50 protein-coding genes (2 of these 50 cut by a window edge) are annotated in these 55619 nt (G+C 68.5%); 23 read left to right on the top strand and 27 right to left on the bottom strand.

Features of this window, described 5'->3' with window-relative positions:
- Both ABIC35_RS07310 and ABIC35_RS07305 read left to right on the top strand, forming a co-directional pair.
- On the top strand, positions 1-580 hold the 3' portion of the coding sequence (locus ABIC35_RS07310) for a peroxiredoxin-like family protein (protein ID WP_121077954.1). The gene continues 95 nt to the left of window position 1, outside the view; only the last 580 of its 675 coding nucleotides appear in the window; the start codon falls outside the window, past its left edge; the stop codon is at positions 578-580.
- A gap of 48 nt (positions 581-628) precedes the next feature.
- A complete protein-coding gene (locus ABIC35_RS07305; protein WP_121077952.1) occupies positions 629-1345 on the top strand; it encodes an SDR family oxidoreductase in 717 nt (238 codons plus the stop codon).
- Positions 1346-1367: 22 nt separating this feature from the next.
- On the opposite strand, the gene ABIC35_RS07300 is transcribed toward ABIC35_RS07305, so the two are convergent.
- Positions 1368-2282, bottom strand: a complete 915-nt coding sequence (locus ABIC35_RS07300; protein ID WP_121077950.1) for a LysR family transcriptional regulator — start codon at positions 2280-2282, stop codon at positions 1368-1370.
- A gap of 98 nt (positions 2283-2380) precedes the next feature.
- On the opposite strand from ABIC35_RS07300, the gene ABIC35_RS07295 reads away from it, so the two are divergent.
- A complete protein-coding gene (locus ABIC35_RS07295; protein WP_121077949.1) occupies positions 2381-3070 on the top strand; it encodes an SDR family NAD(P)-dependent oxidoreductase in 690 nt (229 codons plus the stop codon).
- A gap of 45 nt (positions 3071-3115) precedes the next feature.
- Here the strand turns inward: ABIC35_RS07295 and ABIC35_RS07290 are convergent, their stop codons facing one another.
- The 9 genes from ABIC35_RS07290 to ABIC35_RS07250 form a co-directional block, all read right to left on the bottom strand.
- Entirely contained in the window at positions 3116-4090 is a 975-nt protein-coding gene (locus ABIC35_RS07290) for an alpha/beta fold hydrolase (RefSeq protein ID WP_121077947.1), read from the bottom strand.
- An 80-nt stretch (positions 4091-4170) separates the two neighbouring features.
- Positions 4171-5160, bottom strand: coding sequence for an alpha/beta fold hydrolase (locus ABIC35_RS07285; protein ID WP_354278368.1), 990 nt, complete (start codon positions 5158-5160; stop codon positions 4171-4173).
- Positions 5161-5220: 60 nt separating this feature from the next.
- The gene (locus ABIC35_RS07280) at positions 5221-5787 is read right to left on the bottom strand and encodes a carboxymuconolactone decarboxylase family protein (RefSeq protein ID WP_121077943.1); all 567 of its coding nucleotides are present in this window, start codon (positions 5785-5787) and stop codon (positions 5221-5223) included.
- Between the two features lie 127 nt (positions 5788-5914).
- Positions 5915-6850 (bottom strand): alpha/beta fold hydrolase, encoded by a 936-nt coding sequence (locus tag ABIC35_RS07275; RefSeq protein WP_121077941.1) that lies wholly within the window; start codon positions 6848-6850, stop codon positions 5915-5917.
- A gap of 51 nt (positions 6851-6901) precedes the next feature.
- A complete protein-coding gene (locus ABIC35_RS07270) occupies positions 6902-7642 on the bottom strand; it encodes an HvfC/BufC family peptide modification chaperone (protein WP_121077939.1) in 741 nt (246 codons plus the stop codon).
- Positions 7639-8466: an MNIO family bufferin maturase gene (gene bufB, locus ABIC35_RS07265; protein WP_121077937.1), complete on the bottom strand. Its 828-nt coding sequence runs from the start codon at positions 8464-8466 to the stop codon at positions 7639-7641. The genes ABIC35_RS07270 and bufB overlap by 4 nt, the downstream gene beginning before the upstream one ends.
- A gap of 56 nt (positions 8467-8522) precedes the next feature.
- Positions 8523-8783, bottom strand: a complete 261-nt coding sequence (gene bufA2, locus ABIC35_RS07260) for a BufA2 family periplasmic bufferin-type metallophore (RefSeq protein WP_121077935.1) — start codon at positions 8781-8783, stop codon at positions 8523-8525.
- 75 nt (positions 8784-8858) lie between these two features.
- Positions 8859-9524: a DUF1109 domain-containing protein gene (locus ABIC35_RS07255; RefSeq protein WP_121077933.1), complete on the bottom strand. Its 666-nt coding sequence runs from the start codon at positions 9522-9524 to the stop codon at positions 8859-8861.
- Entirely contained in the window at positions 9521-10021 is a 501-nt protein-coding gene (locus ABIC35_RS07250) for a sigma-70 family RNA polymerase sigma factor (protein WP_425338763.1), read from the bottom strand. Before ABIC35_RS07250 ends, ABIC35_RS07255 begins: the two co-directional genes overlap by 4 nt.
- 253 nt (positions 10022-10274) lie before the next feature.
- On the opposite strand from ABIC35_RS07250, the gene ABIC35_RS07245 reads away from it, so the two are divergent.
- A complete protein-coding gene (locus tag ABIC35_RS07245) occupies positions 10275-10538 on the top strand; it encodes a BufA1 family periplasmic bufferin-type metallophore (protein ID WP_121077929.1) in 264 nt (87 codons plus the stop codon).
- Between the two features lie 55 nt (positions 10539-10593).
- On the top strand, positions 10594-11046 hold the full coding sequence (locus ABIC35_RS07240) for a DoxX family protein (protein WP_121077927.1): 453 nt from the start codon (positions 10594-10596) through the stop codon (positions 11044-11046).
- Between the two features lie 105 nt (positions 11047-11151).
- On the opposite strand, the gene ABIC35_RS07235 is transcribed toward ABIC35_RS07240, so the two are convergent.
- On the bottom strand, positions 11152-12945 hold the full coding sequence (locus tag ABIC35_RS07235; RefSeq protein WP_121077925.1) for a DUF885 domain-containing protein: 1794 nt from the start codon (positions 12943-12945) through the stop codon (positions 11152-11154).
- A gap of 326 nt (positions 12946-13271) precedes the next feature.
- On the opposite strand from ABIC35_RS07235, the gene ABIC35_RS07230 reads away from it, so the two are divergent.
- On the top strand, positions 13272-14894 hold the full coding sequence (locus tag ABIC35_RS07230; protein ID WP_121077924.1) for a glutamate--tRNA ligase: 1623 nt from the start codon (positions 13272-13274) through the stop codon (positions 14892-14894).
- An 11-nt stretch (positions 14895-14905) separates the two neighbouring features.
- Here the strand turns inward: ABIC35_RS07230 and ABIC35_RS07225 are convergent, their stop codons facing one another.
- A complete protein-coding gene (locus ABIC35_RS07225) occupies positions 14906-16027 on the bottom strand; it encodes an FAD-dependent monooxygenase (RefSeq protein WP_121077922.1) in 1122 nt (373 codons plus the stop codon).
- A gap of 77 nt (positions 16028-16104) precedes the next feature.
- Here ABIC35_RS07225 and ABIC35_RS07220 point away from each other — a divergent pair, with 77 nt between their 5' ends.
- The 11 genes from ABIC35_RS07220 (at position 16105) to ABIC35_RS07170 (ending at position 30063) form a co-directional block, all read left to right on the top strand.
- Positions 16105-16755 (top strand): TetR/AcrR family transcriptional regulator, encoded by a 651-nt coding sequence (locus ABIC35_RS07220; protein ID WP_121077920.1) that lies wholly within the window; start codon positions 16105-16107, stop codon positions 16753-16755.
- A gap of 54 nt (positions 16756-16809) precedes the next feature.
- Complete coding sequence (locus tag ABIC35_RS07215) at positions 16810-17226, top strand: DUF2946 family protein (protein ID WP_354278367.1); 417 nt, start codon at positions 16810-16812, stop codon at positions 17224-17226.
- Between the two features lie 64 nt (positions 17227-17290).
- Positions 17291-19645: a TonB-dependent receptor family protein gene (locus ABIC35_RS07210; RefSeq protein ID WP_121077918.1), complete on the top strand. Its 2355-nt coding sequence runs from the start codon at positions 17291-17293 to the stop codon at positions 19643-19645.
- Positions 19646-19659: 14 nt separating this feature from the next.
- Positions 19660-21036, top strand: a complete 1377-nt coding sequence (locus tag ABIC35_RS07205; RefSeq protein WP_121077916.1) for a PepSY-associated TM helix domain-containing protein — start codon at positions 19660-19662, stop codon at positions 21034-21036.
- Between the two features lie 287 nt (positions 21037-21323).
- Positions 21324-22937 (top strand): Na+/H+ antiporter, encoded by a 1614-nt coding sequence (locus tag ABIC35_RS07200; RefSeq protein ID WP_121077914.1) that lies wholly within the window; start codon positions 21324-21326, stop codon positions 22935-22937.
- Positions 22934-23431: a GNAT family N-acetyltransferase gene (locus tag ABIC35_RS07195; RefSeq protein WP_220667360.1), complete on the top strand. Its 498-nt coding sequence runs from the start codon at positions 22934-22936 to the stop codon at positions 23429-23431. Before ABIC35_RS07200 ends, ABIC35_RS07195 begins: the two co-directional genes overlap by 4 nt.
- Before the next feature lie 79 nt (positions 23432-23510).
- The gene (locus ABIC35_RS07190) at positions 23511-26672 is read left to right on the top strand and encodes an intermembrane phospholipid transport protein YdbH family protein (RefSeq protein WP_121077910.1); all 3162 of its coding nucleotides are present in this window, start codon (positions 23511-23513) and stop codon (positions 26670-26672) included.
- A gap of 25 nt (positions 26673-26697) precedes the next feature.
- Positions 26698-26892: a YnbE family lipoprotein gene (locus ABIC35_RS07185; RefSeq protein WP_121077908.1), complete on the top strand. Its 195-nt coding sequence runs from the start codon at positions 26698-26700 to the stop codon at positions 26890-26892.
- Positions 26892-27269, top strand: coding sequence for a YdbL family protein (locus ABIC35_RS07180; protein WP_121077906.1), 378 nt, complete (start codon positions 26892-26894; stop codon positions 27267-27269). The genes ABIC35_RS07185 and ABIC35_RS07180 overlap by 1 nt, the downstream gene beginning before the upstream one ends.
- A gap of 139 nt (positions 27270-27408) precedes the next feature.
- Complete coding sequence (locus ABIC35_RS07175; protein ID WP_121077904.1) at positions 27409-28974, top strand: TolC family protein; 1566 nt, start codon at positions 27409-27411, stop codon at positions 28972-28974.
- 126 nt (positions 28975-29100) lie between these two features.
- Positions 29101-30063 (top strand): 3-hydroxyacyl-CoA dehydrogenase NAD-binding domain-containing protein, encoded by a 963-nt coding sequence (locus ABIC35_RS07170; protein WP_121077902.1) that lies wholly within the window; start codon positions 29101-29103, stop codon positions 30061-30063.
- A gap of 3 nt (positions 30064-30066) precedes the next feature.
- Here ABIC35_RS07170 and ABIC35_RS07165 read toward each other — a convergent pair whose 3' ends face one another.
- Positions 30067-30534, bottom strand: a complete 468-nt coding sequence (locus tag ABIC35_RS07165) for a hypothetical protein (RefSeq protein ID WP_354278387.1) — start codon at positions 30532-30534, stop codon at positions 30067-30069.
- 89 nt (positions 30535-30623) lie between these two features.
- Entirely contained in the window at positions 30624-33383 is a 2760-nt protein-coding gene (locus ABIC35_RS07160; RefSeq protein ID WP_121077898.1) for an ATP-binding protein, read from the bottom strand.
- A gap of 194 nt (positions 33384-33577) precedes the next feature.
- Between ABIC35_RS07160 and ABIC35_RS07155 the strand changes: the two genes are divergently transcribed.
- Positions 33578-34393 carry a hypothetical protein gene (locus ABIC35_RS07155; protein WP_121077896.1) on the top strand — a complete coding sequence of 272 codons (816 nt, stop codon included), beginning with the start codon at positions 33578-33580 and terminating at the stop codon, positions 34391-34393.
- Here the strand turns inward: ABIC35_RS07155 and ABIC35_RS07150 are convergent.
- From ABIC35_RS07150 to ABIC35_RS07120, 7 genes are all read right to left on the bottom strand, one after another.
- Positions 34356-36224, bottom strand: coding sequence for an FUSC family protein (locus ABIC35_RS07150; protein WP_121077894.1), 1869 nt, complete (start codon positions 36222-36224; stop codon positions 34356-34358). The genes ABIC35_RS07155 and ABIC35_RS07150 overlap by 38 nt on opposite strands.
- Positions 36208-37260 carry a multidrug transporter subunit MdtN gene (gene mdtN / locus ABIC35_RS07145; protein WP_121077892.1) on the bottom strand — a complete coding sequence of 351 codons (1053 nt, stop codon included), beginning with the start codon at positions 37258-37260 and terminating at the stop codon, positions 36208-36210. The genes ABIC35_RS07150 and mdtN overlap by 17 nt, the downstream gene beginning before the upstream one ends.
- 2 nt (positions 37261-37262) lie before the next feature.
- Positions 37263-37568 carry a hypothetical protein gene (locus tag ABIC35_RS07140; protein ID WP_220667359.1) on the bottom strand — a complete coding sequence of 102 codons (306 nt, stop codon included), beginning with the start codon at positions 37566-37568 and terminating at the stop codon, positions 37263-37265.
- 227 nt (positions 37569-37795) lie between these two features.
- Entirely contained in the window at positions 37796-39319 is a 1524-nt protein-coding gene (locus ABIC35_RS07135; protein WP_121077890.1) for an ABC transporter permease/substrate-binding protein, read from the bottom strand.
- Positions 39316-40083 carry an ATP-binding cassette domain-containing protein gene (locus ABIC35_RS07130; RefSeq protein WP_121077888.1) on the bottom strand — a complete coding sequence of 256 codons (768 nt, stop codon included), beginning with the start codon at positions 40081-40083 and terminating at the stop codon, positions 39316-39318. The genes ABIC35_RS07135 and ABIC35_RS07130 overlap by 4 nt, the downstream gene beginning before the upstream one ends.
- Before the next feature lie 46 nt (positions 40084-40129).
- Positions 40130-42784: a glycoside hydrolase family 2 TIM barrel-domain containing protein gene (locus ABIC35_RS07125; protein WP_121077886.1), complete on the bottom strand. Its 2655-nt coding sequence runs from the start codon at positions 42782-42784 to the stop codon at positions 40130-40132.
- Positions 42785-42899: 115 nt separating this feature from the next.
- Positions 42900-43652, bottom strand: a complete 753-nt coding sequence (locus ABIC35_RS07120; protein ID WP_121077884.1) for a dienelactone hydrolase family protein — start codon at positions 43650-43652, stop codon at positions 42900-42902.
- Positions 43653-43924: 272 nt separating this feature from the next.
- Between ABIC35_RS07120 and ABIC35_RS07115 the strand changes: the two genes are divergently transcribed.
- Entirely contained in the window at positions 43925-44143 is a 219-nt protein-coding gene (locus tag ABIC35_RS07115; protein WP_121077882.1) for a hypothetical protein, read from the top strand.
- Here ABIC35_RS07115 and ABIC35_RS07110 read toward each other — a convergent pair.
- From ABIC35_RS07110 to ABIC35_RS07100, 3 genes are all read right to left on the bottom strand, one after another.
- On the bottom strand, positions 44140-45558 hold the full coding sequence (locus tag ABIC35_RS07110) for a glucoamylase family protein (RefSeq protein WP_121077880.1): 1419 nt from the start codon (positions 45556-45558) through the stop codon (positions 44140-44142). The two genes, ABIC35_RS07115 and ABIC35_RS07110, sit on opposite strands and share 4 nt — an antisense overlap.
- Before the next feature lie 62 nt (positions 45559-45620).
- On the bottom strand, positions 45621-48671 hold the full coding sequence (locus tag ABIC35_RS07105) for a TonB-dependent receptor (RefSeq protein WP_354278366.1): 3051 nt from the start codon (positions 48669-48671) through the stop codon (positions 45621-45623).
- Between the two features lie 2 nt (positions 48672-48673).
- A complete protein-coding gene (locus ABIC35_RS07100) occupies positions 48674-49708 on the bottom strand; it encodes a LacI family DNA-binding transcriptional regulator (protein ID WP_121077877.1) in 1035 nt (344 codons plus the stop codon).
- Positions 49709-49946: 238 nt separating this feature from the next.
- Between ABIC35_RS07100 and ABIC35_RS07095 the strand changes: the two genes are divergently transcribed.
- Complete coding sequence (locus ABIC35_RS07095; RefSeq protein ID WP_436286775.1) at positions 49947-52151, top strand: glycoside hydrolase family 3 N-terminal domain-containing protein; 2205 nt, start codon at positions 49947-49949, stop codon at positions 52149-52151.
- Between the two features lie 22 nt (positions 52152-52173).
- Here ABIC35_RS07095 and ABIC35_RS07090 read toward each other — a convergent pair whose 3' ends face one another.
- The 3 genes from ABIC35_RS07090 to ABIC35_RS07080 form a co-directional block, all read right to left on the bottom strand.
- Positions 52174-53466 (bottom strand): MFS transporter, encoded by a 1293-nt coding sequence (locus ABIC35_RS07090; protein WP_121077873.1) that lies wholly within the window; start codon positions 53464-53466, stop codon positions 52174-52176.
- A 68-nt stretch (positions 53467-53534) separates the two neighbouring features.
- On the bottom strand, positions 53535-53843 hold the full coding sequence (locus ABIC35_RS07085; RefSeq protein ID WP_121079475.1) for a UBP-type zinc finger domain-containing protein: 309 nt from the start codon (positions 53841-53843) through the stop codon (positions 53535-53537).
- A 122-nt stretch (positions 53844-53965) separates the two neighbouring features.
- Entirely contained in the window at positions 53966-54385 is a 420-nt protein-coding gene (locus ABIC35_RS07080; protein WP_121077872.1) for a DoxX family protein, read from the bottom strand.
- 216 nt (positions 54386-54601) lie between these two features.
- Here ABIC35_RS07080 and ABIC35_RS07075 point away from each other — a divergent pair, with 216 nt between their 5' ends.
- The 3 genes in view from ABIC35_RS07075 to ABIC35_RS07065 are tightly spaced (at most 11 nt apart) and all read left to right on the top strand, a layout consistent with a single transcriptional unit that may run on beyond the window.
- On the top strand, positions 54602-54916 hold the full coding sequence (locus ABIC35_RS07075; protein ID WP_121077870.1) for a hypothetical protein: 315 nt from the start codon (positions 54602-54604) through the stop codon (positions 54914-54916).
- An 11-nt stretch (positions 54917-54927) separates the two neighbouring features.
- Positions 54928-55323 carry an OsmC family protein gene (locus ABIC35_RS07070; protein WP_121077868.1) on the top strand — a complete coding sequence of 132 codons (396 nt, stop codon included), beginning with the start codon at positions 54928-54930 and terminating at the stop codon, positions 55321-55323.
- Positions 55320-55619, top strand: the 5' portion of a protein-coding gene (locus ABIC35_RS07065) for an OsmC family protein (protein ID WP_121077866.1). 183 nt of this gene lie beyond the right edge of the window; the window shows 300 of its 483 coding nt (coding positions 1-300); it begins with the start codon at positions 55320-55322; its stop codon lies off the right edge, out of view. Before ABIC35_RS07070 ends, ABIC35_RS07065 begins: the two co-directional genes overlap by 4 nt.

Here is a 55619-nt window from a genome sequence, read left to right as displayed (position 1 = left end):
CCGCGCGACGGCGGAGCTGATCGCCAGCGGTGCTGCAGCCGAGGCGCGCAAGGCGGGTGACAAGGCCCCGGCCTTCACCCTAAACGATCCCGACGGCAACCCCGTCTCCTCGGCAGCGCTGCTTGCCAAGGGGCCGCTGGTCGTCAGCTTCTACCGCGGCGTCTGGTGCCCCTATTGCAACATGGAGCTGCAGGCGCTGCAGGAAGCGCTGCCCGCATTCCAGGCGCTGGGCGCCAACCTCGTCGCCATCTCGCCGCAGACTGGGGTGAACAGCCGCAAGTCGGTGCGCCAGAACGCGCTGGGCTTCCCGATCCTGTCGGACGCGCATAACGACGTCGCCGCCGCGTTCGGCCTGCGCTTCGCGCTGCCCGACTACCTGGTCGAGCTCTACCAGGGCCTGAAGAACGACCTGCCGTCGTTCAACGGCGATCCCAGCTGGACCCTGCCGATGCCGGCCCGCTACGTGATCGGCCAGGACGGCACGATCCTCTACGCCGAGGTGAACCCGGACTATACCCGCCGCCCCGAGCCCGAGGACATGCTGCCGGCGCTCCGCCGCGCCGTCGCCCTCTCCGCCTGACCCTCCGCCCGGCCGCGCCTGCGGCCGGGCCCTTCGGGAGCAATCCCCATGTCGCGTACCTTCCTCGTCACCGGTGCCAGCAAGGGCATCGGCCTGGCGCTCGCCGAGCGCCTGCATCGAAGCGGCCACCATGCCGTCGGCCTCGCACGCCGCTCGACCGCGGACTTTCCGGGCACGCTGGTGCTGTCCGACCTTTCCGATCCGGAGGCGACCGCGGCGACGCTGCGTGAGCTCACGGGCCATTTCCGCTTCGACGGCGTCGTCAACAATGTCGGGCTGGTGCGCCCGCAGCCGCTCGGCGGCGTCGAACTTCCCGTGCTGGACGAGGTGCTGCGCGTGAACCTCCACCCCGCGCTGCAGGCCGTGCAGGCACTGCTGCCGGGGATGATCGAGCGCGGCTGGGGCAGGGTGGTCAACATCACCAGCCTGACCGTGCTCGGCGCGCCCGAGCGCACCGCCTATGCCGCCGCCAAGTCCGCGCTGGCCAGCTTCAGCCGCAGCTGGGCGCTGGAACTGGCGACCACCGGCATCACCGTCAACGCGGTGTCGCCCGGGCCGACCCAGACTGCGTTGTTCCGCGAGAACAATCCGGCGGGCAGCAGCGGCGAGCAGCGCTATCTGGCGCAGGTGCCGATGCGTCGCCTCGGCTGGCCGGACGAGATCGCGGCGGCGATCGCCTTCCTGCTGTCCGACGATGCCGGCTTCATTACCGGGCAGACGCTCCACGTCGATGGCGGCGCCTCGATCGGCAAGGCGGCATTCTGAAACAGCACGGTGGTGCCTGCACTCACGGGCGGGTGCGCTGATGGAGTAGCTGCAGGCACCAGTCCGTGAACGCGCGCACCTTGGCCGGGCGATGCTGTCGGGTGGGGTAAAGCGCGTAGAGCGGGAAGGTCTCGCCCGGCCAGTCCGGAAACAGCTCGACCAGCGCGCCGCGCTCCAGGAGATCGCCGCTGCCCAGCTCCAGGATCTGCGCGATCCCGGCACCCTCGCAGCAGGCGCCGATCATCGTGTCGACGTCCGAGACCATCAGCCGCGCCGGCTGACGCACGGGGAGCACCACGTCGCCCCGCCTGAATTCCCAGGCGAAAGGGCGGCCGGTGCGCGGATCCTGATAGTCGATACAGGCATGGCCGATCAGCTCCCGCGGGTCTGCCGGGCGGCCCTGCGCGGCGAGATAGCCGGGCGAGGCCACGGTCAGGATGCGAGTCTCCAGCAGCTTGCGCGCGGTGACCCCGGCCGAAGGCGGCTCGCCGAAGCGCAGTGCCATGTCGAACCCGTCGGCGACCAGATCGCCGACATGGTCGCGCATCAGCAGCTCCAGCCGCAGCTCGGGGTGCGCTGCGAGGAACGCGGTCAGCGCCGGCGCGAGCACCAGCCGCGAGAAGAACGGATCGACATTCACCCGCAACCTGCCGCGGACCCGTTGGCTGCTGCCGGCGGCTTCGAGCGCGGCCTGTTCGATCCCTTCGAGATGGGGACCGACCTGCTCCCAGAACCGCCGCCCTTCGTCGGTAAGGCGCAGGCTGCGCGTCGTCCGGTCGAGCAGCCGCACGCCGACGCGCGTCTCCAGCCGCTGGATGGCGCGTCCGACGCCCGACTGGGTCAGCCCCAGCGCCTCGGCGGCGCGCGTCATCGTGCCGGCCTCCACCACCGCCATCAGCACGGTCACGCCCGAGAGCAGCCGTCCGTCATATGCCATGGTTCCATGACTCCTTGTCCGGAATGTCTGGACGGAACGGCGCTACGCCTGCCGCCGTTGCCAGGCCATAGGAATGGGGTGTTTTTGAGGAGGATCGCATGACAGAAGCTTCGACTGCCCTGGTTCTCGGCGCGTCGCGCGGGCTTGGGCTCGCCCTTGCCGAGGAATGGCTCGGCCGCGGCTGGCGGGTGATCGCCACGGCGCGGGGCGCATCCGAGGGGCTCGACGCGCTTGCACGTCGCTACCCCGGTGCGCTCGAGATCGAGCAGGTCGACATCAACGCGGCGGACGCGGTGCGGGCGCTGCGCGCGCGACTCGACCGGCGGCGGCTCGACGTGCTGTTCGTCAACGCCGGCATCGCCCGCGCGATCGAGGCGAGCCCCGCCACGGCCGACGAAGCCGATTTCCTCGACATGATGCGGACCAACGCCTTCTCGCCGGTGCGCGCCGCCGAACTGCTGCGCGACCTGGTGCCCGCGGGCGGCACTATCGCCGTCATGACGTCCGAGCTAGGCAGCATCGAGCATGCCGGGGGTGGCTGGCAGCTCTATTCGGCGAGCAAGGCCGCGCTCAACATGCTGATGAAGGGCTATGCGGCGAAGCATGCGGGCGACGGGCATGTGCTGCTCCTCGTCGCGCCGGGATGGGTGCGGACCGACATGGGCGGCAGCGATGCGGCGCTGTCGATCGAGGAGAGCATTCCGTTGGTGGTCGACATGATCGAGGCCAATCGCGGCAAGCCGGGGCTCCGCTGTGTCGACCGGTTCAATCGGCGCATTCCCTGGTGAGACCGGGTTCGGCGGCGGCTCGGCGGCCGCCGCCGATCTCCAGCGTCAGCGGGTCGGCAGGGTGCGTCCCAGAAAGTCCTGGATCAGGGGCACGATTTCGTCGGCCTTGTCCTCCAGCGCGAAATGGCCGGAGTCGATCAGGTGCAGCTCGGCCTTGGGGTTGTCGCGCAGATAGGCCTTGGCGCCAGCGACGACGAAGCATTCGTCCTTGGCCCCCCACACGATCAGCATCGGCGGCTTGCGCGTGCGGAAAAACGCCTGGAATTGCGGATAAAGCGCCAGGTTGTTGCGATAGTCGTAGAACAGGTCGAGCTGGATCTCGTCATTGCCCGGGCGATCGAGCAGCGCCTGATCATGGCCCCACGTATCCGGATCGACCCGGCTGGGGTCCGACACGCCGTTCAGATATTGCCACTTGGTGATTTCCGGCGTCACCACCTTGCGCAGCGCGTTGCGATTGGCGGGGCTGGGATCTGCCCAAAGCGCCTGCACCGGCTTCCAAAAGTCTTGGATGCCGTCGAGATAGGCGTTGCCGTTCTGGACGATCAGGCCGGTCACGCGGTCAGGATGGCGCAGCGCAAGCCGCAGGCCGATCGGCGCGCCATAATCCTGGATGTACATCGTGTAGCTGGTCACGCCGATCTGATCGAGCAGCGCTTCGGTCACGTCGGTCAGATGCGCGAAGGTGTAGGCAAACTGGGTGTGATCGGGCGCGCTCGACTGGCCGAAGCCGGGATAGTCGGGCGCTATCACATGGTAGCGCGCCGCTAAGGCGGGGATGAGGTTGCGATACTGGAAGGACGAGCTCGGGAAGCCGTGCAGCAGCAGCACCGTCGGCGCGTCCTTGGCGCCGGCTTCCCGATAGAAGATGTCGAGGCCCTGTACCTTGGCCGTGCGATAGTGGACGACGGTTTCAGGTGCCTGCACGGTGGCCGGGCTTGCGGGCGCAGCTGCATGCGCAGCGGGTGTGCCAAAGGCGAGAGCGGCGGCAAGCGCGCCGAAGGCGAGAGCGTTGGTCATGATCTGCTCCTTGAGCGAATGGTCTGGACGGCGCGTTTTCGCTCAAGGCAGATCGGGCGATAATCGGGGATTATCGAAGTTCATCGTTGCGTGATTGGTGCATAATCGCGCTCAACGCGTGCCACGAAGTCACGAACGGCGGTCGCAAAGGCCTCAGGCTCTTCGAGATGTGCGAAATGGCCGCTATCTTCGAACACTATCCTGGCGGCGTTCGGGAGACCTGCCATGAGAATGTCGGCATAGTGCGGTCCTAGGATGAAATCGTCCCGGCCGGCCATCACCAATGTCGCGGTCTTCAGGGCCTGCAGCTGGTTGCGCACGTCGAACGGCTGTGAATCGCCGACCAGCAAGGTAGCGCGCAGCGCATGGCGCAGTGCGGCCAGCGTGTCCGAAGACCGCATGGGATCGGAAAAATAGGCGGGCAGCAGACCTTTGAGCGTCGCGGTATAGGCGTCGTCGCTGTCCATCGACCGCAATCCGTTCCATGCCGCGTGCACGCTCTCTGCGTCCGGCGTGCCTTGATGGCGTCGCACAAACGCGTCGATCCGCGCGGCGGCGGAGGCCATGAAGTCTTCCCCAGTATAGGCGGCGCCCGCATAGAGCAGCAGGCCCGCAATTGCGTCGGGCTGTCGCAGCGCCGCTTCCAGCACGACGAAGGCACCATGCGAATGGCCGAGCAGGTAGGGCCTTTCGGTGCCGGCATCGGCCAGCAGGGCGAGCAACTGGTCCGCGAACCGATCGATCGAATAGCCGATCGGATGGGTGGGGAGCCGCCCGGATTCGCCGGTGCCGATCGGATCGAGATAGACCATCGTAAGATGCGGTTCGAGCAGCGGCAGCCGCAGATAGCCGGAGTCTATCCCGGGCCCACCGAAATGGACGATGCAGCAGGGGCCTTGCCCCGCGACCCGGAAATGCTGCGGGATGCCGTCAATCACCAGGGTATGACTGCCGGGCTTGAAGGAATGGGACATGGCGCTCTTTCGATAGCGAGCGCGAGAGACGCATCCGGTATTCGCGCATTCGCGGTGGCCTGTGCTGCGGTCACGCGGGTTGGGGAGAGGACGCAACGCGGAGCCCGGCCCGCGTCGATGGAACGCGGGCCGGGCAGTGTTGGAGTCGAAGGCTGGTCAGGCGGCCTGGGCGGCCGGCTTGGTCCATTCATTGCCCTGCATGAAGCTGTCGAGCGGGGTGTGGACGATGTGGTTGGTGTAGTTGCTCATCACCTTGGTCGCGACGCCGAGCACGACCTCGAGCACGTTCTGGCGGGTGAAGCCTGCGGCGAGGAAGGCGTCCACCTCCGCGGTGTCGACCCAGCCGCGGTTGCGCACCACCAGCGTGGCGAAGCGGTGCAGCGCTTCCAGCCGCGCGTCGGGCAGCGGGGTGCCGGCGCGGAGCGCGGCGATCACGCCGGCGTCCATCTTCTGCATCTTGGCCAGGGTGGTGTGGCCGGCCATGCAGTAATGGCATTCATTCTCGAAATTGGCGGTGAGGTAGACGACCTGCTGCTCATGCGCGGTCAGGCTGGTCTTCGAGAACAGGTCCCACAGCGCAGTGTAGCCGGCGAGCAGCTCGGGCGACTCCGCCATGTACGCCTGAAGGTTGGGGACGAAGCCGAAGGCTGCCTTGACGCCTTCGAAGATCGGGCGGGCGGCGGCCGGGGCGGTTTCAACGGTGTAGGCGGTGAAGTCGGTCATGGGTCGTTCCTTTCCTGGGGTGATGCTTTCGACAGGCAGGGAAATGCCGCTTCCCACGGCGGCAACGAAGACCGCTTGGCCGACTAATGCCTATGCCTGCCGAGAATGGGGTGGCGGCTGGTTGGGCTCAGCCGGGATGGCGCGCGAGGAAATTGAGGATCCGCTGCGCGATGGCATCGGTGGCTTCATCGAGCGCGAAATGGCCGGCGTCGAGCAGGTGGATCTCCGCATCGGGCAGGTCGCGCCGATAGGCTTCGGCACCGGCGGCGACGAAGGACGGATCGTTGGCGCCCCAGGCGACCAGCGTCGGCGGCCGATGCGTGCGGAGCCACGCCTGCCAGGCGGGATAGGCGGCGGCGTTGGTGCGATAGTCGTAGAGCAGCGCCGCCTGGATGGCGCGCTGACCCGGCTGGGCGAGATGCGCGAATTCGTCGGTCCAGCTGTCGGGGTCATAGCGTTCCGGATGGCGGGTGCCGGCAAGGTGGCGCTGCTTCGTGGCCTCGAAAGACAGGAAGGCATCCACCACCTCCGGATGCTCGGCCGGTGCCGCCCAATAGTCGGCGATCTTCGCCCATTTCGGGCCGAGGCCCTCGCGATAGGCATTGCCGTTCTGGACGATCAGCGCCTGGAGCCGTTCGGGATGCGCGAGGATCATGCGGTAGCCGACCGGCGCGCCGTAATCGTGCAGATACAACGCGTAGCGACGGATCCCGAGCTGGTCGAGCAGCTTGCCGGTCGTTTGGGCAAGGTGATCGAAGCTGTAGCGATAGGTGTCGGGCGGCGGCGTGTCGCTCTGGCCGAAGCCCGGATAGTCCGGCGCGATCAGGTGATAGCGCGTCGCCAGCAGCGGGATCAGGCTGTCGAATTCGCGCGACGAGGACGGAAAGCCGTGGAGCAGAACGATCGTCGGTGCGTCCCGCGGCCCCGCCTCCCGGTAGAAGATCCCGATCCCGTCGACCTGCACCTTGTGGAAGCTGGTCGTCGCTGAGGTGGATGGCAGGGGCGGCGCGGGCAACGCCGGCGTGGTAGCGCTGAGGGCGAGGGCCGCAAGCTGCTGGAACATGGAAGCCTCCGAAATTTGTGGAGTTGCGCAGGTCGCCGATCGACAGGGCGGTCAATGGAGCGCGGCGAGGAGTCCGTCGCGAAGCCACGCCCCCAGCCAGCCGCCGACGATGGCGGCGCTGGCCGCTTCGCCATGCTCCTCGGCAAGGGCAGCGCAGAGCGCGCCGAAGCGCATGCCCGCCTCCAGCTGCAGGATCGCCGTCGCCTCGGCTTGCTCGATCGTGCGGAAGCTGGGGTTGAAGCCGTCGCGCCAGAGGAGCACGGCGCCAGGCGCGGGCAGGCGCTGGGCGGCGGGCGGAACGGTGCCGTCGACAAGCGATTGCCACAGGGCCGCGGCATTGGTCGTTACGGGCAGCATGGCGAGGTTGGGAACGAAGGCGAAGCGCGCCGTCTCCCATTCTACGGTGCCGAGCGCTTCCACGGTGAGAGGGGCAATGTCGGGCGTGGTGAACGCCGCCGCCAGCGCCCATTCGATCCGCGCCAGTTCGGCGCCTTCGGGATCGTCGGGGTAAAGCGCCGCGATGGTGTCCGGAAAGTCCGCGCCATAAGCGTCGAGCGTCCAGGCGTAGGGTGGTGAGGCGTCGATATGCTGCGCGGCGGCGGCGAGGAAGGCGGTCTCGCCCAGCCAGCGCTGCAGCTGCGGGAAGCTGCTCTCGAGCGCGGCGACCAGCTGGCTGCGATAGTTGTTGAGATAGACATCCAGACCCGGACCGTCGCCCAGCCGCGTCGCCGCATCCGGGCACTCGGCCTGCAGCCAGCGGCCGAAATCCGCCTGGAGGGCCGCCAGCCTCATGCCGCCACCCCAAGCGCCGCGATGGCCCGGGCGTGATCGAGTTCGGCGAGCAGCTCGGCGAGCGGAGGAATGGCGTCGTCGCGCTCGATCATCGTCGCCACCGGCCCGACGCGCTCCAACGCCTCGGCATAGAGCGCCCAGACGGGATCGGGCACCGGTCGGTCATGGGTGTCGATCAGCAGGGTCTCGCCGCGGCTGTGCCCGGCAAGGTGGATCTGCCGCACGCGCGCGGCGGGAATGCCGGCCAGATAGGCATGCGCGTCGAACCCGTGATTGGTCGCGCTGACGAAGATGTTGTTGACGTCGAGCAGCAGTTCGCAGCCGGTGCGGGCGCACAGCGCGTCGAGGAATGCCCATTCGGTCATGTCGGCGCCGTCGAAGGCGATATAGCTCGACGGGTTCTCGATCAGCATGGTGCGGCCAAGCGCCGTCTGCGCTGCATCGACATTGTCGCAGACGGTGCGCAACGCTTCCTCGGTATAGGGCAAGGGGAGCAGGTCGTGCGACTGGAAGTCGCCGAAGCGCGTCCAGCAGAGATGGTCCGATACGAACAGCGGCTCGACCGCGTCGACCAGCGCGCGAAGGCGCTGCAGATAGTCACGGTCCAGGCCGTCGGCGGAGCCGACCGACATCGACACGCCGTGCAGCGCCACCGGATGGCGCTCGCGCACCCGGCGCAGGATGTCGCGCGGGCGGCCGCCTGGGACCATGAAATTTTCGGAGATGACTTCGACGAAGTCGACCGGGACCGGCGCTGCGGCCTCCAGGAAATCGGCATAATGCGGCTTGCGCAGCCCCAGGCCGAAAAGATGCGGATGGGCCATGCCCTTCCTCCTTCAAAACGGGGCGGCCCGGCGAGGAGGCCGGGCCGCCGGGCGCGTCACTTCGGCTCGGTGAGGCTGCCGCCCGCTGCCTTGCAGGCCTTGGCGGAAACCGCCTTGAAGCCCTGGCCCTTGCACTCGTTCTGGCCCTTGCAGTCATGGTTGCCGGACTTGCAGTCCGACGTGCCCTTGCAGCTGTTGATGCCGTAGCAGTGGACGACCTTGCCGGCCGAGGCGACCGGAGCGGCGACGCTGACGCCCGAGAGCGCGACGAGAGCGGCGGTGGCGGCGATGCTGGCGCCGGTCTGGAGGGTGATCATGAAGTGTTTCCCTTGAATGGATTGGTGCCGGATCGGCCTTCCATCTACGGGCCGGCGCCACGGCCGGTTACACGCTCACCACCGCAGGACGCGCGGTCCCAGCAACGCCCCCAGTCCGGTCGCCAGCAGGATGCCCAGGCTGTACCAGGTCAGCACGAACACCGCGGCATATTCGTCGCAGTGCAGGCAGTAGATGGTGGCGGCCCAGGCCCCCGCGGCCAGCCCCGCGGCGGCGCCCGCCGCGCGCAGATTGGTCGGCGCCAGCTTGCGGAACGACCAGAGCAGGCCAATGAAGATCGGCACCGCGAGCAGCAGCACGCGCCACGGGCAGCGGTTCCAGCTGCCGCCCAGCCACATCGACAGCCAGTCGCGCATCGGCGTGCGCGACATTTCCTCGATGGCGAGCGCCGCGAGCAGCAGGATCGGCAGCGCCAGCGGCCACAGCATGCGCAGCGATCCGCCCTCCGGCCGTGCCAGCCGCACCGTCGCCGCGACCGCGATCAGCCCGAGCGACAGCGTGTAGGCCCATTTCATCCAGAAGGAGAAGCCGAACATCGCCTGCGGAAAGTCCGGCCGCATGCCAAAAAGGGCAAAGACCAGCCCGATGCTCACCACCCCGCCGCCCGCGATGCCGAGCGCGATGCGGCGCCCGATGAAGCGCGGCGGGATGGGCGGCACGTCGGCGGACAGCGCGGCAATCAGCCGCTCGGTGCTGTTGGTGTCGGGGTCGGGTGCCATCATTCGTGCCCCCGCAGCCGCGCGGCGAGCGCCTTGAGCCCGCGATGCACCGATACCTTGACGTCGGACTGGCCGATCCGCGCGCCCTCGGCCGCTTCGGCGACACTCAGGCCCTCCAGATGCGTGTCGCGGATCGCGCGGGCCTGCTTGTCCGAAAGGCCGGAAAGCAGCCGATCGACATCGACGCGCGCGGTCACCGCCTCCTCGAAGCCTTCGGTGATCAGGATCGCCTCGACCTCCTCGATCGGCACCGAAACGCGGCGCCGTCGGAGATGGTCGATCAGCCGATAGCGGGCGACGGCATAGAGCCAGGCGGTGAACGGTCGATCGCGGTCATAGGTGCCGCGCTTGGTGTGAATGGCAATCAGCGTTTCCTGCACCAGATCCTCGATATCCTCATCCCCCCGCATCCGCCGGCGAAAGAAGCTGCGTAGCAGCGGCACCAGCGCGCGCAGCAATGCCGCATGGGCGGCGGCGTCGCCGTCCAGTCCTGCTGTCATCCACGCTCGTAACTCTGCTTCGCTGTGCCGCATTCCCACTCCTGGTCGGGCGTACGTGGGCGAATGGCGGGAGGTTACAGCAGCGGCGCAGAAAAGAAATCGCAGGGGGCAGAGCGGATCTGTAACCGCGCTTTTACCCGCGGCGTACGGCAGCAGGTGACCCGGCGCCTCCGCCTTCCCCGGGGTCACCGCGCGGCGGCCATGCCCCCCTGCGGGTCGCCGCGCGAGAGGCCCCCTTCAACGGAGTATCCCCATGATCAAGACGTCCGCCGCGCTCGCCGCGACCCTCGCCCTCGGCATCGCCGCCACCGCCGCCCAGGCCCAGCAGCCCAAGATGGAGAAATGCTACGGCGTGGCACTTGCCGGCAAGAACGACTGCAAGGCGGGTGCCGGCACCAGCTGCGCCGGTACTGCCACGAAGAACTACCAGGGCAACGCCTGGAAGCTGGTCAAGGCCGGCACCTGCACCTCGATCAAGACCCCGAAGGGCAATGGCTCGCTGACGCCCAAGGCGTGATCCCGTGCCCGGCCGCGAGACCGGCCGGGCATCCTCCCACATTCCGGAGTTCGCCATGCGATCTTTCGCCGCCCTCTACGCCAGCGCCTGCGCCCTTGCGGCGCGGATATTGCCGCCCTCGTTCCTGCTGCTTGTCGCGCGTGTCGGCATCGCGGCGATCTTCTTTCTGTCCGGCCGCACCAAGGTGGAGGGCTGGCTGACGATTACCGATTCCGCCTACGAGCTGTTCCGAACCGATTATGCGCTGCCCTTTGCGCCGCCGGTGCTCGCCGCGCATCTCGCAACCTATTCGGAGCATCTCTTTCCGATCCTGCTCGTGCTCGGCCTCTTCACCCGGCCTGCCGCGCTGGCGCTGCTGGGCATGACGACGGTGATCGAAGTGTTCGTCTATCCCGATGCTTGGCCGACGCATCTCAGCTGGGCCGGGCTGCTGCTCCCACTCATCGCCGCCGGGCCGGGGGCGTGGTCGCTGGATCGCCTGATCGGGCTGGACGGGCAGGATACATAGAAGGGCGCGGCGGCGACGCTGCCCCAGCTTCTTTCGCAGCCCAAAGGGCCGATTCGGTATCGCGGCAGATTGCTACCGTCCTGCTACGAATTGGGAAGTTGCAGCCTATTTGATCTGGTTGCTGGCCGCGGGCGCGTCGCCGCGCATCGCAGGCACGAAATCCTCCCGCACCGCCTTGGCGACGAGATCGGGGGGCAACAGGCCCAGGCCGATCACGAAATTGTTGAAGGCGAGGCGATCGAAGCGCGATCCCAGCGCGAACTCGGTCTCGACGCGCAGCTGTAGCAGGCGGGTATAGCCGTAGAAATAGCTGCCCGCCTGGCCCGGCGCGCGCGCGGTGTAGCGCTCGATTTCCTGCCGCGCCATCGCTGGCGACTGCACAACCTCCTCCGTGAGAATGCGGCGCGCCTCGTCGAGCGAGATCCGGTTCAAGTTCAGCATCGGATCGAGCATCGCCCGCGCCGCGCGCAGCAGCCGCGCCTGCAGCGCCATCAATTGCCCGTCGAGGGGGTGGTAGGGCAGGGCCTCCGCCTCGGCATAGAGCGCCCAGCCTTCGACATTGACGCTGTTGAAGGCATAGAGCGAGCGCGCCTGTGAGACGCCGCGCTCGACCATCGCGGAGAATTGCAGCTCGTGCCCGGGGCGCCCCTCATGCGCGGCGACCGTCCATTGCACCGCACGGGAATTGAAATCGTCATAGGCTGACTTGGGATCATTGCCGCCGACGCCGACCGGCAGCACGAACACGCCGTGCTCGCCCTTGTTGCCCACCATCGGCGGCGGCTGCATGTGCGGGGCGGGGCTGGCGGCGGACTCCGCCGCGCTGGCAAGCCGCATCTCCATCGGTCGGCTGGGCAGGTCGACGATGTGTTCGCGGCGGATCACCGACTCGTTGGTGCGGATCACCTCGGCATAGCTTGCCTCGAGCTGGTCGTCGGGCACCGGCGCCTGCTTGATCCGGCGAATGACGTCGCGATAGTCGGTCTGGCTCCACCCCTTTTCTTTAGCGACGCGGGGTGCGAGCGCGATCATCGCCGCCCGCGTCTCGGCATATTCGATCTGCGCCTGGCGGATCAGCGCGTCGGGCGCGATGTCGATGCCCCGCTCCTTGAGCTGAAAGGCATAGACCTCGGCGGGCAGGTGGAAGTCCTCCCGGGCGAGGGGGCGCACCGTCGCCCGTTCCCACGCCGTATAGGCGGCGATCTGCGCATCGAGCTTGGCCAGCGCGCGCTCGGCCCCGGTGATCTTATATTCCTTGAACATGTCGCGGATGCCCTTGGCGTAGGTCTCGGCGTTGGCGAGCGCGCGATCGAGCGTGACGCGCGTGGGGCCGAGCAGGCCGGGCGCGCGGGTTTCCTCGAAGCGGGCACGTGCCTGATCGACCAGCGGCGTCGTGCCCGGCCAGTCGCCGACATAGCGGCGCAGCAGCTCCACGGCCTCGGCGCGACGGGCAGGCGCTACCTGCTCGTCGAGCAGGCCCTTGATGCCCTCGAAGATCGCCGCCGGCGCATCGGTCCAGGCGAGGAAGTGGCGGCGGTTCAGCCGGTCGCGCTCGAGCTGCTGGTCGATCGCACCGATCAGGATGGCCAGATCCTGGCGGACATTCGCGTCGTCGGTGGCGGCGAGACGGCGGGCGAACTCGGCGCGCACCGGTGCAAGCGCCGCAGCCCGGCGGGCCTCCAGCTTCGGCCCGAGGTCGCTGGCACGCCCGTCGAACGCCACGACGCCATTTTGCGAAATCGTCTCCGGATCGAACTGACCTTCGGCTTCGAGAAGCAGACGGGTGTTGGCATCGCTCGCGGCAATCCACGCGCGGTCGGTAGACGCGGATAGTGGCGCCGCGGCAGCGAGCGCAGGGCTGGAGAGGGCAAGCGCGAGGATCGAAGCGGTGCGATGCATGGCAGGTCCATCGGAAGGGAAGGGACGAAGGCGATGATGTCCTGATGCAAGGAAGGGGAAACACAGCTGCGGTTCAAGCACGAATATTCGGCGCATCGGCTCGGGTTGGGGGAGAGCCTCAATCCCCGCTGCGGGAACACGGCGTCCTGGGTACTTCCCGTTCGGCAGAGAAGGCGATAGGAGCCCATATCGACGTCGGCCGCTGAGCGAGCGTGCGGGCGACCCAACCGAATTCCTTGAAAGTCTTCCGCGTGTCCTCTGCCACCGATCAAACTTCCGAAACTGCGCTTCCACTCGACGTACTGACTCCGTCGGCCACGCTCTCGATGGACGAGATCCACCAGCGCTATCCGGCGCGTTCGCTGCCCGAAGGCGCGCGCGTGACGCGGTTCGGCCCGAGCCCGACTGGCTTCATCCATATCGGCGGCCTGTATGTGTCGCTGATCTCGGAGCGCACCGCGCATCAGTCGGGCGGGCTGTTCTACCTGCGCATCGAGGATACCGATCGCAAGCGCGAGGTGCCCGGCGCGGTCGAGCTGATCCTCGGCGCGCTCAACGACTTCGGCATCGCGTTCGACGAAGGCCCCTCGCTTGCTGGCACCGAGACCGGCGCCTATGGCCCGTATCGCCAGAGCGAGCGGCAGGAACTCTACCAGAGCGTCGTCCGCGACCTGCTCGTGCGCGGCCATGCCTATGCCTGCTTCGCCACGCCCGAGGAGCTCGAGGCGATGCGCACTGAGCAGAATCTGCGCAAGATCCCGCCGGGCTATTATGGCAGCTGGGCGATCTGGCGGAACCGCAGCGTCGAGGACGTCCAGGCGGCGCTGGCCGAAGGCCGCAGCTTCGTCATCCGGCTCAAGGCGCCGGCGGCCGAGGGCAACGGCCGCGTCGAGCTGCCCGACCTGATCCGCGGCAAGCTCAACGTGCCCGCCAACAACCAGGACATCGTGCTGCTCAAGGCGGACGGTCTGCCGACCTACCATCTCGCGCATGTCGTCGACGATCACCTGATGGGGACGACCGAGGTGATCCGCGGCGACGAGTGGCTGTCCTCCTATCCGGTGCACGCCCAGCTGTTCGACCTGCTTGGCTGGCAGCGGCCGCGCTATGCGCATATCGCGCCGATCGAGAAGAATGTCGGCTCGTCGCGCCGCAAGCTCAGCAAGCGGCACGACCCGGAAGCGGCGGTCGACTGGTATTCGGTCGAAGGCTATCCGCGCCAGGCGGTGATCGAGTATCTGCTCAACCTCGCCGACGGCAAGTTCGAGGACTGGCGCAAGGCCAATCCGACCGCGGATACGGAGAGCTTCCCGCTCCAGGTCGAGCGCCTCAACCGCAGCGGCGCGCTGTTCGATCTGGTCAAGCTGTCAAGCATCAGCCGCGAGGTGATCGGCGCGATGACCGCGGCGCAGGTCTATGACGCGGCGCTCGCCTGGGCGCAGGTCCACGACCAGCCCTTCGCCGAGCGGCTGGCGGCCCATGCCGACTACGTACGGGCGATCCTGAACATCGAACGCGGCGCGGCACGTGCCCGCAAGGACATCGTCAAATGGTCCGACGTGCCGAGCGATACCGGCTATTTCTTCGACGACCTCTTCGTGCCGCGCGACGAGGCCAATCAGCCGCTGTGGGATGCGCTTGCGCCCGGCCTGGCCGCGATCCTGCGCGAAGTGGCGGAGGGGTTCGACCCGGCGGTGGATCGCGATGCATGGCTTGAGTGGGTCCGCGCCATCGGCGAGAAGCATGGCTATGCGGCGAACGGCAAGGCCTACAAGGCCGAGCCGGAGCGCTATCAGGGCCAGTTCAGTGCAATTGCCGGAGTTCTACGCCTCGCGCTGGCCGGCAAGCCCAACACGCCCGATCTGTTCGAGGTGATGTCGGTGATGGGGCCGGAGCGGGTGCGTGCCCGCTTGTCCGACGCCGCGGCATGGATCGAGGGCAGGGGCTGAGCCCCCGCCCGCTACAGGGCGATCGTTCCGTCGCGTAGCTGGCGGTTGCGCGCTGCCAGTTCGGCGTCGTCGGCGGGGAACAACATCGACATGCCGGTCGTCGCCGCCCGTTCCTGGACCTCCTCCACGAACGGGCGGAGGCCGGTTTCATAGGCCTGGAAGGCGGCAACATGGTCGCCCGGGTATTGGGCGAGCGCATCGGCCAGATGCGCCGCGCCGATCAGTGCCATCGATCCGCCCATACCCGCCACCGGCGAGACGCAGTACCCCGCGTCGCCGACCAGCGCGATCCTGCCCTTCGACCAGCGCTGCATCCGGATCTGGTTGGCCTGATCGAAATAGAAATCGCCCTCGGCATCGACATGGGCGAGCATTGCCGGCACCTTCCAGCCTAGGCCGTCGAACTGCTGGTGGATCAGCTGGCGCTGTGCTGCCTTGTCGCGGAAGTCATGGGCGATCGGCTGGTCGGCGCGGAAGGCGAGGCAGATATCGGTGCGGTCGTGATAACCGTTGAGCATCGCGCCCTTGCCGGGCACGCTGAACAGTTGCGAGGTGTCGCCCGGCAGCAGCCCGGTTTCGGGCACCACGCGCAGGTAGAAATAGCCGCCCATGAAGTAGGACGCGGTTTCCGCATCGTCGAACGCCAGTGCGCGGGTGTTGGAGCGGTTGCCGTCGCAGCCGAGGACGAGCGCGTAGTCTTCCGCCACGCCGTCGTCAAAGGCGACCGTTACCGCCGCCGAACCTTCCGACAGCTGGCGAATCGAGCGGCCGAACCGCAGGTCGACCGTGGCGTCGACTGCCGCGAACAGGATGTCGAGCAGATCGTCGCGATGGATCTCGTACCGCGCCTGGGCCGGATCCCGGTCGTCCGCTGCCGCCGGGAAGCCGCCAAGCGTCGTATCGTCCTCGTCCTTGAACTCGAAGCCCCGCGGCGGGAGCGCCTTTGCCATCACGGCGTCGAGTAGGCCCATGCGGCGGAGAATGTCGATCGTCTCGCCCATGATGTCGACGGGGGTGCCGCCGCGACGGAGGCCGGGCGCCAGCTCGACGATGGTCACGCGGTGGCCCAGACGGGTCATCCAGAACGCCGTCGCGAGTCCGGCAAAGCTTGCACCACTGATCAAAACACGCATTGGATCGGACACGAGAACCTCGCTAGGCGTTAGAACTATACCTAGTACATAAATATACTGAGTACAGAAAGCAAGCGATGCCCGATCCCGCCGTCGAACGACGCACGCGCAAGCGGCAGATGACCCGCCAGGCAATCTCCGACGTTGCGACGCGGCTGTTCTTCGAGCGCGGCTTCGACGGGGTGACGATCGACGAGATCGCCCAGGCGGCGGACGTCGGCCGGATGACGGTGTTCAACCACTTCCCGCGCAAGGAGGACCTGTTCTTCGATCGCGAGGACGCCATCCGCGACGCCGCCTTGACTGCCCTTCGCGCGCGGGATCGGGCGACTTCTCCTATACAGGCGCTCCGCGCGCTGGCGCATCGGCTGATCGACACGCCCGATCCGACCTTCCCGCTGTTCGACGGCACCTGCCGCTTCGTCCAGACCGCGTTGGCCAGCGAGGCGCTGAAGGCGCGGGCGCGGCAGATGCGCGACGAGTTCGTGCAATTGCTGGCGGCGGCGCTGGTAGAGGATGCGGCCGCTCCGAAGGACGATCCCGATGCACATCTCGCCGCCGGGCTGATCGCCGCGGCTTGGACCGTCGCGTTCATGGAAGCGCACAAGCTGTTCGCTGAAAAAGACGACCTCGACGCTGCGAACCGCCGCTTCCTGGCGCTGATCGACAAGGGCATGGCCGGGGTAGAGGCGGCGCTGGCCGGGTCCGCTTATGCGGGGGCTGCCTAGCCCTCACGTAGAACCGTTCGACAACCCGGGCCCGGCCGGGTAGGCACAATGCCCGTGTCCGTCCTGCGCCGCCTCCTGCTCGAGCATCGCCTGCTGTGCGGCTGGCTGATCGCGGCCGCGCTGTTGATGAAGGCGGTGCTGCCGGCCGGGTTCATGCCAATGCAGTCCGGTGATACGATCGTGCTGGGTTTCTGCTCGGGATACGGGCCGACGCCGATGGCGATGTCCATGCCTATGGCAATGCCGATGAAGGAACACCCTTCGGCCCCCGACGAGCACCAGCCCAAGGCGGAGATGCCCTGCGCGTTCGCCGGTCTGGCAATGGCTGGCCTCCCCGCGGTCGACCCGATGCTGCTGGCGCTGGCGATCGCCTTCGTCCTCGAACGCGCGACCCGTACCGCGACGATTCTGCCACGGATCGTCCGCGTCTATCTCCGACCACCGTTACGAGGTCCACCAAGCGCGGCCTGATCCCCCGATTGCCCTTTCATGCGTTCGCGTTGTCGCGCGTGCGCACCCGGATCAGGAAGATTTCATGTCCAAGCTCTTGTTATCGGCGGCCGTTTCGGCCGTCCTTTGCGCATCTGCCGCGTCCGCGCAGACATCCGATGACGCGCGCCGCGCCGAACTGCTCCGCCAGCGCGCGGCGATCGATGCCGAGCTGGCCAAGCTCGATGCCGCTGCACCGAAGGCACAAGCGGCACCCTTTGCCGTCACGCCGCCCGGCACCGACGAGATCTTCGTCACCGGCAAGGCGCTGTCGCTCACCACGCAGGTGAGCGGCCAAACGGTAACGACGGTCGACGCGACCGCCTTCCGCAACACGCCCGCGACGACCATCGCCGACATCGTCCGGCTTTCGCCCGGCATCGCTGTCACCCAGGGCAACGGCCCGCGCGACGTCGGCGTCTCGGTGCGCGGCTCGAATGCGCGCAACGGGTTCGGCGCGCGCAATCTGCAGGTGTTCGAGGATGATTTCCCCGTCACCCAACCCGACGGTCTCGCCCGGTTCGACCTCACCGATCCGCATGCCTATGGCGCAGTCGACGTGGTGCGCGGGCCCTCCTCGGCGCGCTACGGCAATTACGCGCTGGGCGGCGCGGTCAACTTCCGCACCCGCTCGGGCCGCGAGATCCAGGGCGTCGAGGCCGGATTCGACGCGGGCGGCGATGGCTATGCCAATCTCTATGCGACGATCGGGCACGCGACGGCGGGCCATGACATCGCGGTGTTCGGCAGCTATGTCCGCGGCGACGGCGCGACCGGCCATACTGGCTACGAGACCGGCACGCTCAACGCGCTGGCTAAGTTCGAGCTGGGTAACAGCGACCGTGTGGCGTTGAAGCTGATCTACAACGAAGGCGATTTCCGTCTGTCGACCCGGCTCTCGTACAACCAGTATCTCGCCAATCCCTATCAGCAGGGCTGCCAGGCGGCGGCGACCGCCGCGCCGGGCTGCGGCACCATTTCGGTGCTGGTCAACGGCATCAACGGCGCGCGGATCGCGCAGACCGCGGACGAGGGCAATCTCGCGCGCAACGATCGCCGGACGATCGTCGGCACCCGCTACGAGCATGATCTCGGCCCGACCACCACCTGGCGCACCCAGGCGACCTTCGACAGCCGCGTGGTCAACCAGCCGACCAGCGCGACGCCTTTCAAGGGCACGCTCGACAGCTACAACCTCACCTCGGACGTGACCCATCACGGCCGGATCGTGGGGATGGAGTCCACCAGCTTCGTGGGCGTGTTCTACAACTATCTCGACAACCAGAGCTACAGCTTCAACAAGACTCCCGCCGGCCGCAACGGCTTCGGCGCGCTGACCCAGACGGTGTTCGGCGACGTCCGCAACCTGGGGGTGCGCGCCCGCGAGGAGCTGCAGCTCACCGGGCGGCTGCAGGCGATCGCCGGGATCGGGGCCGAGCGCTCGATCCTCGACGTCCGTCAGACCGCCTATACCTATCCGGTCGGGACCAACCCGGTGCCCGCCTATATCCCCGCCGATCGCCACTTCACCAATGTCGCGCCCGAGGCGGCGCTGTTCTGGCAGGCGGTCGATGCGGTGCGGCTGCATGCGCGGGTGGGGACGGGCTATGGCATCCCGCAGGCCGGCAACCTGTTCGTCACGCCGGCGGGTGTGGCGGGCAACAACGCCAGCCTCAAGGCGCAGCGCAATACCGGCGTCGATCTCGGCGCGGAGGTGGCATTGGGCAGCAACTTCAAGGCCGAGCTGACCGGCTATTATGAATGGTTCACCAACGAGCTGGTCAGCCAGTCGGCCGGCGTGAACCTGCTCGCCTATACCTCGAACGTGCCGCACTCGGTGCATCGCGGCGTCGAGCTGGGGGTGAGCTGGAAGCCGCTGCCGGGGCTGCTGCCCGGCGCCAAGCTCGACGCGAGCTACAGCTATAACGACCAATATTATACCGACTTCCAGGAGCGGCTGACCGCCGGTTCGGTGTCCGCGGTCCTCGATCGGAACGGCAAGGCAATTCCTGGCGTGATCCCGAATTTCGTCAATGCGCGCCTTGGCTATGACCAGCCCACCGGCCCACTGCAGGGCCTGGGCGGCTTCGCCGAGCTGGGGTATCGCGACCGCTTCTTCGTCGACAACAGCAACCTGCTGGCGATGCCCTCGGCGACCTTGGTCAACCTCAACCTCCATTATGACCCGCCAAAGGGCAGCGGTCCGCTCTCGCGACTGAGCTTCTATGCCTCGGTGCAGAACCTGTTCGACGTCACGTACGTGGGCGCGGCCTCGGTGATCTCGAACAGCCTCGCGGCCTCGGGCGCGGAGAACCCGGCCTCGGTCCTCGCCAACACCACCGGCTCGGTCTACGCCGGGCAGCCGCGCACGGTCTATGCCGGCGTCAAGGCACGGTTCTGAGGGGGAGGGGATCCATGGCGCATAGCCGCAATCGGCGCTGGCCGAACACCGCGACCGTTTGGCGCTGGCACTTCTACGCCGGCCTGTTCTGCATCCCGTTCGTGCTGTGGCTGGCGGTCACCGGCGCGATCTACCTGTTCCGCCCGCAGGTGGAGGCGCTGATCGACGCGCCCTACGCCAACCTCGCCATCACTGGTCCGCGCGCCTCGGCGGCGGAGCAGGCGGCCGCTGCCGTGCGGGCGGTGCCGGGATCGGTGCTCCACCGCTACCAGCTGCCCGATACCGACCGTGAGGCAGTACAGATCATCGTCGGCAAGGGGCAGAACGAGACGCGCGTCTATGTCCATCCCCAGACGCTTGCGGTGCTCAAGACCGTCGACGAGGACCAGCGGCTGATGCGCGTGGTGTTCCGGCTCCACGGCGAGCTGCTCGCCGGCACGCTGGGATCCTACCTGGTCGAGCTGGCCGCCTCCTGGACGATCGTGATGCTGCTCTCCGGCCTGTTCCTGTGGTGGCCGCGCCGCGGGGGTCTGGGTGGCATCGTCTATCCGCGGCTGGGGGCGGGCGGGCGACGCTTCTGGCGGGATCTGCACGCTGTCACCGGTTTCTGGGTCTCGGCCTTCGCGCTGTTCCTGCTCGTCTCGGGACTGCCCTGGGCGAAGAGCTGGGGCGGCTATCTCAAGGCGGTACGCGGAGTGTTGGAGGGCCACCCCGTCAAGCAGGACTGGACCACCGGCAGTGCCGACGAACTCCGCCAGCGCGCCGCCGATGCCGGCACCCGCGCGATGATGGGCGAGCATGCCGAGCATCACGGCATGGCCATGGCGCACCCGGCGGTGTCCCTCGTGCCACTAGACCGGCTGATCGCCACGCTCGGCCCGCTGCGGCTGGCGACGCCGGTGCTGGTCTCGCCGCCGACCGGCCCCGGCCAGCCCTGGACCGCCAAGTCCGATGCCGCCAACCGCCCGCTGCGCACCGACCTGACGCTCGACGGCGAGACGGGCAAGCTGCTCTCGCGCAAGGAATTCGCGCAGCGGCGACTGGTCGACCGGCTGGTCGGCTACGGCGTGGCGATCCATGAGGGGCAGGCGTTCGGCTGGCTCAACCAGCTGCTCAACCTGTTGACCGCGCTGGGGCTGATCCTGCTCGCGGTGAGCAGCGTGGTGCTATGGTGGCGCCGGCGACCCGAGGGCGTGCTCGGCGCGCCGCGGGCCGGCGAGCCGCGGCCGGCGGCGCTGGCCTTTTTCGCGCTCGTGATCTCTCTGGGGCTGTTCCTGCCGCTGATGGGGATCAGCCTGCTCGCGGTGCTGGTGGTCGAGCGGCTGGTGCTGGTCCACCTGCCGGGCGTGCGGCGCTGGCTGGGACTGCGCGGGGCGCGCGTATCGGCCTGAAATCAAGTTGCGCCAGCCGGAACGCCTCTTGTCTCAACGCTGTCATCACGGCGAAAGCCGGGATCCATTCACCTCTCGGTGACTGCAGGAGCCGATAGCGAGACCTCAATGGACCCCGGCTTTCGCCGGGGTGACGGCTTGGGGAGCAGGGATGGGCTCTTGTCCGTGCAGCTTGGTATGAGCCGCAGATTTGCCGCCCGCAGGTGCAGCGGTTAGCCTTGCCCCCGGAACCTATCGCCGCGCTGTTGCTATAAGTCACGGCCGCGTAGGGCCGCAGGGGGAAGACGATGCATCCGGTCGACACGTTTGAGCTGGTCCTCGTGCTGTTCTCGGCGATCATCGCGCTGCACTGGGCGGCCGAGCGGCTCTCGTTCCTGCCCTCGGCAGCGCTGCTGCTCGGCGGCGGGGCGCTCGCCTTCCTGCCGAACTTGCCCAAGGTGTCGCTCGATCCCGAGCTCGTCCTCGTGCTGTTCCTGCCGCCGCTGCTGATGGACGGCGCCTATTATGCCGCGTTCGGGCGACTGCGGCGGCATCTGCCGGGCATCCTGTCGCTCGCGGTAGGCGCGGTGCTGTTCACCACGCTGGTCGTGGGGCTGGTGCTGCACCTGCTGGTGCCGGGGCTGCCCTGGGCGGCGTGCTTTGCCCTCGGCGCCATCGTCTCGCCGCCCGACGCGGTCGCCGCACGCTCGGTGCTGCAGCGGGTGCAGCTGCCGCGTCGTCTCCTGGCGCTGCTGGAGGGCGAGAGCCTGATCAACGACGCGACCGGGCTGGTGCTGTTCCGCTTCGCCGTCGCCGCCACGCTCACCGGCAGCTTCAACGCGCTCGATGCGGGGACGAGCTTCGTGCTGCTGTCGATCGGCGGCGTGGTGGTCGGCACCGCAGTCGGCTTTGGCGGCAAGTTCATCCTGCGCCGCCTGCCGGACCAGACGCTGATCGTCGCCACCGCGACACTGCTCAGCTGGGCCGCCTATCTGGCCGGCGAGGCGCTGCACGTATCGGGCGTCATTGCCGTGGTCGCGGCGGGCATCGTGTTCGGCTGGTTCCAGCACGAGGTGCTGCCGGCGCGGGTGCGGATGCAGGGGGCTGCCTTCTGGCGGACGCTGGTGTTCAGCCTCGAAGCGCTGGTGTTCATCCTGATCGGCTTCTCGCTGCGCGGGGTGCTCGATCGCGTCGGGCTGGAGCGGGTGTTCACCTCGATGGCGCTGCCGGTGATCGGCATCGTCGTCGCGGTGCTGGTCACCCGCTTCGTGTGGGTATTCGGCAGCGAGTTGCTGCTCGGCACGCTCAAGCGGACCGGCGTGTCGCAGGTGCGGCCGCTCGGCTGGCGGCAGGCGACGGTGCTGTCCTGGGCGGGAATGCGCGGCGTCGTGACGCTGGCCGTCGCGCTGTCGCTGCCCAATGAGATGCCCGGGCGCGACCTGATGCTGGTCAGCGCTTTCGCGGTGATCCTCGCAACGGTGGTGCTGCAGGGCGCCAGCCTCGGCTGGGTGATCCATGCCATCTCGCCGCAGGATCGTGATCCGCCGCCCAACGTCACGCTGGTGCAGGCCGAGGCGGCGATCGCCCGCGCCAAGCGCGTCGAGGTGGAGGCGCGCGCCTATGACGCAGACGGCAAGCTGGTTCATCCGCGGCTGCTCGAGGAATATCGCAAGCGCGACCATGTCACCGAACGCTACGCCGGCGATGCCAGCACCTACATGCCCGGCATCCGCGCGCATTTCGACATCGTGCTCGCGGCAGTGGCGGCGGGTCGCAAGGAGTTGCTGCGCCTGCACCGCGAAGGCGAGATCGAGGACGAAGTGCTCCACAATCTGGAGCGCGATCTCGACCTCGAGGAACTGGGCGCATTGTTCCAGGGCGGCGAGGGCGCCGATATCCATGGCCCGGGAGAACAAGCGTGACCGATCCGCAGCCTCCATCCTTCACGATCCGTCCGGCGATGGCGGCGGACCGCGCGCAGCTCGGCCGGCTGGGCGCGCAGATGGTCGCGGTGCACCACGCCTTCGACGCGCGCCGCTTCATCGCGCCGACACCGGAGACTCCCGACGTCTATGGCGGCTTCCTCATCCGCCAGATCGGGCGGCCCGAGTCCGTGCTGCGCGTGGCGGCGGCGGGCGATGCGGTGCTCGGCTATGTCTATGCCGGGGTGGAGGGCAACGACTATATGGCGCTGCGTGGGCCGGCGGGCGTGATCTACGATCTGATCGTCGCGCCCGATCATCGGCGTCAGGGCATCGGCCGAGCGCTGCTCGACGCGGCGATGGCGGCGCTGGAACCCCATAAGCTGCCGCGGCTCGTGCTGTTCACCGCCGAGCGCAATGTCGAGGCGCAGGCGCTATTCGCCTCGGCGGGCTTCCACCGCACCATGGTGGAGATGACCCGCGACCTCGCCTGAGCGTCGAGCGACCCAAGGAACCTTTGCAGGATCGGAGAGCTATGGCTAGGGGCCGCACGGTCAGGCGGCTGGAGCGGGCGTGAACCGAAGCGAAGACGACACCGACGCCGAAGCGCGGCGGCGCAGTGCAGCAGTGCGGGCGAAGCGACGGCGTCGCGTCGCGGTGGCGTTGCTCGTGCTGGTGTCGGCAAGCGTGGCGACGGTGTGGCTACAGCGGCGGACGATCGCGCAAGGCTTTGTCGACCGCGAGCTGGCGCGGCGCGGCGTGCCCGCGCGCTACACGATCGCGCAGCTCTCCCCCTGGCGCCAGCGGCTGACCAACGTCTCGATCGGCGATCCGCGCAATCCCGACCTCACCGCCGACTGGATCGAGCTGCGCACGGCCCTGTATCCGTGGCGCGCCGAACTGCTGGTGGCGAAGGCGGGCACGGTGCGGGTGCAGGGGCGGATCGTCGATGGCGCGCTCTCGCTCGGGTCGCTCGACCGGCTGATGCCGCCGCGTTCGGGCAAGCCTTTCTCCCTGCCGCGGCTCAGCGTGGAGGTCGCGGACGCGCAGCTGCGGCTGGATAGCGATGCGGGGCTGGTGGTGCTCGGCCTGCGCGGCAAGGGACTGTTGACCGACGGGTTTGCCGGGACGCTTCGCGCGCAGTCCGGGCAGCTGCACCTCGGGGGCTGCGACCTTCTCGGCCTCGGTGCCGAGATGCAGGTCCGCATCCGCAAGGGCGCGCCGAGCCTCACCGGGCCGTTGGCGGCGCAGCGGCTGGCGTGCGGCGATATCCAAGCCTTGCAGCCGAGCGGTACCGTCCGCGTGACGCTCGATGCGGCGTTTGTCGGCTGGAACGGCGATGCACGGCTGGGTCTGGCGTCCCTGCGCTCGGCTTATGGCAGCCTTGGCCGCAGCGACGCCCGGCTGGATTTTGCGGGAGACCGAAGCCGAACGACGGGCGCGGTCACCCTCCAAGGCACGGATGCGCGGACCGACGCGATGCGCGCCCGTATCGTCGACGCGTCCGGACGCTATGCCGTCGGTACGGTGATGGCCTTTGACGGCCGCATCAGCGTGCGAGATGCGGCGATTTCTGCAGCGTTGCGCGGGCAGATGGGTAGCTATCGCAAAGCAGTAGCAGCCACGCCGGTGGGGCCGCTCGCCGCCAGGTTCGCCTCGGCGGTGGATGCCGCGGGGCGCCAGTTCGGCGGATCGGCGACGCTCGGGATCGCCACGCGCGGGAGCGGCGCCACGATCCGGGTGAATGCTGTCGATCTTACTGCACGCTCCGGTGCGCGCGTCCGCTTTGCGGGCGAGCAGGGCGCGGTGCTGGATGTCCCCAAGGGCGCGGTCGCGCTTGCCGGGCAGCTGTCGCTGGGCGGCGGCGGGATGCCGGACCTTACGCTCGATCTCCTGCAACGCCCCGGCAGCGACCAGCTCCAGGGGACCGGCACGCTGCGCCCATATGCGGCGGGCGGCGCGCGGCTGGCGCTGGCGGACCTTTATTTCACCATGCGGGGCGGAGCAGGCTCGGCGCGCACCGTCGCGACGCTGTACGGCCCAATCGGTAGTGGCCGGGTCGACGACCTCTCGATGCCGCTGGTCGCGCGCTGGAGCGGCCCGAGCGTGCTGGTGAACCCCGCGTGCGAGACGCTCGGCTTCGCGCGGATCACCGCCGCCGGCATGGTGCTGCGGGGCCATCGCCAGCGCCTGTGCCCGATAGGCCCGGCGATGCTCGCCTGGAACGGCAAGCACCTTACCGGCGGCGTCCGCACCGGTGCGATCGCCTTGGCGGGCAGCATGGGCAGCAACCCGCTCAGCCTCGCAGCGAGCGATGCGCGCGTGGACTTGGCCCGACAGGCCTTCGACCTGACCGGCGTTGCGGTCCGCATGGGCGCGGACCGACCGACGCGGCTTGATGTCGGCCAGCTCCAGGGCGCGTTCGGCAAGACGCTCGGTGGCAGCTTCGATGCGCTGGGCGGGCAGACCGGCGCGGTGCCGCTGGTGCTCTCGCAGGGCAAGGGCAGCTGGCAGGTCGCCGATGGCGGGCTCGCGCTGCTCGGCAGCTTCCGCCTCGCCGATGCCGAAGCCAGCCAGCGCTTCGAGCCGCTGCTCGCTCCCGCAGGACGGCTGACGTTGCGGGGCAATCGGATCGAGGCGCAGGCCGATCTCGTCGGCACAAAACGGCCGGTCGATGTCGCCAGGGTGTCGATCACCCATGATCTCGGCGAGGGCGTGGGGCAGGCGCTGCTCGACGTGCCGGGCATCCGCTTCAAGACCGACGGCCTCCAGCCGCTCGAGCTCACCCCGCTCACCCTCGGCGTGATCGCCGATGTCGACGGCACCGTGGCGGGGTCGGGGAGCATCGCATGGGACAGCGAGACGGTGACCAGCAGCGGCCGCTTCACCGCCACCAATGTCGCGCTGGCGGCAGCCTTCGGCCCAGTGCAGGGGCTCACCACCGAACTTAACTTCACCGATCTGCTCAATGTGCAGACCGCGCCGGTGCAGGTGGCGACGGTCGCCGAGATCAATCCCGGCGTGCCGGTGCGCGAGGGCGTGTTCCGCTACCAGCTGCTCGACAGCCGCCGGGTGCGAGTGGAAGGTGCGCGCTGGCCCTTCGCCGGGGGCGAGCTCGTCCTTGAGCCGACCACGCTCGACTTCAACGAGGCGGGCAAGCGCCGGATGACCTTCCAGGTGAAGGGCGTCGACGCCGCCCTGTTCCTCAAGGAAATGGCGTTCGACAATCTCGACGCCACCGGCACCTTCGACGGCACGCTGCCGATGATCTTCGACGAGACCGGCGGCCGGATTGAGGGCGGCGAGCTGCGCGCCCGCAAGGGCGGGCACATCGCCTATGTCGGCGAGGTCTCGCGCGAGAATCTGGGCACCTGGGGCAACATGGCGTTCGAGGCGCTCAAGTCGCTTGACTATCGCAACCTCGCGATCCGGATGAACGGGCCGCTGGCCGGCGAGATGATCACCGACATCAGCTTTTCCGGGCTCAGCCAGGGGCAGGGCACCAAGTCCAATTTCCTGATCCGGCGGCTGGCGAAGCTGCCGCTCGTCTTCAACGTGCGAATCAACGCGCCCTTCCGCCAGCTGATGGACTCGGTGCAATCCTGGTACGATCCGCGGCGCCTGATCGAGCGCAACCTGCCGGCGTTGATCGAGGAGCAGAAACGTGCGCAGGAAGCGGGCCCCAATGCGGTTCAATCCACCGTTCAGCCCGCCGAAAGCACAACCCGTCCATGAAAGGCATGTCTATGAGCTTGGAAGCATGAAACAGGGTTTGTCTCTTCGGCTGGGGGCATGCGGGATTGCCCCGCTGGCGCTGCTCGGCGGCTGCGTCACGGTGAACGCGCCCGACAAGCCGATCGTGATCAACCTCAATATTTCGATCACCCAGGAAGTGGTCTATCGCCTCGACAACAAGGCGAAGGCCATCATCCAGGACAATCCGGGGATTTTCTGATGCGACAGTTGCTCTCGACCTTCGCCATGGCAGCCGCAATCGCGGCGGGCGGCATCGCCCCGGCCTATGCCCAGCGCGACCCCGCCTATCAGGCGGCGCGCCAGCAGGGTCAGGTGGGCGAACAGCCCGACGGCTATCTCGGCATCGTCGGCGCGGCCTCGCCCGAGCTGCAGGCGATCGTCAACAACATCAATATCCAGCGCAAGCGCCAGTACACCCAGCAGGCAGCGGCAAGCTCCACCGTCGAGCAGATGGCGTTCGTCACGGGCTGCAACCTGATCCTGCGCACCGCGCCGGGCGAGAAGTATCGCGCACCCGATGGCCGCTGGCTGACCCGCGGCGCCGACGCGCCGGTGCGCGACCCGCGCTGCCTCTGACCCCCGCGGCGTAGCGGGGGCTCACCCTCGCTTACGCCATCGTACGCCCCGTCCCGCCTAACCGGACGGGGCGCATGCGGTCGGCCCCAGGTTCGTGCAGGCGCGTCGCCAACAGCACGAAGGGACGGGCGCAGACCCCATGCATCGCCGATTTTCGCCTGCTTCGGCCCGCCGCCCCCGCATGTGGCTGCGCCTCGCGCCGCTGGCCGTCGTCGTGCTTGGCGGTTGTACCCGCCCAGGCGACCGGCTTGCGCCCCAAAGCTTCGATCGTCCCTGGACTCCCGCGACGAGCGCTAGCGGCGAGATCCTGCCGGTGCCGGCGGACAAGGCTGCGCCTGCCCCGGCAGCCGGTTATGTCCTGCCCGAGAACTCCGCGCTGGCGACGCTGCCGTCCGCGCCCGATACCGATCCGCAACATGTCTACAGCCTCACCGAGCTGGTGGACCTGGCGCATACCGCCAATCCGAGCGTCCGCGTCGCCTGGTACGAGGCGCGCAGCGCGGCGCTGGTGCCGGGCATCGTCCGCGCCAGCCATGGGCCGCGCATCTCGGCGACCGGCGTCGGCGGCGGCGTGGTGAGCGGCGGCTATCTCGGCAAGGGGGTGAACGGCGAGGACCGCGATTCCAACGGCGGCACTGCGGTCGCGGCGATCTCGCTCGAATGGCTGCTGTTCGATTTCGGCGGCCGCGAGGCGCAGATCGCTGCGGCGCGCCAGCAGGCGATGGTCGCCGACATCGCCTTTACCGCCGAGCACCAGCAGGTCACCCATCAGATCTCGCTGGCCTATTATGACGACGTCGCCGCGCGGTCGCGTTCGGCCAATGCGGACCGCGCGGTCGAGCTGGCGGCGCAGGTCCAGGCGTCGGCCGAGGCGCGCTTCCGCCGCGGTGTCGGCACCACGATGGAGGCGGCGCAGACGCGTCAGGCTACCGCCCAGTTGCGCCTCGCTGCCGTGCAGGCGCGAGCCGCGGCCACCGACGCGAGGCTGCGGCTGATTACCGCGATCGGCCTGCCGCCCTTCACCAAGCTGCGCATCGCCGACACCGGGGATCGCACGCTCGCGCCGGCAATGGCCGACATGGCGGAGGAGGCCGTCGCCAAGGCGCTCTCCCGCCGTCCCGACATGCTCGCGGCGCTCGCCAGCCGCAAGGCGAGCGAGGAAGGCGTGCTGGCCGCCCGCGCCGACTTCAAGCCCAAGATCTTCGCATCGGGCACCGCCTCGCACATTCGCGGCAACCGCGATCTGACGACACTGCCGGGCACCGGCGGGGAATCGGCGACGCTCAACGTCTCCGCGCGGCGGACCAGCGGATCGGTGCTGGTCGGCCTGCGGGTGCCGCTGTTCGACGGCGGGCTGCGCGCCGCGCGGCTCGAACAGGCGCGCGATCGGGTGGAAGGTGCTTCGGCCAGGCTGGAGGCAACACGCAATCGTGCCGTGCTCGAGATCGTCACCGCCGAGAACGGGCTGCGCGCGGCGTTGGAGGCGAATGCTGCCGCCGAGGAATCGCGCAGCGCGGCCCGCACCAGCTTCGATGCCGCCTTCGCCGCGTACAAGAACGGCGTGGGTGCCATTGCCGAGGTGAGCCTGGCGCAGCAGCAACTGCTCGCCGCTGAAAATGCGGTGAGCGATGCGCGTGCCTCTGCGCTGCGGGCAGCGGCGACGCTAGCGCTGGCGACCGGCACGCTGGGTGCTGCGCCGGAATGATCCGTTAGCCCTGCATCTCACTGCCGCTAGCGCTCGCTTACGCCGTGCGGGCGCGGGGCGGCCTATCGTCCCTATCCTCTGGCGGGCCCTGCCCGCGTCCATTGGCTTGCCCTTCCGGGAGGCACCGTGTCCACGAAGCCGTTCGATTACGCAGCAAAGCTTGATTATGCGGGGAAGACGGCAGCGATCATCGGGGGCGGGGTGATCGGCGCATCCTGGGCGGCGCTATTCGCCGCCAACGGGCTGAACGTCGTCATCAGCGATCCCGACCCTGATATCGAGACCAAGGCGCGGACGCGCATTGCCGCTGCGATGCCCGCGCTGGTGGCGCTGGGGCATGCGCCGTTCGACATCGGCGAACGGATCCGCTTTGTCGACGACCATGCTCATGCCGTGGCCGATGCCTTCATCGTGCAGGAAGCCGGGCCCGAGCGGCCGGGCTTCAAACAGGGCCTTTGGGAAGTCGTCGAGGGCGCCGCGCCTGCCGACGCGCTGCTGTGCAGCTCCAGCGCGGGCATCCCCGCCTCGCTCCAGCAGACCGAGATGCGCGATCACACGCGCCTCCTCATCGCGCACCCGATCAACCCGCCGCATCTGATGCCGCTGGTCGAGGTGGTGCCGACGCAGACGACCGACCCCGAAGTCACCGCCCGCGCCGTCGCCTTCTATGACGGGCTGGGCAAGGTGACGCGCGTCATCCGCAAGGAGGTACCGGGTTTCGTCGCCAACCGCCTGCAGGCGGCGATCTTCCGCGAGTGCGTGGCGCTGGTGCGCGGCGGCGTGGTGACGATCGACGAACTCGACGATATCGTCACGACGTCGCTCGGCGTTCGGCTTGCCACCTCGGGCCCCTTCCTGTCGCTTCATCTGAGCGGCGGGGACGGCGGCTTGCCGCATTCGATCGAGCAGCTCGGGCCGCCCATGGAGCGGCTGTGGGAGTCGCTGGACGCGGCGGACTTCGATCCGGTCACCAAGGAGCTGATCGCCCGGCAGGCCGACCAGTCCTATGGCGCCTGGCCGATCGCGCAGCTCGCGCAGAGCCGCGAGGCCAAGGAAATCGCCGTCCTCAATGCGCTTGCCGCGACCTGATGCTCAGAACCGCTTCCTGCGGTGCGGGCGGACGACCGAAGACACCGAGGCCTGGCGCTCTTCGATCCAAGCGATGAACCGGTCGTGCCCGGAGAACTCCAAGCGAATCTCGTCGTTCAGGCTGCGCACGATCGGGCAGGTGAGGAACCGATCGATGTTGCGGGACCAGATCTTCCACATCCGCGGCCGGACATAACCTTGCTCGCGTAATTCGTAGAGTTCGAGAATCAGGTGCAGCACCTGCAGCAGCCCCGGCAGGATCCGAGCAACTTCCTCGGGGGGAAGCTCGGCGGTCCAGATCGGCAGCAACTCGGTGCGCAGCATGTGGCGTATGGTCTGCAGGCGATCGGAAAAGGACAGGAATATCTGTGCGTTGAGCTGGCGGGTATTGTTCCGCATGCCAACATACACGGCGATCATGCCGACGAACACGCCACCCGTGGTCATCAGTCGAAGAACAGTTTCCAACATCACGCCCGTCTGTAGCAGCCGCTTGCCTCCCCTGGCTTAGGGACATGCCAGGCTAGGTGATCCCTTGCACCGGCAGAGGTAAGCGGAGGTTAGTCGGCCATGCTGGGCAGCAGCGCCCGCGCGGCACGGATGTCGGCGAACACGTCGTCGCCCTCGGTGGTGGCGAGCACCGGCGCGAGGATCGCCTGCGCAGCGCTCGGCTCGGCGAGCCGCGCCAGCGAGGTCGCTGCGCGCAGCGACCACAGTCCCGCGCCCTGTTCCTGGGCGAGCGCCAGGGCCTGCTCGAAGCGGCGCTGTGCACCGGCCAAGTCGCCGGCATCGTGCTTGGCTTCCCCGTCGGCGCGGAGAATTTCCGCCGTGGCCCATTGCGGCGGACCGGCTTCGGCGCGTGCAACCACCTCCGCATCGCACAGTGCGGCGCAGGCGGTGACGAACACGTCCTTGTCGTGCGGGAGCGGCGGCCGCAGCTGCTCCAGCGCGGGCAGCTGCGGCACCTTGCCAAGGCGGAGATCGGCGATCCGCGTGAACCAGTCGGCGAGCTCGGCCATATAGTTGAAGCGGTTGGCCTCGGCCGTGCGGGCGAGCAGCCCCGCATAGTGGCGGGCGAGCTCGTCGTCGCCCAGCCAAAGCGCGATCGGGCAGGCAGCGCTGCTCAGCAGATAGCAAAAGGAATTGGAATTGCGCAGCCGGTGGGCATCGATCGCCGCCTCCATGATCATCGCCTTGGCGCTTTCCAGCTTGCCCTGGATCGCCAGGGTCACCGCATGGTTCCCGCGCGTGATCGTGGAGTGGTCGAAGCGGAGCACCGCGCCATAGGATCCCCGGCCGGTAAGCCCGCGGACGAGATCGCTGCCCATCGCCGCCGCCTCGTGCACGCGGCCGGAGCGGAGCGTCATGACGGCGATCACGCGGCGGGCAAAGGCCTGCAGCTCGGGATCGAGAGCGGACCCCTCCGGGCCGAGCATCTGCTGCGCGAGCGTGAGCGCTGCTTCATGGTCCCCCAGGATCGTGCGATGGCCGGACAGCAGCCAAAGGCCGGTGGCGCGAGCCAGGGGATCGCCGATCTTCTTGCCGATCCGCAGCACCTGCGTCGCCGCACGGACAAAGGCTTCGCTGGGCCGATCGGAATTGTAGAGCAGCACGCACAGGCCGTTCTGAAGCTGGATCTCCTCGGGGCCGCCGGCTTCGCCGAGCGCCTCCAGTGTCGCCAGCGCGCGCTCCAGCCAGGCGTTGTACTCGCCGAACTGCGACATCCCGAGCCACAGCGGTGCCGAGGCGATCGTCAGCCGCACCCCCAGGCGCATGTCGCCGGCTTCGCCGAGCGACCAGGCGAGCGCCGCGCGGACATCGTCGATTGCCGGGCCATAGCGTTCCCACCAAACCGTGCGCTCGAGCCGGGACCAGTCCGCCTGCGCGCGCGCCAGCACACCACCCACCCATTCGGCGTGGCGGCGCGCAGTAACGCCTGCCAGCCCGGACTCCTCCAGCTTGCGCCGCGCATAGGCCTTGGTGGTCTCGAGCAGGCGATAGCTGACGCCGTGCGGCGCGGTCTCGACGACGAGCAGCGACTTGGCTGCGAGCTGCAGCACCGCCTGTGCGGTCTGCGTCTCTGCCTCCTCGTCCAGCGCCGCCATCTGTACGGCGGCGGGCAGATCGAAGCCGGCGCGGAAATTCGCAAGACAGGCGAGTACGGTGCGCTCCACCGGGGAGAGCAGCTCGAAGCTCCAGTCGAGCATCGCCTCCAGCGTCTCGTGCCGGGCGAGGGTGCGGCGGCCGAAGGCCAGCAGCGACAGGCGGACAGTGAGGCCGCTGGAAAGCGCATCCAACCCGACCATCGGCACCGCCGCCGCCGCCAGTTCCAGCGCGAGCGGCAACCCGTCGAGCGATCGGCATACGGTTGCGATCTGCAGGGCATTCTCCTCGGTGATCGCGAAGCCACCCATAGCCGCGCCGAGCCGCTCCGCGAACAGCGCGACGGCAGGATTGTCCGCGATCATGCCTGTCGTGTCGGCAACGGCCGGCACGGGCAGGGGCTGAAGATGCACCTGCATCTCGCCGGGCACGCGGATCGGTTCGCGGCTTGTCGCCAGCAGCTTCACGCGCGGACAGGAGCGCAGGACCGTGTCGGCGACATGCGCGACCACCCCGATCAGATGCTCGCAATTGTCAAGCAGCAGGATCAGTTCGGATTCGCGCAGGCGATCGACCAGGACCGACGGGGTCGTGTCGCGCCCCATCGGGCTTTGCAGCGCCGCCGCCGCGGCCGCGGCGACATGCTCGACCGTCGCGCAGTTGGTGAGGTCGACGAAACACACCGGCGTCTCGTCGTCGAGCCCCGTCAGCGCGGCCAGCGCGACGCTGGTCTTGCCGATCCCGCCCGCGCCGACGATGGTGACGAGCCGGTGGAGATGGATGCAGGCGAGCACCTGCGCCACGCTTTCTTCCCGGCCGATCAGCCGGTTGACCTGCAGGGGCAGGGGGAGCGGCCGGAAGCCGGGCGGCGGTGCGACCTCGTCGCTCTCCTCCCCGGCATCGTCGACCGCCACGTCCGCGCTGAGCCTATAGCCGCGGCCGGGCACGTTGACGATTTCCACGTCGCTGTCGGCGGCACGAAGCGCCCGGCGGATCGCGCTCATGTGGACGCGAAGGTTGTTCTCCTGGACGAACAGGTTCGGCCAGACATGCTCGTTGATTTCCTGGACCGAGACGACCTCGCCGGCGCGCTCGGCCAGCAGCGCGAGAATCGCGAGCGCGCGGGAGCCGAGGCCGACGCGCACGCCGCCGTTCAGCAACTGCTCCCGTTCGGGCCGAAGCTCGAACGGGCCGAACCGCAAGATCCTCTCGGTCATGGCTGTGCCGCCATTGTTAAGCCCATCAGCGTCCCCCCGAACATACCGTTAGCGCTAACCTATGCGCGAATTAGCAGCTCTTGGCATCTGTTAAGTGGGGAAGCGTCGCGGCTTGGAGTATCCGCCACGAGCAGAGGGGGACGATCGGCAACAATGTTCGACGCCGCCCGATCACCATCATGGGGAGACTGTGTATGCGCCGGGCAGATCCTGCCGCGCCGGCCCGTGCCGGCGAAGAACCGTTGATCGAAGAACCCACCGCCGATGCCGTGCGTGGCCAGTTGGAACGGCTGCGCACCCATGCGTTCGCCGGTTCGGGCAAGCTCTTTTCCTTCCTCCGCTTCGTCGTCGACGAGGCGCTGGCGGGGCGGGGAGCGACGCTCAAGGAACTGGTGATCGGCATCGAGCTCTATGGGGGCGTCGTCGACTATGATCCGCGGATCGATTCCACGGTGCGGGTGGAGGCGCGGCGACTGCGGCGCAAGCTCGATGCCTATTATAGCGGCCAGGGCGCCCACGACGCGGTGATCATCTCGATGCCGACCGGCAGCTATGCACCCTGCTTCCGGATGCGCGTCGAGGCCGAGCCGGTGCTGCCGAAGCTGCCCGAGCCGGTCGTTCGTGCGCCGATGCTTGCCGTGCTGCCGTTCACCGCCTTGTGCGGGGAAGAGCGTGCGTTCGCCGCCGGCCTTACCGACGAGCTGATCCATGCAGCCGAGCGCGCCGTCCGGTTCCGCGCGGCGCCGCGGGCGATCATGTTCCAGTTCCGCGAGACCCGCTATTCGCTCGACGTCGTCGCAGCCGAGGCGGGTGCCGATCTCGTGCTCCACGGCACGGTGCGGTGCGCGCAGGACGTGCGGCGGATCGCCATGGAGCTCTCCAATCGCTGGGGCCAGATCCTCTGGTCCGATCGCATGGATGTCGCCGGCGACGACGATCTGGCCGCCCAGGAGCGGATCGCGGCGGAAATCCTCACGCGGCTGCCGACGGCCGTGGCGGAGCCGAGCTGACAGCGGTGTCTCCCTCCCGGGATACCGCCAGCCTATCTGCGTCGCGGGCGACCGCGTCCAGTTCCGCCCCCGCACCCGGCTGCGCGAGCAGCAGCGACGATTCCAGCCGATCGATGCGCGCGAGCAGGTCGTGCCGCGCCTCGACCCATTCGGGTGCGGGGCGCAGGCGCTCCGGCTCGAACGATGCGAGTTCGACCGAGCGGCGAAGCGTCGCCGCTGCGGCCATGGCCTGGCTGATGCGCGCTTCGCGCACGGCACCGCAGGCGCCGGCTGCCTGGCGGAGCAGCGCGATCAGGCGGGCGATCGCCGGGTCGATCGTCCTGGCCACCGACACCGGCCAGAGCCGAGTGAACACCAGATAGGATATGCCGGTGCCAAGCAGCACGCCCAGCACGCGGTCGCGCGAGAGGGTGAGGTCGAAGCCCGGCCCGTGCCCCTGCAGCGTGCACAGCAGGAAAGCGAAGGCGAGCTGGAATCCGGCATAGGAAATCCGCGCATCGCCCGCCGCAATCCAGCTGGCGAGGAACATGCCCGAGGCGATCACTAGTAGAATGCCGGTGATCGAGGTGATCGCGGGCAGAACATAGACGATCGTCGCGAGCCCCAGCGCCGCGCCGACCAGGCATCCGGCGATGCGCAGCGACAGCTTCTCGATGGTCTCCGCCGCCGTGCCCAGGCCGACGATGTAGCAGGTGATCATCGCGGTATGGATGCCCGGCCAGTCCCACAGCGCGAACAGCAGGTAGCAGAGCATCGCCCCGATCGTGACCTTCAGCGCATATTCGACGTGCGCCGGGTTGGTGAAGGCACCGGCGACGAAGAAGCCGCTTTTCGCTCCATGTCCCTGCGCGGGCGGCGGCGGCGGGGTGGTGGCGAAACCGGTGATCGCCTCGTCCAGGATGGCGAGGACGGGCGTGAGGTCGGCCGGAACCTTTGCCGGCCAGCACGGCGCTTCGATCTCGACAGGATAGCCGCCGCTCGCGAGGATCGCCGCCATGGCGCGCAGCGTTGGGGCGAGCGCGACCGCGAGGGCTTCGCGCGCCGTCGCATCGGTGGAGCGGTCGATCAGGTCGACCGCTGCCAGGATCCGCACCGTCGCCGCGGCCGCGGAGCGATAGGCTTCGCTTGCCCGCGGCGTCAGCGCGCCTTCCACCTTCGCAAGCTTGAGCAGCCCGGGCGTGCCCAAAGCGGCTTGATGGCGGAGCGCATCGAACTGCGCGCGCCCTGCGTCTTTGGGGCCTTCTAGGAGGTCGGCAGCACTGCCGAGCGCGCGCGCGAGGAGCCCTCCCGCGAGCCGGCGCGGCGCTGGTGCGATCAGCAGGTCGGCGAGCACGGAAACGCTGGCAGGCACCCCAACGAACAACAGGGCATAGAGCAGCCCGCGCGTTGCCAACTCGCCCCCGGGCAGGCTGCCGAGCAGATCGAGGACATAGGCGGTGATCAGCGCCATGCTCGATGCGAAGGGGCGCAGCTTGCTCGCCGAGCCGAGGAACATCAGCCCGAAGGAAAGGACGGCCATCGCCACCGTCCGCCAGAAGGGAGCATTGATCAGCAACGCGGTGACCGGGACCAGCGAGAAGACCACCACCGTCATGAACAGCTGCATTACCACGGCTATCGCCAGGCTGCTCATCCGGTCCGGGCGATTGAGGAATAGCGCGAGATAAACGATGAGCGCCGGATCCGGAATCTCGAACCACAGCCCGATGAGCGCCGAGCCGCAGCAGACCAGGGTCAGCCGCAGCGCGAAGACGAGGCGGTCCGGCGTGTTCGCCCAAAGCGCCGCCCACGCCGCGGCCAGCGGGCCGGCGCGTTCAACGCTTGCAGGCACTGCCGGACCGGATCTGGATGACGGCGCTCGCCCCCAGCCGCATCAGCGTCGCCGGCGGCGCGGTCAGGCGAACGCGCACCGGGAAGCGCTGGGCCACACGCACCCAGTTGAGCGACTTCTCCACATAGGGCAGTGCGCGCGGCACGTTGATGCGGTCGCCGTCGAGCACCCCGGCGCCGATGCCGGTCACCACGCCGCGGATCGGCTGGGTGCGGTCGATCATCGTGTAGACGGTGGCGCAGTCGCCCGGCGCGATCCGCTTGAGCTCGGTCTCGCGGAAATTGCCCACGGCGAACCACGCGTCGGCATTGACCAGCGTGAAGATCGACTGGCCGGGCGCGACCATCTCGCCCGACAGGACCGAGAGCCCGGTCACCCGCCCGGCATGGTCGGCGCGGACGACGGTGTTGCCCAGCGAATGCTCGGCGACCGCGAGTGCGGCTTCGCGCGCCTGGATGTTCGCGGCCGAGCTATCGGTCGTGTCGATCGCGGCGGCGGTGCCCTGGCGCTGCGTTTGCGCCTGGCGCAGGCTGGTGGCGGCGTCGCGCTCGTTGGTCTCGGCCTGGTCGAGCTGCTGGCGGGGGACATAGCCCTGATCGGCGAGCGGCCGCAGCCGCGCGACCGTCCGGCGGGCGAGCGCGAGGTTGGCCTCGGCGCGCGCGATCTGCTCGGCGGCGACGGTGGCGGCGGAGCGTTGGGTCGATACCGCACGGCCCTGGCTCGCGTGCGAGGCGCGGGCGAAGGCGAGGTCGGCGCGCGCCTGGGCGACCGCTTGCTGATAGGGCACCGGATCGATGCGGAATAGCAGCTGGCCCGGGCGGACGAGTTGGTTCTCGGTCACCGCGATCTCGACGATGCGGCCGCCGACGGCCGCGGCGACATGGACGACCTCGGCATCGACCGCGGCATCGTCGGTGGAGGGATGGGCGCTGCTGCGCTGCAGGGCGTAGAGGCCGAACGCGATGGAGACGAGGATGACGGCGATCGACGCCAGCCGCGCGCCGATCCCGAAGCGGGGTTTCCCTTCTGCGCGCATCGTCACAGCCCCACGCAGAGCGCGGCGACGACCAGCCCCGTGGTGGTACCGATCGCGGTGCACAGCAGCAGCTGGTAGGGCAGCCGGTGCGAAAGGCCCGACACCACCATCAGCGTGCGGGCGAGGCCCGCCGCGACGCAGCCGATTACCGCGCACGCCAGCCAGATCGGGAAATAGGCGCCGAAGAAGACAAGCGAGGGCGCCCCGCGCGCGCAGCCGGCGGCCGGCACCGCGAGGAACGCTGCGGCCAGGCGCACCGCGATGCTGTCCGGCCTGCCGAGCCGGGTGGATAGGGGGCTGGTACGCACGTCGCCGTCTCCGAGATTGCTGTCGGGCCGGTTTCGCCGTGCGGGCGATGCTTCGGGAGTGAGGCCGGGTTGGTGCGATCGGCTCACCCGGGCTAACGTCTCCCAGGGGCGCTCGTGACTAGAACGCGATCCGCTCCGCTTGGGAGAGGTCGGGGCGAGTGGCGGCGGGAGCAGGCCGGCTGCGCGTCCCAACCCTCTTGCGCGCGTGCCCGGTCGGCTTCCGCCTTTTAGCGGCCAAGCCGTTCCGCCAGCCAGCGCGCGGCGGTATCTGGACTTTGCTTGTCGGTATCGCGATCGACCAGGTAATTGGCCTGCCGCATCCGCTCGACGGGCACCGCGCCGATCAGCGGGCGGAGCGCTGCCTGGAAGCGCACGTCGTTCGCATGGCGGGGCGAGACCAGCAGCACCGCGTCATAGCCTGGAATCGCGCCCTTGGGGTCCTTCAGTACCGTCAGCCCCTGCGCGGCGATCCGGCCGTCGGAGGAGAAGGCGGGGATCACATCGGCGGTGCCGCTGGTCAGCGCCCGGTACATAAAGGTGGGCTGATAGGGATGCGCCTCGGCGAAGCGCAGGCCATAGGCGCGCTGCACCGCCTTCCATTCGGAGCGTTCGAGAAACTCGATATCGGTGGCGAGCTTGAGCGACGGGGCCACCTTGGCGAGATCGGCAATGGTCGCGATGCCGCGCCGCTTGGCATCGTCGCCGCGCATCACGAAGGCATAGGCATTCTCGAAGCCGAGGCTCCCCAGCAGCGTGACGTTGTTGGTGCTCTTGGCCCAATCGGCGACGCCGCGGACGATTGCCGCGCGGGGCGGCACGTCGTTGCGGTGCATCTGGTTGGTCCAGATCGTGCCCGAGTAATCGACATAGACGTCGATCGCATCGCTCGCCAGCGCGCCATAGGCGACCCCCGAGCCGAGCCCTTCGCGGTACCGCACGCTGTAGCCCGCCGCCTCCAGCCGCGCGCCGATCAGCCGAGCGAGGATATATTGCTCGGAAAAGCCCTTGGCGCCTATCGTCACCACGCCGCGGCTTGCCGGCCAGGTGGGGGCGAGGGCGGCGAGCGCGCCGGCGGCGAGCAGGCCGAGGCTCAGCCACACCAGGATGTGGCGGCGATGGGCAATGCCCCATTCGGCGAGGCCGAGCAGCGCGTCCACCGCCAGCGCCAGCCCGGCGGCTGCGATGCAGCCGGCGAGGACCAGCGCCCAGTTCTGCGTCTGCAGCCCGGCGAAGATCAGGTCGCCCAGGCTCGGCTGGCCGACGGTGGTGGAGAGCGTCGCCGCGCCGATCGTCCATACTGCGGCGGTGCGGATGCCCGCCATCACTATCGGCGCGACCAGCGGCGCCTCGACCAGCCGGAGTTTCTGCCAGCGGGTCATGCCGACGCCGTCCGCCGCCTCGCGCACCGCCGGATCGAGCGTGACCAGTCCGGTCACCGCGTTGCGCAGGATCGGCAGCAGGGCATAGAGGGTGAGGGCGAGCAGCGAGGGCAGGAAGCCCAGCGCCGGGATGCCGCCGCCGACCAGCGCCGAGAGCGACAACAGCAGCGGATAGAAAAGCGCGAGCAGCGCGAGGCTGGGGATGGTCTGGATCAGGCTCGCCAGCCCCAGCGCCGCACGGGCCAGGCCGCGATGCCGGGCGGAGAGCACCGCCAAGGGCAGGCTGATCACGATGCCGAGCAGCAGCGCGGCGAAGGCGAGCAGCAGATGCTGCGCCAGCAATTCGGGTACGCGGGCGAAAGCGCTGGTCATCGGGCGAGCGCCGCCAGCCGCTCGGCTTGTTCGCGCGGCACCGCGACCAGCGCATCGGCCGCCGCGCCGCCCTTGCCGGCGAGCAGCTCGCGTGGGGAAGCGTCGCCGACGACGCGGCCGGCCTCCATCACCAGGATGCGATCGGCGAGGAGCAGCGCCTCGGCCATGTCGTGGGTGACCAGGATGGTGGTGAGCCCCATGGTCTCGTGCAGCGCACGGATTGCCTTGCCGAGCGCATCGCGGGTGACGGGATCGAGCGCGCCGAACGGCTCGTCCATCAGCAGCAGCCCGGGCGCGGTGGCGAGCGCGCGGGCGACGCCGACGCGCTGGCGCTGGCCACCCGACAGGGCGTCGGGCATCCGCGCGGCCATCGCTTCGGGCAGGTCGACCAGCTGGAGCAGTTCGGCAACGCGTGCCTGCCGATCCTTTGCGCCGGCCAGCTTGAGGCCGATCGCGACATTCTCGCCGACGGTCAGATGCGGGAACAGCCCGACATTCTGGAAGACATAGCCGATCCTCCGCCGCAGCAGGTGCGGCGGCTCGGCGCCGACCGGTTCGCCGTCGATCAGGACTCGGCCCTCGCTCGGCTCGATCAGCCGGTTGACCATCTTGAGCAGCGTCGACTTGCCCGAACCCGAGGCGCCGACCAGCGCGACGAAGCTGCCGCCGGCGATCTCCAGCGAGACGCCGTCGACCGCCCGCGCGCCCTTCGCATAGGATTTGCTGACGCCTTCAAAGGCAACGCTGCGCAAGGGCTCGGGCATCGTCCACGCTTGTGGGCAATGTCGCGGCAAAGGTCAAAGCGCGACCTTAGTTGGGCCGGATCGCGATCCCCGCCACCACCGCGTCGCCGCCGACCGGCTCGAAGGCCAGCACCAGCCGCCCGCCGCTGCTCTTCACCTGGAAGCTGCGGGTGGTCGCCTTGTTGGCGCCGCCCGCTGCCTGCATCGGCGAGAAGCTATCGATTACCCGCTGCCCGTTCGCCAGCACTGCGAAGCTGCGTGCGGCGCCCTTGGCGGCGTCGGGCTCGAAGCTGGCGATCGTCACCGTCCAGCTGCCGTCGGGCAGGGGGATTTCATAGCCGAACTTGCCCTCGCGGTAGCTGCCGAACAGCGCCGGGCTGTCGGTCCCCTCTACCTTGGGCGGCGGCGCGAAGGGCGAGCGGCCAGCGAGGACCTTCGGCGTGCCGCCGTGGAAGAAGTCGTCCGAGCCATAGCGGTCGCCGCCCATCATGCCCCCGACCAGCGCGCCGGAATCGATGAACACGCCCTTGCGCGGATCGGGCGCGGTCCAGTCGATCGCATCGGTGACCTGCTTGCCGCCGATCGTCGCCGTTGCCACGAGATGGTTGGCGCCCGGCGCCAGCGCCACGCCCGGCCACACGCAAATCCGATCGGGGCAGGCGACCTCGCCAACCGGCTTGCCATTGACCGAGAGCGACACCCGATCAGCGTTGGAATAGCCGCGCACGTCGGTCACCGCATAGGCGCGGTCGACATAGCGGCGGCCGTTGAGGTGCAGCACCGGCGCGTCCGACCAGCTCGCCTGGATGAAATAGAAGGCATCCTTGCGCGTCTTGCGGTCGTAGGAGACCAGGCCCTTGGTGTTGATGTCGGTCGCATCGCCTTCGTTGCGCATGGTCGTCGCGAAATCGAACAGGTTCCACAGCCAGCTCGCCGAGAGATAGGGGCGGGCGCGGATCTGCTTCCAATTCTCCTCGATCGCGAGGCTCTGATATTCCTCCGGCTGAGGGCGGCCATAGGAAGCGACCGGGCCGCCGCGCGGATTGTCGCTATGCTGGGTCATCGCACCCCCGGCACCCCATTCGCTGAGGCCGATCGGCAGCGTCGGGTGCTTGGCGTGGAGCGCGTCGAGCGCCGGCCCAACGCCGTCCAGATCGCCATAATACCAGCCATAATAGCGGTTCAGCCCCATCACCTGCGTCACGCCGTTGAGGCTGGGCGATCCTGCCATCGACAGCACCGAGGGCGTGTCCTCGCAGCAATCGGCATAGACGGTGGGGCGGCTGGGATCTTCCGCGCGGGCCAGCTTGTCGAGCTGCTCCAGCATGGCGCGCGACTGGGCCGGCTTGCCGCCGCCGCCCTTGCGCATCGCGTCGATCGCCGCGCCGATATCGGCCTCGTTGCCGACCGACCAGAGCAGGATCGAGGGGTGGTTGTAATTCTGATGGATCAGCTCGCGCAGCTGTTCCTCGGCGTTGGCGATCGTCTCGGGCGCCGGCGGCTGGCTGGGCTCGACATTGGCCTCATGGACGAAGGGGAGTTCGGCCCACACCACCATGCCTGCCTTGTCGGCCTCGTCGGTCCATTCCTGGGCGTGCTGATAATGCGCGTGGCGGATCGTGTTGGCGCCGAGTTCGAGCGCGAAGGCCATGTCGCGGGCATGATCCTCGGGGGTGAGCGCCCAGCCCTTGCCGCCCACATCCTGGTGCCGCGAGACGCCGTGGAGCGGGGTCGGCTTGCCGTTGAGGATCAGCCCGCGGTTCGGATCGAAGACGAAGCTGCGGATGCCGAGCGGCTGGACCTGCCGATCGATCACCCGGGCGCCGTCGCGCAGCTCGCTGACGACGCGGTAGAGATAGGGATCGGCGCGGCCCTGCCAGAGCTGCGGGTTGGCGACGGTGAGGCTGCGCTCCACCGCCAGCGCCTGGCCCGGCGCGAGCGTGGCGGGCGCTCGATCGGTGGCGATCGTCTTGCCGGTCGCGTCCTGGATGGTGGTGGTGAGGGTCAGCGTCCGGGCGCGGGTGCCGAGGTTGCGCAGCAGCGTCTTGGCGGCGACCTCGGCACTGGTCGCCGAGACCTTCGGCGTGTGCAGATACACGCCCGGCCCGCCATGATCCGAGAGGTCGATATGCGCGTCCTCCACGGCGATCAGGCGCACGCCGCGATAGATGCCCCCCTGCACGAAGAAATCGCCGCCGAGCGGGATGACATGCTCGGTGCTGCTGCCCGGCGCGGCGGCGCTGTTGTCGGCGCGGACGACGAGGCTGTTGGCGCCGGGCTTGAGCGCGCCCGTCACGTCGATCCGGAAGCGGCCGAAGGCGCCGGCATGGCTGCCCAGATGCTTTCCGTTCACCCAGATGTCGGCGATCTTGGATACGCCGTCGAATTCCAGGAACAGCCGCCGGCCCTGCAGCGCCGCCGGCACGGTGAGGCTGCGGCGGTACCAGCCCTGGCCCTGCCGCATGTCCGCATTGGGGGAACGCGTCACGGCATAGGTGCCGACCTTATTCCAAGTGTGCGGCACCGCCACCGGCTGCCACGCGGCATCGTCGAAGCCCGGAGCGGCGGGGGCTGTGTCGGCATCGCCGAAATGGAAGCGCCAGCCGGTGGAGAGATCGATCGTCGCGCGGGGTTCGGCGCTGGTTTGCGCCTCGGCAGAAACCGGCGCCACAATCGCAACCGAAGATAGCAGGAGGGTGGCCAAGACCGAGGCGGTGCGCATAGCGATGTCTCTCCCACGGCAGTCGCGTGCCGCGCCGCCTTATTGGTCATACCACTCGCACGGCAGTGGCCTGTCAATCAAGATCATCGCATGGATGCAAATGCATCACTCGGATTTATACCGAGCCTCCCAGCGTCCGCCGGTAGAAATCGAGCGTGAGGGCCATCGCCTGCAGGAACAGCGCGGGATCGAAGCGCGGGCCTTCGTCCCGCAGAAAGGCGTGCTGGGCGTTGAACTCGTGCCAGGCATAGGATGCGCCGACTTCCTCCAGCCGCGCCCGGATCGCCTCGCGCCCGGCAAAGGGGATATGCGGGTCCTGCCGCCCCCAGACGAGCAGCAGCTCCGCCTTCAGCTCGGCCATGCGCGCGAGGCTGTCGTCGCTGCGGCCCTCGCCGAGCGTGCCCGAATGGATGTCGGTGGGGTAGAAGCACGCCGCCGCCGACACGCGCGGATCAAGCGCGGCGCGATAGGCGAGATGGCCGCCCAGACACACTCCGAAGGTGCCGAGCTTGCCGGAGCAGGCAGGATGCGCCGCCAGCGCGGTCAGCGCCGCCGTGGCGTCCGCGTCGAAGGCGGCGACCGGCTTGGTGATCTTGAGTGCATTGCCGCGATCGGTGCCCGCGGGATCATAGGCGAGCACGGTGCCGGCGGGCTCATATTCGTGATAGACCTCCGGCACCGCAACGAGCAGGCCGTTGCCCGCAAGCATCGCCGCCAGCCGCCGGATAGGGGCCGTCACCTGGTAGATCTCGGAAAAGAGCAGCACGCCGGGGAAGCGACCCTCCACCGCCGGGCGGAACAGGTGCATCCGCATCGTGCCGCCGCCGGGCACCTCGATGTCCTGCGTTTCGTCGCTGCGGATGATCATGGGCTGCTCCCTTTGCTGATTCAGCGGCGGCTTTACACGAGAGCGGCCGTAGAGGAACCTTTCCTGCCCACCAGCCGTCATCCCGGCGAAAGCCGGGATCCATTGGCGCTCCGTTTCGGCTCTTGCCGGTACCGAGAGGCGACTGGATCCCGGCTGTCGCCGGGATGACGATGGCTGTGGGCGGATCGTGCCTCAGCGCGCGCCTATGCTATCCACAGATTCGTCGGCGCCCCCGCTGGACAGCCCGGCGCCTGCCCGAATAGCGGCAGGGCATGCCTGTCATTGCCACCATCATGAATTCGAACACCGGCGAACCCATCCAGAAGATGACGTTCAACCGCATGCCCAAGCCCTGGGCGTCCTTCACCCTGTCCAATGGCGAGCTGGTCCAGGCCAGCCGCGTCGATGTCGGCAAGCCTGCACCGGGCAAGGTCGTCGTGCCGGTCCATGTCTGGGTCGCGCCCAAGAAGACCGACCGGCAGGACGATTAAAGCCAACCTCCCTTGAAGCCAGCGCGCTGCAGCCCGCGACGGATGTGCGGGTTGCGGCGCATCACCTCCCAGACGAGGCCGCTGCGCAGGTTCTCGATCATCAGCAGGATCGGACCCTGGTCGATGCCGAGATGGTCGCCGTCCACCCAGCCGATGCCCGGCACGATCTTGCCGTGTTTGAGCGGCTTTTCCGCGCGGGCGAGGGTGGGGTTGAAGCTGTCGAGAAAGCCGTAGCGACCATAGATGCCGCGGCCATAGCGCGCACGCATCGTCGCCACCGCGCGGCCGGCCAGTTCCGGCTCGAACGCGATCGAGGCCGCCGCTGCGGTCGGCGCCAGCGTGCCGTCGTCGCGATCATCGGGGCCCCTTGCCGAATAGCTGAAGAATTCGCGCGTCCGGCCGCCGATGCGCTGCTGGAAGTCGCCGGGACCGTCGCAGGCGGTCAGGCCCCATACGTCCGCGCCATAGCCGGACCAGCCGCCCGGATTGGCGATCGCATAGTTGCGCTGTGCCCGCACCGCGCGGCGGCTGTTCTCGAAATAATCGATGCCCTTGGCCGCCATGTACGGGTCACGGATGCCGCGGAAATCGATCCAGCAATGGCTGTACTGGTGGATGAACAGCGGCGCGAAATGGAGGTGCGGTTCACCCCATTTGTCGCTCCACTGTGCATCGAAGCGCGCAGTCCAGGCGGCCCAGGTCTCGGGCGGCAGCGGATGGCTCGGCGAGCCGAGCGCCAGCACGTACAGCAGCAGCCCTTCGTTATAGATGTTCCAGTCCGAAGGGATGAAGCCGCTCTCCGGGTGCCAGCCCATCGAGACGAAGGGCGGGCGCGGCGTGATCCAGGTCCAGTCGACCGCGGCATAGAGCTGGTCGGCAAGACTGCGGATCTCGGCCTCCTGGGGATCGTCGGCATCGAACCAGCTCTGCGCGAACAGCACGCCGCCCAGCAGCAGCGCGGTGTCGATCGTCGACAGCTCGGCGCGGGCGAAGCGGCGGCCCTTGGTGGTGCCGAGAAAGTGGTAGAAGAAACCCTTGTAGCCGCTGGCGTCGCTCTGCCCGTCGCCCTGCGGCGCGGTGGCGAAGAAGCGCAGCGTGGCCAGCGTGCGGGTGCGCGCCTGGTCGCGGGTGATCCAGCCATTGGTGACGCCGATCGGATAGGCGGTGAGCGCGAAGCCGACCGCGGCGATCGAGGCGAAGGAGGGGGTAGGCCAGCGATCGGGCGCGAGGCCGGTCTCGGGATCGGTGGTATCCCAGAAATAGCGGAAGGTACGTTCCTGCAGATCGCGGATCAGCGGGTCTGCGCCCGGTGCGGCGCCGGGGCCGCCGATGCGGGTACCGGGTTGCGAGCATGCGCCCGCGAGGCCCGCCAGCACCAGCGCGCCGGAGCCGAGCAGTTGCCTGCGATCGATCATGAAACTTGGGTCCTGAAAAAAATGGGACGGCGCCAGGGAGAGGCGCCGTCCCAGAGGAGGGATCAGAAGGAGTAGCCGACCGACAGCTTGACGGTGCGCGGCGGGTTGCCGCCGACGTCATAGCTGCTGCGTGCGCCCCAATCCCGCGAGGCGGGGTCGTTGTTGAAGGTGATGTAGTTGTAATCGTTGAACACGTTCAGCACGTCGACGCGGAAGCGCAGGCGGGTCTGATCGCTGATGAAGTGGATCGGCACGTACTTGGTCAGCGCCATGTCGAGCTGGCGCCGGCCCCAGCCGCCGCCCGACCCATCGACCTCGCGGCCGACGACCACGCGCTGGAACGGATTGGACTGGTTGAGAATCGCCTTCTCATAGGCCGCGGATTCGATCTGGAACTTGGACGACAGCGCGAAGCCGAGCGGCAGGTCGACGCTGCCCGCCATCACCAGCCGGTGCCGCGGCACGCCCGACGAGCGCAGCATCGGGTAATCGCCGACCGACGGGAAATCGAGCAGATAGGTCTCGCCCAGCTGGTTCTCGGTCGCCTCGGTATAGGTGTAGGTCGCGTCGAGGCTCCAGGGCGAGGCCTGGGTATAGCTCTTGGTGACCTTGAAATAGACCGAGTCCGCATTGGTCTTCAGCCCGTTGGTGCCGAGGATGATGCTGTTATAGCCCTTCGGCGAGAAGCCGAACGGCGGCGCAGGCGTGTCGGTCGGGTTGGCCGGATCGTTGAAGAAGAAGCTGCCGTCCGGCCGGCGGTTGCCGAGCAGGAAGGCGAACCCATCCCGGCTGGCGACATGGCTGTAGCCGAGCTCGAGGCCGACCTGCTGGAAGCGGCCGCGGATGCCGAGGCTGAACTGGTCCGAATAGGGGACCTTGAGGTCGTTGCGGAGGAAGCGGAACTCACGGCCGCCGCCGGTCGCGCCGGCGAGCAGCTGCTGGCGGCCCTCCGGGGTCAGGTAGATCGGGTTCCAGGTGACGCAGGTCGATGCATCGGCCCCGACACAGGCATTGTTCGGATTGGAATCCGCGCCGCGGAAGTTGAAGCGGCGCACCGCGTAGACGCCCTGGCTCACTTCCTGCTGGAGGAAGTCGAACTGGTTGCGGTCATAAGAACGGCCATAGCCGCCGAACACCGCGAACCGGCCGGCCTCGTCGATGCGGTAGGTGAAGCCGAGCCGCGGCTGGAAGGCGCCAGTGAAGGTCTTGCGGTTGCGGCCGTTCGAGATGAAGTCGTTGATGTTGTAGTCGGCATTGACCAGGTTCGGATAATTGGCCGGCGACACCGCCGTCAGGTTTTCCTGCGAGGTCACATAGTTCACGAAGGCCGGGGTACGCTCATAATCCCAGCGCAGGCCGAGGTTGAGCGTCAGGTGCGAGGTCACGTCCCAATCGTCCTGCGCATAGACGCCGAACTGGAAGTTGCTCGAACGGATATCGACCGGGCCGTTGCCGGTGGGGACGCCGAAGTCGAGCTGATACGGCACCTGGTCGTTGAAGCCGGTGGGGCTGAACGCGTTGATGTCGTAGGTATATTGCGGGTTGGCGCGGTTCTGCTCGAGCGAGCGCAGGCGGATGAAGCTCGCCTTGGTGCCGACCTTGATGGTGTGCCCGTTGAAGCCGGTGAAGGTGAAGTCGTCCTGCACCGTCCAGCCCTTCTGGCCCTTGTCCTGCTGGCTGCCGCCGCCGCCGAAGCGGAGCAGGTCGGTGCGGGTGAAGTTCCCGTTGTTCACGGTCGAGGCCTGGAAGAAGCTGGTGTTGCCGATGGTTTCCGGCGTCGGCGCCCACTTGGTATCCTGGTAGGAGACGCGGGCGTCGTTGATCCAGTTGTCCTCGCTGCGCTGCCAGCGGAGCATGAAGCGCTTCTCGTCGACCTTGTTGAGCGTCGCGGTGTTCGACGCGTTGACGCCGGTCGCGATTTGCGAGCCCGATTCCTTGCGATACTTGCCGGTGAGCTCGATCAGGTCCTTGTCGCTCGGCTCGAGGTCGATCTTGCCGAAGTACAGGTCCTCGTTGAAGCGCTGCGAGAAGGTGCCGAAATATCGCTGGTACTGCGTCGGGAAGATGCTCGTCGAGACGCCGTTCTCCGGCCGCACGTCATACGGGCTGTCGATCCGCTTGCCTTCGTAGGTCACGAAGAAATGCGCGCGATCCTTGATTATCGGGCCGCCCAGTGCAACGCCGAACTGCTTGTTGTTCGAATTGACCTTGTCGCGCTCGACCGGGAAGAGCTCGGTCGGACGGCGCGCGCGCAGATCCTGGTTGGTATAGTCGATAAAGCCTTCGCCGTGGAACTCGTTGGTGCCCGACTTGGTCGCCGCGGTGATCGCCACCGAGCTGACCTGGTCGAACTCCGCCTTGTAGTTGGACGAAAGCACCTGATACTCGCCGATCGCGAGCTGCGGGAACGGATTGCCCGCCGAGCTGTCCTGCCCGGTGATGCCGTTCTTGAGGACGTAATCCTTCTGGCTGACGCCGTCGATGAACACGTTGACCGTGCGGCTGTCCTGCGCCCCGCCCTTGATGCTCGACGTGCCGTTGGCGCCTTCGATGAAGCGCACGCCCGGGGCGAGATCGGCAAAGGCGAGGAAGTTGCGGTTGTTCTGCGGCAGCTGCTCGATCAGCCGCTGGGTGATGTTGATGCCGACCTGGCCGCCGTCCAGCGAGCGGATGCGGTTGCCGGTGACGACGATCTCGTCGCCCGTCGCAGGCGCGGCGGTGTCGTCGCCCGCCGGAGCGGCGCCGGCATCGGCGGCCGTTGCGGTAGTCGTGGTCGACAGGTCGAGATCGAGGCCCGCATTCTGGCCGACGCGCAGCGTGAACGCGTCCGAATTGCGCACGCCGTTCTGCAGCTTGATCTCCAGGCGATAGGTGCCCGGGCGCAGCGAGGCGAAGTTGTAGCTGCCGTCGGCGCCGACGGTCGCGCTGCGGCGGATGCCGGTCGACACTTCGATCGCGGTGACTTCGGTGACCGGGTTGTTGGCCGGGGCGGTGATCGTGCCGCGCAGTGATGCCTGGCCGACCTGGGCCATGGCAGGGGCGGGGGCGAGCAGGGCACCGCTGCCCAGCACGGTCATCGTCAGCAATGCGGAACGCAAAACTAGCTTGTTCATGGTTACTCTCTATCTCCCCGGCGGATCGGGTTTTCTGTTGTTGTTTTCGGGTATTGGCGGGTCGATTCCCGCGCGATGACGATCGGCTCACGCCATTCGAGCGTGTCGTCGGCGGCGCCGTCGATCAGTCCGGCGAGGCGCACCACGGCGCGCGCGCCGAATTCGGCAATGTCGATGCTGGCGGTGGTGAGCGCCGGCGAAATCAGGCGGGTGAGCGGGATGTTGTCGAACCCGGCCACCGCCACCTGCTCGGGAACCGCGACGCCCGCCCGCTTGAGCGCCATCAGCGCGCCCACCGCCATCATGTCGTTGGCGGCGAACACCGCGTCATAGTCGGCATGCTCGGCTTGGAGCGTGGCGATGGCGGCGGTGCCGCTATCCTCGTTGAAGTCGCCCTGCACCACGCGCAGGTCCACGCCCAGCCGGGCGCAGGCCTCGCGGGTGCCGCGCAGACGCTCCTGCGCGTCGATATTGGCTTCGGGACCGGCGATGTGGACGATCCGGCGGCAGCCGCCGGCGGCGAGATGCTCGATCACCGCGACGGCTCCGGCAACGTTGTCGACGCGCAATTCGGGGCGCACACCGTCGTGCGGCGCGCAGTTGACCAGCACCGAGGGCATCGTGCGGGGCAGATGCTGGAACAGCTCGTCCGAGGTGATCTGCGGCGCCATTACCACCAGCCCGTCGACCCGGCCGCGCATCGCATGCAGCGCAGTGACGCCGCGATCGGCCTCGCCGTGCATGACCATTAGCAGCAGGTGCAGACCGAGTTCGGAGGCCTGGCGATCCATACCGCGGAGCAATTCCGAGAAGAACTCGCCGTGGAGATCGGGGACGACGACGCCGATCGTCGAGGAGCGGGCGAGGCTGAGGTTGCGGGCGCCGGCATGCGGCACATAGCCGAGTCGATTGGCGACGTCGCGAATGTGATCGCGCAGTTCGGGGCGAATGTTGGTGGCGCCGTTCAGCGCACGCGATACCGACGCGACCGACACCGACGCTTCCCGCGCGACATCACGGATCGTTGCGTTCGGCATGGCGGTCTTCGTCCCCTCCTGGGTCTGGGTTGCGACGGCTTGTTTGCCGGGTTTGGCGTCAAGCTCTTGATGTAACCGGTTACATGAAGCAATAGCGGGTTGCAAGATTGTTGATGCGGTGGCCGATGTAGGGCTGCGCTGTGGGAGGAAATGCGTGAAGGACGGCCAGATTTCGAGGCGTGCGGTGTTGATCGGGGCGAGCGCGGCGGCGGCCTGGGCGGCCAGCCCGGCGCGCGCGATGCTGCTCCAGGCGGGGGCGAAGAAACTGCCCGCCGCGGTCGAGTCGCTGCTCGCCCAGATGACCGTCGAGGAGAAGGCCGGGCAGCTCACCCTGATGGCCGCCGCCTGGTCGGGCGGGGCGGCGGTGACGCTCAATCCGGCGGGCGCCTCGTCGAACTTCGACGGGCAGCTGGCAGAGGTCCGCGCCGGGCGTCTGACCGGCGTGTTCAACGGCAACGGCGCGGCGATGGCCAAGCGGATGCAGACCGTCGCCACGCGCGAATCGCGGCTCAAGATCCCCCTTATCTTCGCCGCCGACGTGATCCACGGCTTCCGCACCGTGTTCCCGGTGCCGATGGGCGAGGCGGCAAGCTTCGACCCCGATCTCGCCGAGCGCACCGCGCGCGTCGCGGCGGTGGAGGCGGCGGCCGCCGGCATCGACTGGACCTTCGCGCCGATGGTCGACATCACCCGCGACGCCCGCTGGGGCCGGAGCGTGGAAGGCGCCGGTGAGGACGTGCTGCTCGGCAAGCTGATCGCGGCGGCGCGGGTGCGCGGCTTCCAGGGCGCCAAGGGTCTGGAGGCAGCGGACGCGGTGGCGGCCTGCGCCAAGCATTTCGTCGCCTATGGAGCGGTGGAGGCGGGGCTCGACTACAACACGGTCGATATTTCCGAGCGGACGCTGCGGGAAATCTATTTCCCGCCCTTCCAGGCGGCGCTCGCCGCGGGGGCGCCGACGGTGATGGCGTCGTTCAACGAGTTGTCGGGCATTCCGGCCACCGCCAACGAATGGCTACTCACGGAGGTCCTCCGCCGCGAATGGGGCTTCGACGGGTTGGTCGTTTCCGACTATACCGCCGACGAGGAACTGATCGCGCACGGCTTTGCCGCCGACGCGCGCGAGGCGACCAAGCTCGCCTTCCTGGCCGGCGTCGACGTGAGCATGCAGAGCGGCTTCTACATCAAGCACCTGCCGGACCTCGTCGCCAAGGGCGAGGTGCCGATGGCACGGTTGGACGAGGCGGTGCGTCGGGTGCTGGCGCTCAAGGCGCAGCTCGGCCTGTTCGACGATCCGTTCCGCCGCATCGATCCGGCGCGGGAGAAGGCGCGGGTCCGCACCCGTGCCAACCTCGCGCTTGCTCGCGAGGCGGGGTCGCGGTCGATCGTGATGCTCAAGAACGAAGGCGGGCTGCTGCCGCTGCCGCGCGCGGGCAAGAAGATCGCGCTGATCGGCCCGTTCGCGAGCGGGCTGCATGATCTGATCGGGACCTGGAACGTCTATGGCACCGATGCCGAGGCGGTCGATCTGGCGACTGGCGTCAAGGCACTGGTGAAGGATTCGTCGCTGGTAAGTGTCACCGAAGGCGCCGGGCTCGACGGCCCCATCCCGGGCGGGATCGAGGCGGCAGTGGCTGCCGCGCAGGGCGCCGATGTGGTGGTGCTGGCGGTGGGCGAGCATGCCCGCATGTCGGGCGAGGCGCAGTCGCGTTCCGCCATCGTCGTGCCGCCGGCGCAGATGGCGCTGGCCGAGGCGGTGGCGGCGACCGGCAAGCCGGTGGTGGTGCTGCTGCGCAACGGCCGCGCGCTGGCGCTGGAGGGCGCGGTGCTCAAGGCGCCGGCGATCCTCGTTACCTGGTTCCTGGGCTCCGAGGACGGGCCTGCCATTGCCGATGTGCTGTTCGGGGTGGTGAGCCCTTCGGCGCGGCTGCCGGTCTCCTTCCCGCAGGCGACGGGGCAGGAGCCCTATCACTATGATCACAAGCCGACCGGCCGCCCCAATCCGGCGGGTCCGCTGCAGGAATATAAGACCCACTATCGCGAGTTCCCGAACCAGGCGCTGTTTCCGTTCGGCCACGGGCTCACCTATGGCGAGATCGCCTATAGCGACCTCGATCTGGGCGGCGGCAGGCTGACGGCGGACGGCAAGCTGGTGGTCTCGGCGACCATCGCCAACAGCGGGTCGCGGGCGGCCGAGGAAGTGGTGCAGCTCTACATCCGCGACGTGGCGGCGAGCGTCACCCGGCCGGTGCGCGAGCTCAAGGCGTTCCGCCGCGTCGCGCTCAAGCCCGGCGAGCGCAAGCAGGTGCAGTTCACGCTCACCCGCGCCGACCTGCTGTTCATCGGCCAGGCGCTCAAGCCGACTGTGGAGCCCGGCAAATTCCAGCTCTGGATCGCGCCGTCCGCGGAGGCCGAAGGCGTCTCGGGCAGCTTCGAGCTGGTGTGATCGGTGGGGCTGGCGCTTTGGCCTAGTTGCCCGGCGCCAGCCTTGCCATCGTATCCCGCCGCAGCGGTAGTGCCAGCACCGCGGCCAGCGCGCCGAGCAGCAGCACCGCTGGTCCTGCCAGCATCAGCCAGCGGATCGCTGCCAGACTAGCCGCCCCTTGCGGCGCCCCGGCGACGAAGCCGCTCGCTTGGTAGATCGCCCCGATCGCGAATCCCGCTGCCGCCAACGCGACCTTCTGAGCCAGCGCGAAGGTGCCGAAGGCGATCGCTTCGACCCGCACGCCGCTCCGCGCCGCCCCCCAGTCGACGCTGTCGGGCAGCAAGGTCCAGGCGGCGAGCCCGAAGCCCGCGAAGGCGACCTGCATGCCCAGTAGGAACAGCGTCGCCGCGCCGACGCCGGGTGCCGGCAGCAGCAAGAAGCCGGCGGGCAGGGCGAGGGCCAGCCCGCAGGCGGCCAGCCACGCAGCCCGCGCCCCGGCCCGTCGCGCGGCGATCGTCCAGAGCGGCGTTGCCACGAGGCTGGCGAACGCCATTGCCGCCAGCGCCCGCGGCCCCGCCGGATCGTCGGCGAGCACGTAGCGAAAGAAATAGAGCACCGATTGCGTCGTGAGCGCCGCCGCTGCCGCACCCGCCGCTGCCGCGAGATTGAGCGCGACGAAGGCCCGGTTGCGGGCGAGCAGCACCAGTGCCGGGCCGATCGCCGGGCGGGTCGCCGCGTCCTCCGATGGCCGCCGCTCGGGCACCCCCCACGCGATCGCCAGCAGCAGCGGTACGCCGAGTGCTGCAAGCAGCGCGCTCGCGGCGCCATAGCTCCCCAGCGTTCGCACCAACCCCGGCATCGTCCCAGCAACAAGCGTGGCGGCGACCGCACCGAAGATCATCCGCAGCCCCGCCAGCAGCGACCGTTCGGCGCTGGTACCCGCCAGCCGCGTCGTCCAGGCCGAATAGGGAATGTTGGTGAAGGCGTAGAGCGTGCGGAAGCCGAGCTGCGCCGCCAGCGCCGCGCCCCAGGCGCCCACCGGCACCGCGAACATCGCGACGAAGGCGAGCCCCAGCGGCACGGCGCCCCAGCCGATCAGCCAGCGATAGGGGCGCCGCATCCGCTCGGCCGCCACGCCCGCGACGAAGTCCGCCGCGCCGTCCCAGGCCGCGCCCACCAGGAACAGCGTCCCGGCCAGCGCCGGGGCCAGCCGCAGCGTGTCGATGTAGAAGAAGAGCAGGTAGAGATTGACCGCCTGCCAATAGAGATTGAACGCGAAATCGCCCGCGCCGAACAGCAGCAGCGCGGCGCGCGAGGCAGGGGCGGGCGGGGTCATCGAAGCGACGGCAAGTCGAGCATTGCGATGGTCTTAACGCGCCGCCCGCGCCTGTCCACGGGACGGGGTCAGAAGAAGCGCGGGATCGGCCCCAGCTGCGGCGTCTGGTCAGGCAGGTCGACCTCGATCCCGTCGGCATAGCACCAGCCCCAGCCTTCGGGCGGGTCATAGCCTTCCATGATCGGGTGGCCGGTCTCGTGGAAATGCGCGGTGGCGTGGCGGTTGGGCGACTGGTCGCAGCAGCCGACATGGCCGCATTCCCGGCACAACCGCAGATGCACCCACCAGCTGCCGGTCTTGAGGCATTCCTCGCAGCCCTTGGCGCTGGGGGTAACCTCACGGACCGTTTCCGAATTCATGTGCGTGCAGCGGGTCATGGCGATCTCCTTGAACACGGGTCTAGCGTAGGCTCGGCGCCGGATCGCCTGTACGTGAGGATGGGGACGCAAAAAGGGGCCGCGAAACGGCGCGACCCCTTTCAACGCAGTTTTCGACGGCGTTAGCGGCGGGCGTCGAGGCTCCAGCCGCCGGCGCCGAACGCGACGACCTGCAGCAGCCCACCGGCCATCGCGATGTTCTTGAAGAAGTGGATGAACTGGTTCTGGTCACCCAGCGCCGAGTGGAAGGCGAGCGCGGTCGCAACCGAAAAGGCAGCGAGGATCGCGGCCACGACGCGGGTGCGATAGCCGAGGATCAGCGCGATGCTGCCGCCCAGCTCGACGAGCAATGCGATCGCGAAGCCCAGCTGCGGCAGGGGCAGACCCGACGACGCGATATAGACGATCGTCGCTGCCGGCGCGGCAAGCTTCGACAGGCCGCTCAGCAGGAAGATCGCGGCGATGCCGATGCGGCCCACCAGCGGCAGGGCCGACTGAACGTTGGTAGGGGTGGCGGTGTGCGAATAGGGTGCGGTAGCCATGATGTGTCTCCGAAAGAGGGCGGGGACCGATCTGCCTCGCCTGGTGACCGGAAAATGGTCTCGGAAAGATGGCCTGAGAACTGGAATAAAGTCGTCCCATACGTTCGACTATATCGAAAAGCGGCTTTTCAACTCCCTCGAACGAACGCGTCGAAACTATCCGGCTGATCGGAAGTGTGGCGCCGGGCTAGAAACGGCCCAACACAGGAGGTTTCGATGGATCGTAGCGCAGCACCCGAACTCAGCCAGACCGAATGGGCCGCCGTCTCGGTCGCCTTCCGGGATGCGGCGGCGTGCGGCTGCACCGCCGTGCCGGCGACCGAAAAGCCCTCGCTGCTCGGCCGCGTGGCAGACACGCTGTTCGGCGCCCGCCGACCGACGCCGCTCGCCAATCCGCGGCTGGAGGCGATCCGCCAGTTCGTCTGCACCACCCGCCGCCAGCGCCAGCCCGCCGCGCATCTGGTGCCGGTGCTCGCCGACCATGGCTTCAACCCCGCGCAGATCGAAGCGATCGCGCTGCTGGCGATCTGAGGACCACGACGATGCTGCATGCCACCGCCCATATCGGCGCCGAAGCCATGGAGACGCAGATCCAGGCCGGCAGCCATGCCATCCTCGCCGACGAGCCGCCGAGCAATGGTGGCCGCGACGCCGGCCCCGCGCCCTACGAACTGCTGCTCGCCGCGCTGGGCGCGTGCACCGCGATGACGCTGCGCATGTATGCCGATCGCAAGGGCTGGCGGATCGACGCGCTCGACGTCGACCTGCGGATCCTCGGCAAGCCCGAAGAGCGCCACATCAAGCGCACGCTCACGATCGCGGGCCCCGATGAAGCCGCCAAGGCACGGCTCGCCGAGATCGCCGAACGCACGCCGGTGACGCTGACGCTCAAGCAGGGTATCGCGATCGAGACCAAATTGGCGGAGCAGACGGCATGAGCAGCGAAGTGGCCCTGGACGCGATCGCGCGCGATACCGGCGCGGGCAAGTTCCAGGTGGCGGTGCAGGTCGCCGGCGTGGCGCTGATGCTGGATGAGCCGGTGTCGGTCGGCGGCATGGGATCGGGGCCGACGCCCTATCAGATTCTCGCCTCGGCGCTCGCCGCCTGCACGACGATGACGTTGCGGGTGTATGCGCTGCAGAAGGGCTGGCCGGTCACCGGCATCCGCACGCTCGCCGGGCACCAGCGCCAGGCGGGCGTCCAGCCCGCGGACCTGTTCACCCGGCGGATCGAG

Origin of the sequence: Sphingomonas trueperi, from assembly GCF_040545965.1 — a bacterium.
Taxonomy (GTDB): domain Bacteria; phylum Pseudomonadota; class Alphaproteobacteria; order Sphingomonadales; family Sphingomonadaceae; genus Sphingomonas; species Sphingomonas trueperi_C.
This window is presented reverse-complemented; position numbering and strand designations above follow the sequence as displayed.

What these genes read in the sequence shown, in the direction of transcription:
- ABIC35_RS07235 (WP_121077925.1), bottom strand. Translation starts at nt 12,945, where the DNA reads ATGCATCGCACCGCTTCGATCCTCGCGCTTGCCCTCTCCAGCCCTGCG.
- ABIC35_RS07175 (WP_121077904.1), top strand. Translation starts at nt 27,409, where the DNA reads ATGCATCGCCGATTTTCGCCTGCTTCGGCCCGCCGCCCCCGCATGTGG.
- ABIC35_RS07245 (WP_121077929.1), top strand. Translation starts at nt 10,275, where the DNA reads ATGATCAAGACGTCCGCCGCGCTCGCCGCGACCCTCGCCCTCGGCATC.
- ABIC35_RS07255 (WP_121077933.1), bottom strand. Translation starts at nt 9,524, where the DNA reads ATGATGGCACCCGACCCCGACACCAACAGCACCGAGCGGCTGATTGCC.
- ABIC35_RS07130 (WP_121077888.1), bottom strand. Translation starts at nt 40,083, where the DNA reads ATGCCCGAGCCCTTGCGCAGCGTTGCCTTTGAAGGCGTCAGCAAATCC.
- ABIC35_RS07180 (WP_121077906.1), top strand. Translation starts at nt 26,892, where the DNA reads ATGCGACAGTTGCTCTCGACCTTCGCCATGGCAGCCGCAATCGCGGCG.
- ABIC35_RS07300 (WP_121077950.1), bottom strand. Translation starts at nt 2,282, where the DNA reads ATGGCATATGACGGACGGCTGCTCTCGGGCGTGACCGTGCTGATGGCG.
- ABIC35_RS07070 (WP_121077868.1), top strand. Translation starts at nt 54,928, where the DNA reads ATGCTGCATGCCACCGCCCATATCGGCGCCGAAGCCATGGAGACGCAG.
- ABIC35_RS07125 (WP_121077886.1), bottom strand. Translation starts at nt 42,784, where the DNA reads ATGCGCACCGCCTCGGTCTTGGCCACCCTCCTGCTATCTTCGGTTGCG.
- ABIC35_RS07185 (WP_121077908.1), top strand. Translation starts at nt 26,698, where the DNA reads ATGAAACAGGGTTTGTCTCTTCGGCTGGGGGCATGCGGGATTGCCCCG.
- ABIC35_RS07295 (WP_121077949.1), top strand. Translation starts at nt 2,381, where the DNA reads ATGACAGAAGCTTCGACTGCCCTGGTTCTCGGCGCGTCGCGCGGGCTT.
- ABIC35_RS07230 (WP_121077924.1), top strand. Translation starts at nt 13,272, where the DNA reads ATGGACGAGATCCACCAGCGCTATCCGGCGCGTTCGCTGCCCGAAGGC.
- ABIC35_RS07105 (WP_354278366.1), bottom strand. Translation starts at nt 48,671, where the DNA reads ATGAACAAGCTAGTTTTGCGTTCCGCATTGCTGACGATGACCGTGCTG.
- ABIC35_RS07270 (WP_121077939.1), bottom strand. Translation starts at nt 7,642, where the DNA reads ATGAGGCTGGCGGCCCTCCAGGCGGATTTCGGCCGCTGGCTGCAGGCC.
- mdtN (WP_121077892.1), bottom strand. Translation starts at nt 37,260, where the DNA reads ATGCGCGCAGAAGGGAAACCCCGCTTCGGGATCGGCGCGCGGCTGGCG.
- bufB (WP_121077937.1), bottom strand. Translation starts at nt 8,466, where the DNA reads ATGGCCCATCCGCATCTTTTCGGCCTGGGGCTGCGCAAGCCGCATTAT.
- ABIC35_RS07085 (WP_121079475.1), bottom strand. Translation starts at nt 53,843, where the DNA reads ATGACCCGCTGCACGCACATGAATTCGGAAACGGTCCGTGAGGTTACC.
- bufA2 (WP_121077935.1), bottom strand. Translation starts at nt 8,783, where the DNA reads ATGATCACCCTCCAGACCGGCGCCAGCATCGCCGCCACCGCCGCTCTC.
- ABIC35_RS07220 (WP_121077920.1), top strand. Translation starts at nt 16,105, where the DNA reads ATGCCCGATCCCGCCGTCGAACGACGCACGCGCAAGCGGCAGATGACC.
- ABIC35_RS07160 (WP_121077898.1), bottom strand. Translation starts at nt 33,383, where the DNA reads ATGACCGAGAGGATCTTGCGGTTCGGCCCGTTCGAGCTTCGGCCCGAA.
- ABIC35_RS07075 (WP_121077870.1), top strand. Translation starts at nt 54,602, where the DNA reads ATGGATCGTAGCGCAGCACCCGAACTCAGCCAGACCGAATGGGCCGCC.
- ABIC35_RS07115 (WP_121077882.1), top strand. Translation starts at nt 43,925, where the DNA reads ATGCCTGTCATTGCCACCATCATGAATTCGAACACCGGCGAACCCATC.
- ABIC35_RS07080 (WP_121077872.1), bottom strand. Translation starts at nt 54,385, where the DNA reads ATGGCTACCGCACCCTATTCGCACACCGCCACCCCTACCAACGTTCAG.
- ABIC35_RS07275 (WP_121077941.1), bottom strand. Translation starts at nt 6,850, where the DNA reads ATGTTCCAGCAGCTTGCGGCCCTCGCCCTCAGCGCTACCACGCCGGCG.
- ABIC35_RS07200 (WP_121077914.1), top strand. Translation starts at nt 21,324, where the DNA reads ATGCATCCGGTCGACACGTTTGAGCTGGTCCTCGTGCTGTTCTCGGCG.
- ABIC35_RS07240 (WP_121077927.1), top strand. Translation starts at nt 10,594, where the DNA reads ATGCGATCTTTCGCCGCCCTCTACGCCAGCGCCTGCGCCCTTGCGGCG.
- ABIC35_RS07135 (WP_121077890.1), bottom strand. Translation starts at nt 39,319, where the DNA reads ATGACCAGCGCTTTCGCCCGCGTACCCGAATTGCTGGCGCAGCATCTG.
- ABIC35_RS07155 (WP_121077896.1), top strand. Translation starts at nt 33,578, where the DNA reads ATGCGCCGGGCAGATCCTGCCGCGCCGGCCCGTGCCGGCGAAGAACCG.
- ABIC35_RS07110 (WP_121077880.1), bottom strand. Translation starts at nt 45,558, where the DNA reads ATGATCGATCGCAGGCAACTGCTCGGCTCCGGCGCGCTGGTGCTGGCG.
- ABIC35_RS07120 (WP_121077884.1), bottom strand. Translation starts at nt 43,652, where the DNA reads ATGATCATCCGCAGCGACGAAACGCAGGACATCGAGGTGCCCGGCGGC.
- ABIC35_RS07090 (WP_121077873.1), bottom strand. Translation starts at nt 53,466, where the DNA reads ATGACCCCGCCCGCCCCTGCCTCGCGCGCCGCGCTGCTGCTGTTCGGC.
- ABIC35_RS07095 (WP_436286775.1), top strand. Translation starts at nt 49,947, where the DNA reads ATGCTGCTCCAGGCGGGGGCGAAGAAACTGCCCGCCGCGGTCGAGTCG.
- ABIC35_RS07205 (WP_121077916.1), top strand. Translation starts at nt 19,660, where the DNA reads ATGGCGCATAGCCGCAATCGGCGCTGGCCGAACACCGCGACCGTTTGG.
- ABIC35_RS07225 (WP_121077922.1), bottom strand. Translation starts at nt 16,027, where the DNA reads ATGCGTGTTTTGATCAGTGGTGCAAGCTTTGCCGGACTCGCGACGGCG.
- ABIC35_RS07305 (WP_121077952.1), top strand. Translation starts at nt 629, where the DNA reads ATGTCGCGTACCTTCCTCGTCACCGGTGCCAGCAAGGGCATCGGCCTG.
- ABIC35_RS07210 (WP_121077918.1), top strand. Translation starts at nt 17,291, where the DNA reads ATGTCCAAGCTCTTGTTATCGGCGGCCGTTTCGGCCGTCCTTTGCGCA.
- ABIC35_RS07100 (WP_121077877.1), bottom strand. Translation starts at nt 49,708, where the DNA reads ATGCCGAACGCAACGATCCGTGATGTCGCGCGGGAAGCGTCGGTGTCG.
- ABIC35_RS07280 (WP_121077943.1), bottom strand. Translation starts at nt 5,787, where the DNA reads ATGACCGACTTCACCGCCTACACCGTTGAAACCGCCCCGGCCGCCGCC.
- ABIC35_RS07250 (WP_425338763.1), bottom strand. Translation starts at nt 10,021, where the DNA reads ATGACAGCAGGACTGGACGGCGACGCCGCCGCCCATGCGGCATTGCTG.
- ABIC35_RS07290 (WP_121077947.1), bottom strand. Translation starts at nt 4,090, where the DNA reads ATGACCAACGCTCTCGCCTTCGGCGCGCTTGCCGCCGCTCTCGCCTTT.
- ABIC35_RS07165 (WP_354278387.1), bottom strand. Translation starts at nt 30,534, where the DNA reads ATGTTGGAAACTGTTCTTCGACTGATGACCACGGGTGGCGTGTTCGTC.